Origin of the sequence: Sphingomonas sp. NPDC079357 (assembly GCF_044901155.1) — a bacterium.
Classification (GTDB): Bacteria; Pseudomonadota; Alphaproteobacteria; order Sphingomonadales; family Sphingomonadaceae; genus Sphingomonas.
In genome coordinates, this window is the sequence record NZ_JBJDOM010000002.1 from 477,646 (window position 1) to 531,905 (window position 54,260).

The 54,260-nt window shown below is 66.0% G+C and carries 57 protein-coding genes and 1 pseudogene (2 of these 58 only partly in view); 27 read left to right on the forward strand and 31 right to left on the reverse strand.

Features of this window, described 5'->3' with window-relative positions:
* On the forward strand, positions 1-107 hold the 3' portion of the coding sequence (locus ACI2JO_RS11205) for a class I SAM-dependent methyltransferase (RefSeq protein ID WP_404720767.1). Its footprint begins 1,108 nt before the window's first position; only the last 107 of its 1,215 coding nucleotides appear in the window; its start codon lies beyond the left edge, outside the window; it ends in the stop codon at positions 105-107.
* A gap of 5 nt (positions 108-112) precedes the next feature.
* Here the strand turns inward: ACI2JO_RS11205 and ACI2JO_RS11210 are convergent, their stop codons facing one another.
* Together ACI2JO_RS11210 and purF are read right to left on the reverse strand one after the other, a co-directional pair.
* A complete protein-coding gene (locus ACI2JO_RS11210) occupies positions 113-820 on the reverse strand; it encodes an SDR family NAD(P)-dependent oxidoreductase (RefSeq protein ID WP_404720768.1) in 708 nt (235 codons plus the stop codon).
* A gap of 5 nt (positions 821-825) precedes the next feature.
* Entirely contained in the window at positions 826-2,283 is a 1,458-nt protein-coding gene (gene purF / locus ACI2JO_RS11215) for an amidophosphoribosyltransferase (RefSeq protein WP_404720769.1), read from the reverse strand.
* Positions 2,284-2,414: 131 nt separating this feature from the next.
* Here purF and hisI point away from each other — a divergent pair, with 131 nt between their 5' ends.
* The 4 genes from hisI to ACI2JO_RS11235 are packed head-to-tail and all read left to right on the forward strand — an operon-like array spanning position 2,415 to position 5,521.
* Complete coding sequence (gene hisI, locus ACI2JO_RS11220) at positions 2,415-2,780, forward strand: phosphoribosyl-AMP cyclohydrolase (protein ID WP_404720770.1); 366 nt, start codon at positions 2,415-2,417, stop codon at positions 2,778-2,780.
* A complete protein-coding gene (locus ACI2JO_RS11225) occupies positions 2,777-3,262 on the forward strand; it encodes a hypothetical protein (RefSeq protein ID WP_404720771.1) in 486 nt (161 codons plus the stop codon). Before hisI ends, ACI2JO_RS11225 begins: the two co-directional genes overlap by 4 nt.
* A gap of 32 nt (positions 3,263-3,294) precedes the next feature.
* Positions 3,295-3,714, forward strand: a complete 420-nt coding sequence (locus ACI2JO_RS11230; RefSeq protein WP_028965930.1) for a MerR family DNA-binding transcriptional regulator — start codon at positions 3,295-3,297, stop codon at positions 3,712-3,714.
* Positions 3,715-3,718: 4 nt separating this feature from the next.
* Positions 3,719-5,521 (forward strand): acyl-CoA dehydrogenase C-terminal domain-containing protein, encoded by a 1,803-nt coding sequence (locus ACI2JO_RS11235; protein ID WP_404720772.1) that lies wholly within the window; start codon positions 3,719-3,721, stop codon positions 5,519-5,521.
* Positions 5,522-5,827: 306 nt separating this feature from the next.
* On the opposite strand, the gene ACI2JO_RS11240 is transcribed toward ACI2JO_RS11235, so the two are convergent.
* A complete protein-coding gene (locus ACI2JO_RS11240; RefSeq protein ID WP_404720773.1) occupies positions 5,828-6,073 on the reverse strand; it encodes a hypothetical protein in 246 nt (81 codons plus the stop codon).
* Positions 6,074-6,148: 75 nt separating this feature from the next.
* On the reverse strand, positions 6,149-6,961 hold the full coding sequence (locus ACI2JO_RS11245) for a metallophosphoesterase family protein (RefSeq protein WP_404720774.1): 813 nt from the start codon (positions 6,959-6,961) through the stop codon (positions 6,149-6,151).
* A gap of 111 nt (positions 6,962-7,072) precedes the next feature.
* On the opposite strand from ACI2JO_RS11245, the gene galU reads away from it, so the two are divergent.
* Positions 7,073-7,942, forward strand: coding sequence for a UTP--glucose-1-phosphate uridylyltransferase GalU (gene galU / locus ACI2JO_RS11250; protein WP_404720775.1), 870 nt, complete (start codon positions 7,073-7,075; stop codon positions 7,940-7,942).
* Between the two features lie 3 nt (positions 7,943-7,945).
* Here the strand turns inward: galU and ACI2JO_RS11255 are convergent, their stop codons facing one another.
* The 7 genes from ACI2JO_RS11255 to ACI2JO_RS11285 are packed head-to-tail and all read right to left on the reverse strand — an operon-like array spanning position 7,946 to position 13,986.
* Positions 7,946-8,710 carry a HesA/MoeB/ThiF family protein gene (locus ACI2JO_RS11255; protein ID WP_404720776.1) on the reverse strand — a complete coding sequence of 255 codons (765 nt, stop codon included), beginning with the start codon at positions 8,708-8,710 and terminating at the stop codon, positions 7,946-7,948.
* Positions 8,707-9,066 (reverse strand): hypothetical protein, encoded by a 360-nt coding sequence (locus ACI2JO_RS11260; RefSeq protein ID WP_404720777.1) that lies wholly within the window; start codon positions 9,064-9,066, stop codon positions 8,707-8,709. The genes ACI2JO_RS11255 and ACI2JO_RS11260 overlap by 4 nt, the downstream gene beginning before the upstream one ends.
* Positions 9,066-9,515 carry a dUTP diphosphatase gene (gene dut, locus ACI2JO_RS11265; protein WP_404720778.1) on the reverse strand — a complete coding sequence of 150 codons (450 nt, stop codon included), beginning with the start codon at positions 9,513-9,515 and terminating at the stop codon, positions 9,066-9,068. Before dut ends, ACI2JO_RS11260 begins: the two co-directional genes overlap by 1 nt.
* Positions 9,505-10,683: a bifunctional phosphopantothenoylcysteine decarboxylase/phosphopantothenate--cysteine ligase CoaBC gene (gene coaBC / locus ACI2JO_RS11270; protein ID WP_404720779.1), complete on the reverse strand. Its 1,179-nt coding sequence runs from the start codon at positions 10,681-10,683 to the stop codon at positions 9,505-9,507. Before coaBC ends, dut begins: the two co-directional genes overlap by 11 nt.
* A complete protein-coding gene (locus ACI2JO_RS11275) occupies positions 10,680-11,693 on the reverse strand; it encodes a hypothetical protein (protein ID WP_404720780.1) in 1,014 nt (337 codons plus the stop codon). Before ACI2JO_RS11275 ends, coaBC begins: the two co-directional genes overlap by 4 nt.
* Before the next feature lie 26 nt (positions 11,694-11,719).
* Complete coding sequence (gene ubiB, locus ACI2JO_RS11280; RefSeq protein ID WP_404720781.1) at positions 11,720-13,258, reverse strand: 2-polyprenylphenol 6-hydroxylase; 1,539 nt, start codon at positions 13,256-13,258, stop codon at positions 11,720-11,722.
* On the reverse strand, positions 13,255-13,986 hold the full coding sequence (locus ACI2JO_RS11285) for a class I SAM-dependent methyltransferase (protein ID WP_404720782.1): 732 nt from the start codon (positions 13,984-13,986) through the stop codon (positions 13,255-13,257). The genes ubiB and ACI2JO_RS11285 overlap by 4 nt, the downstream gene beginning before the upstream one ends.
* 46 nt (positions 13,987-14,032) lie before the next feature.
* Here ACI2JO_RS11285 and mutM point away from each other — a divergent pair, with 46 nt between their 5' ends.
* The 3 genes from mutM (at position 14,033) to dnaA (ending at position 17,043) form a co-directional block, all read left to right on the forward strand.
* Positions 14,033-14,848 carry a bifunctional DNA-formamidopyrimidine glycosylase/DNA-(apurinic or apyrimidinic site) lyase gene (gene mutM / locus ACI2JO_RS11290; RefSeq protein ID WP_404720783.1) on the forward strand — a complete coding sequence of 272 codons (816 nt, stop codon included), beginning with the start codon at positions 14,033-14,035 and terminating at the stop codon, positions 14,846-14,848.
* A 97-nt stretch (positions 14,849-14,945) separates the two neighbouring features.
* Positions 14,946-15,209, forward strand: coding sequence for a 30S ribosomal protein S20 (gene rpsT / locus ACI2JO_RS11295; RefSeq protein ID WP_333915448.1), 264 nt, complete (start codon positions 14,946-14,948; stop codon positions 15,207-15,209).
* A 460-nt stretch (positions 15,210-15,669) separates the two neighbouring features.
* Positions 15,670-17,043 (forward strand): chromosomal replication initiator protein DnaA, encoded by a 1,374-nt coding sequence (gene dnaA / locus ACI2JO_RS11300; RefSeq protein ID WP_404720872.1) that lies wholly within the window; start codon positions 15,670-15,672, stop codon positions 17,041-17,043.
* A gap of 38 nt (positions 17,044-17,081) precedes the next feature.
* Here the strand turns inward: dnaA and ACI2JO_RS11305 are convergent, their stop codons facing one another.
* The 4 genes from ACI2JO_RS11305 to secB all read right to left on the reverse strand — a co-directional run bounded on the left by ACI2JO_RS11305 (position 17,082) and on the right by secB (position 20,655).
* The gene (locus ACI2JO_RS11305) at positions 17,082-17,372 is read right to left on the reverse strand and encodes a PspC domain-containing protein (protein ID WP_404720784.1); all 291 of its coding nucleotides are present in this window, start codon (positions 17,370-17,372) and stop codon (positions 17,082-17,084) included.
* Between the two features lie 149 nt (positions 17,373-17,521).
* Positions 17,522-18,529: a tryptophan--tRNA ligase gene (gene trpS / locus ACI2JO_RS11310; RefSeq protein WP_404720873.1), complete on the reverse strand. Its 1,008-nt coding sequence runs from the start codon at positions 18,527-18,529 to the stop codon at positions 17,522-17,524.
* An 8-nt stretch (positions 18,530-18,537) separates the two neighbouring features.
* Complete coding sequence (murJ, locus tag ACI2JO_RS11315) at positions 18,538-20,124, reverse strand: murein biosynthesis integral membrane protein MurJ (RefSeq protein ID WP_404720785.1); 1,587 nt, start codon at positions 20,122-20,124, stop codon at positions 18,538-18,540.
* 27 nt (positions 20,125-20,151) lie between these two features.
* Positions 20,152-20,655, reverse strand: a complete 504-nt coding sequence (secB, locus tag ACI2JO_RS11320) for a protein-export chaperone SecB (protein WP_404720786.1) — start codon at positions 20,653-20,655, stop codon at positions 20,152-20,154.
* Positions 20,656-20,846: 191 nt separating this feature from the next.
* Here secB and ACI2JO_RS11325 point away from each other — a divergent pair, with 191 nt between their 5' ends.
* The 3 genes from ACI2JO_RS11325 (at position 20,847) to ACI2JO_RS11335 (ending at position 23,326) form a co-directional block, all read left to right on the forward strand.
* Positions 20,847-21,491 (forward strand): Tim44/TimA family putative adaptor protein, encoded by a 645-nt coding sequence (locus ACI2JO_RS11325; protein ID WP_404720787.1) that lies wholly within the window; start codon positions 20,847-20,849, stop codon positions 21,489-21,491.
* 70 nt (positions 21,492-21,561) lie between these two features.
* Positions 21,562-22,818: an MltA domain-containing protein gene (locus ACI2JO_RS11330; protein ID WP_404720788.1), complete on the forward strand. Its 1,257-nt coding sequence runs from the start codon at positions 21,562-21,564 to the stop codon at positions 22,816-22,818.
* The gene (locus tag ACI2JO_RS11335; RefSeq protein ID WP_404720789.1) at positions 22,793-23,326 is read left to right on the forward strand and encodes a Smr/MutS family protein; all 534 of its coding nucleotides are present in this window, start codon (positions 22,793-22,795) and stop codon (positions 23,324-23,326) included. The genes ACI2JO_RS11330 and ACI2JO_RS11335 overlap by 26 nt, the downstream gene beginning before the upstream one ends.
* Here the strand turns inward: ACI2JO_RS11335 and dapE are convergent.
* The gene (dapE, locus tag ACI2JO_RS11340; protein ID WP_404720790.1) at positions 23,309-24,442 is read right to left on the reverse strand and encodes a succinyl-diaminopimelate desuccinylase; all 1,134 of its coding nucleotides are present in this window, start codon (positions 24,440-24,442) and stop codon (positions 23,309-23,311) included. The genes ACI2JO_RS11335 and dapE overlap by 18 nt on opposite strands.
* A gap of 14 nt (positions 24,443-24,456) precedes the next feature.
* On the opposite strand from dapE, the gene ACI2JO_RS11345 reads away from it, so the two are divergent.
* Both ACI2JO_RS11345 and ACI2JO_RS11350 read left to right on the forward strand, forming a co-directional pair.
* Positions 24,457-24,636, forward strand: a complete 180-nt coding sequence (locus ACI2JO_RS11345; RefSeq protein ID WP_404720791.1) for a hypothetical protein — start codon at positions 24,457-24,459, stop codon at positions 24,634-24,636.
* A 12-nt stretch (positions 24,637-24,648) separates the two neighbouring features.
* A pseudogene (locus ACI2JO_RS11350) lies at positions 24,649-24,888 on the forward strand (cupin domain-containing protein); the annotation flags it as partial.
* A 2-nt stretch (positions 24,889-24,890) separates the two neighbouring features.
* On the opposite strand, the gene ACI2JO_RS11355 reads toward ACI2JO_RS11350, so the two are convergent.
* A complete protein-coding gene (locus ACI2JO_RS11355; protein ID WP_404720792.1) occupies positions 24,891-25,553 on the reverse strand; it encodes a glutathione S-transferase family protein in 663 nt (220 codons plus the stop codon).
* A gap of 146 nt (positions 25,554-25,699) precedes the next feature.
* Here ACI2JO_RS11355 and ACI2JO_RS11360 point away from each other — a divergent pair, with 146 nt between their 5' ends.
* Positions 25,700-25,867 carry a hypothetical protein gene (locus ACI2JO_RS11360; protein ID WP_404720793.1) on the forward strand — a complete coding sequence of 56 codons (168 nt, stop codon included), beginning with the start codon at positions 25,700-25,702 and terminating at the stop codon, positions 25,865-25,867.
* 63 nt (positions 25,868-25,930) lie between these two features.
* Here the strand turns inward: ACI2JO_RS11360 and yihA are convergent, their stop codons facing one another.
* The 6 genes from yihA to ACI2JO_RS11390 all read right to left on the reverse strand — a co-directional run bounded on the left by yihA (position 25,931) and on the right by ACI2JO_RS11390 (position 29,433).
* Entirely contained in the window at positions 25,931-26,581 is a 651-nt protein-coding gene (gene yihA / locus ACI2JO_RS11365) for a ribosome biogenesis GTP-binding protein YihA/YsxC (RefSeq protein WP_404720794.1), read from the reverse strand.
* The gene (yidC, locus tag ACI2JO_RS11370; RefSeq protein ID WP_404720795.1) at positions 26,578-28,281 is read right to left on the reverse strand and encodes a membrane protein insertase YidC; all 1,704 of its coding nucleotides are present in this window, start codon (positions 28,279-28,281) and stop codon (positions 26,578-26,580) included. Before yidC ends, yihA begins: the two co-directional genes overlap by 4 nt.
* A 44-nt stretch (positions 28,282-28,325) precedes the next feature.
* Positions 28,326-28,538, reverse strand: coding sequence for a membrane protein insertion efficiency factor YidD (yidD, locus tag ACI2JO_RS11375; RefSeq protein ID WP_159757472.1), 213 nt, complete (start codon positions 28,536-28,538; stop codon positions 28,326-28,328).
* Positions 28,535-28,888, reverse strand: coding sequence for a ribonuclease P protein component (gene rnpA / locus ACI2JO_RS11380; protein ID WP_404720796.1), 354 nt, complete (start codon positions 28,886-28,888; stop codon positions 28,535-28,537). The genes yidD and rnpA overlap by 4 nt, the downstream gene beginning before the upstream one ends.
* Positions 28,889-28,935: 47 nt before the next feature.
* Positions 28,936-29,070: a 50S ribosomal protein L34 gene (gene rpmH, locus ACI2JO_RS11385; RefSeq protein ID WP_028056723.1), complete on the reverse strand. Its 135-nt coding sequence runs from the start codon at positions 29,068-29,070 to the stop codon at positions 28,936-28,938.
* Positions 29,071-29,157: 87 nt separating this feature from the next.
* Positions 29,158-29,433 (reverse strand): hypothetical protein, encoded by a 276-nt coding sequence (locus ACI2JO_RS11390; RefSeq protein ID WP_404720797.1) that lies wholly within the window; start codon positions 29,431-29,433, stop codon positions 29,158-29,160.
* 104 nt (positions 29,434-29,537) lie between these two features.
* Here ACI2JO_RS11390 and ACI2JO_RS11395 point away from each other — a divergent pair, with 104 nt between their 5' ends.
* Complete coding sequence (locus ACI2JO_RS11395) at positions 29,538-31,046, forward strand: YifB family Mg chelatase-like AAA ATPase (RefSeq protein WP_404720798.1); 1,509 nt, start codon at positions 29,538-29,540, stop codon at positions 31,044-31,046.
* A 124-nt stretch (positions 31,047-31,170) separates the two neighbouring features.
* Here ACI2JO_RS11395 and ACI2JO_RS11400 read toward each other — a convergent pair whose 3' ends face one another.
* Positions 31,171-32,493: a dicarboxylate/amino acid:cation symporter gene (locus tag ACI2JO_RS11400; protein ID WP_404720799.1), complete on the reverse strand. Its 1,323-nt coding sequence runs from the start codon at positions 32,491-32,493 to the stop codon at positions 31,171-31,173.
* Between the two features lie 72 nt (positions 32,494-32,565).
* Between ACI2JO_RS11400 and ACI2JO_RS11405 the strand changes: the two genes are divergently transcribed.
* A complete protein-coding gene (locus tag ACI2JO_RS11405; RefSeq protein ID WP_404720800.1) occupies positions 32,566-33,822 on the forward strand; it encodes a M24 family metallopeptidase in 1,257 nt (418 codons plus the stop codon).
* Positions 33,823-33,825: 3 nt separating this feature from the next.
* Here ACI2JO_RS11405 and ACI2JO_RS11410 read toward each other — a convergent pair whose 3' ends face one another.
* Positions 33,826-34,545 carry a choice-of-anchor E domain-containing protein gene (locus ACI2JO_RS11410; RefSeq protein WP_404720801.1) on the reverse strand — a complete coding sequence of 240 codons (720 nt, stop codon included), beginning with the start codon at positions 34,543-34,545 and terminating at the stop codon, positions 33,826-33,828.
* Between the two features lie 129 nt (positions 34,546-34,674).
* Between ACI2JO_RS11410 and alaS the strand changes: the two genes are divergently transcribed.
* Positions 34,675-37,338, forward strand: coding sequence for an alanine--tRNA ligase (gene alaS, locus ACI2JO_RS11415; protein WP_404720802.1), 2,664 nt, complete (start codon positions 34,675-34,677; stop codon positions 37,336-37,338).
* Positions 37,339-37,573: 235 nt separating this feature from the next.
* On the opposite strand, the gene ACI2JO_RS11420 is transcribed toward alaS, so the two are convergent.
* Entirely contained in the window at positions 37,574-38,236 is a 663-nt protein-coding gene (locus ACI2JO_RS11420) for a hypothetical protein (RefSeq protein WP_404720803.1), read from the reverse strand.
* A 158-nt stretch (positions 38,237-38,394) separates the two neighbouring features.
* Here ACI2JO_RS11420 and radA point away from each other — a divergent pair, with 158 nt between their 5' ends.
* The 5 genes from radA (at position 38,395) to ACI2JO_RS11445 (ending at position 42,993) form a co-directional block, all read left to right on the forward strand.
* Positions 38,395-39,762 (forward strand): DNA repair protein RadA, encoded by a 1,368-nt coding sequence (radA, locus tag ACI2JO_RS11425; RefSeq protein WP_404720804.1) that lies wholly within the window; start codon positions 38,395-38,397, stop codon positions 39,760-39,762.
* A gap of 153 nt (positions 39,763-39,915) precedes the next feature.
* Complete coding sequence (locus tag ACI2JO_RS11430; RefSeq protein WP_404720805.1) at positions 39,916-40,470, forward strand: CvpA family protein; 555 nt, start codon at positions 39,916-39,918, stop codon at positions 40,468-40,470.
* Positions 40,467-40,901 (forward strand): iron-sulfur cluster assembly scaffold protein, encoded by a 435-nt coding sequence (locus ACI2JO_RS11435; protein WP_404720806.1) that lies wholly within the window; start codon positions 40,467-40,469, stop codon positions 40,899-40,901. Before ACI2JO_RS11430 ends, ACI2JO_RS11435 begins: the two co-directional genes overlap by 4 nt.
* Positions 40,901-42,664: a cation:proton antiporter gene (locus ACI2JO_RS11440; RefSeq protein WP_404720807.1), complete on the forward strand. Its 1,764-nt coding sequence runs from the start codon at positions 40,901-40,903 to the stop codon at positions 42,662-42,664. Before ACI2JO_RS11435 ends, ACI2JO_RS11440 begins: the two co-directional genes overlap by 1 nt.
* Positions 42,661-42,993, forward strand: a complete 333-nt coding sequence (locus ACI2JO_RS11445; protein ID WP_404720808.1) for a DUF423 domain-containing protein — start codon at positions 42,661-42,663, stop codon at positions 42,991-42,993. Before ACI2JO_RS11440 ends, ACI2JO_RS11445 begins: the two co-directional genes overlap by 4 nt.
* 4 nt (positions 42,994-42,997) lie before the next feature.
* Here the strand turns inward: ACI2JO_RS11445 and ACI2JO_RS11450 are convergent, their stop codons facing one another.
* Entirely contained in the window at positions 42,998-44,410 is a 1,413-nt protein-coding gene (locus ACI2JO_RS11450) for an MFS transporter (RefSeq protein WP_404720809.1), read from the reverse strand.
* 86 nt (positions 44,411-44,496) lie between these two features.
* Between ACI2JO_RS11450 and ACI2JO_RS11455 the strand changes: the two genes are divergently transcribed.
* Together ACI2JO_RS11455 and ACI2JO_RS11460 are read left to right on the forward strand one after the other, a co-directional pair.
* Positions 44,497-46,602, forward strand: coding sequence for a prolyl oligopeptidase family protein (locus tag ACI2JO_RS11455; RefSeq protein WP_404720810.1), 2,106 nt, complete (start codon positions 44,497-44,499; stop codon positions 46,600-46,602).
* A 74-nt stretch (positions 46,603-46,676) separates the two neighbouring features.
* A complete protein-coding gene (locus tag ACI2JO_RS11460) occupies positions 46,677-47,018 on the forward strand; it encodes a hypothetical protein (RefSeq protein ID WP_404720811.1) in 342 nt (113 codons plus the stop codon).
* 36 nt (positions 47,019-47,054) lie between these two features.
* On the opposite strand, the gene ACI2JO_RS11465 is transcribed toward ACI2JO_RS11460, so the two are convergent.
* The 3 genes from ACI2JO_RS11465 to ACI2JO_RS11475 all read right to left on the reverse strand — a co-directional run bounded on the left by ACI2JO_RS11465 (position 47,055) and on the right by ACI2JO_RS11475 (position 49,581).
* Positions 47,055-48,689: an inorganic phosphate transporter gene (locus tag ACI2JO_RS11465; protein WP_404720812.1), complete on the reverse strand. Its 1,635-nt coding sequence runs from the start codon at positions 48,687-48,689 to the stop codon at positions 47,055-47,057.
* An 82-nt stretch (positions 48,690-48,771) separates the two neighbouring features.
* Positions 48,772-48,972, reverse strand: a complete 201-nt coding sequence (locus tag ACI2JO_RS11470) for a hypothetical protein (protein WP_404720813.1) — start codon at positions 48,970-48,972, stop codon at positions 48,772-48,774.
* Positions 48,973-49,257: 285 nt separating this feature from the next.
* Positions 49,258-49,581: a UrcA family protein gene (locus ACI2JO_RS11475; protein ID WP_404720814.1), complete on the reverse strand. Its 324-nt coding sequence runs from the start codon at positions 49,579-49,581 to the stop codon at positions 49,258-49,260.
* 280 nt (positions 49,582-49,861) lie between these two features.
* Between ACI2JO_RS11475 and ACI2JO_RS11480 the strand changes: the two genes are divergently transcribed.
* Together ACI2JO_RS11480 and ACI2JO_RS11485 are read left to right on the forward strand one after the other, a co-directional pair.
* Entirely contained in the window at positions 49,862-52,096 is a 2,235-nt protein-coding gene (locus ACI2JO_RS11480) for an ATP-dependent helicase (RefSeq protein ID WP_404720815.1), read from the forward strand.
* Between the two features lie 571 nt (positions 52,097-52,667).
* Positions 52,668-53,957 (forward strand): MFS transporter, encoded by a 1,290-nt coding sequence (locus tag ACI2JO_RS11485; protein ID WP_404720816.1) that lies wholly within the window; start codon positions 52,668-52,670, stop codon positions 53,955-53,957.
* A gap of 3 nt (positions 53,958-53,960) precedes the next feature.
* Here the strand turns inward: ACI2JO_RS11485 and rsmD are convergent, their stop codons facing one another.
* Positions 53,961-54,260, reverse strand: partial view of a 16S rRNA (guanine(966)-N(2))-methyltransferase RsmD gene (rsmD, locus tag ACI2JO_RS11490; RefSeq protein ID WP_404720817.1) — the 3' portion only. 240 nt of this gene lie beyond the right edge of the window; only the last 300 of its 540 coding nucleotides appear in the window; its start codon lies beyond the right edge, outside the window; the stop codon is at positions 53,961-53,963.

Consider the following 54,260-nt stretch of genomic DNA (forward strand, 5'->3'; position numbering starts at 1 on the left):
ACGCTCGGTTCCAGCAACTCTGGCGCTATTACCTCATGTATTGCGAGGGCGGCTTCCGCGGCGGCGGCATCGACGTTATGCAGGTGACGCTGGTCAAGGCCGGCTGACGGAACTAGCCCACCCGCTCGCGATGGTTCGCCGGGAACCCGTCGATCGCCAGTGCCGCGATCCGCGCGGCGACCGTCTCAGGCGGCTTTACCGACGCCGGGTCCTCGCCCGGATAGGCGCGTGCGCGCATCTTGGTGCGGGTCGCGCCCGGATCGAGCACCGCCACGCGAAGTTTGCTCACCTCGGCGGTTTCGTCGCCATAAGCCTCCAGCAGCGTCTCGAACGCTGCCTTCGACGCACCATAAGCACCCCAATAGGCGCGCGGCGTGCGACCGACCGACGAGGTCACGCCGATGACGCGCGCGCCCGTGGACCGGCGCAGCATCGGATCGAACGCCTGGATCAGCGCCACCTGCGCGGACACGTTCAGCGTGAGCACCTGCGCCAGCTCCTTGGCATCGATCGCGGGCACCGCGGCGAGCGAACCGAGCATGCCGGCGTTCAGGACCATAACGTCCAGCGCCTGCCAGCGCTCGCCGATTGCCGTCGCCAGCCGGGCGATCGAGTCGCTCTGCGCCAGATCGAGCGGCGCGATCGTCGCGGAGCCACCCGCATCGAAAATCTGCTGCTCGACCTGTTCCAGCGCGCTGGCGGTGCGGGCGGTCAGCACGACATGCGCGCCCTGTTCCGCCAGCGCGATCGCGGTCGCCGCGCCGATACCGCGGCTGGCGCCGGTCACCAGCGCCAGCCTATCCTTCAACGGCTTGTCCATGGGCGTCAGATCACTCGCTCATCGAGCATCGCCAACTGGTCGACCGCGCTCGATTCATCATGGTCGGTCAGCGTGGTCGGATAGTCGCCGGTGAAGCAGGCGTCGCAATAGCGCGGACGCCCGGCGGCGCGTTGCGCCTCGCCCAACGCCTTGTAGAGCCCGTCGATCGACACGAACGACAGGCTGTCGGCGTGGATGAAGTCGGTCATCCCGCCCAGATCCAGCTTCGCTGCCAGCAGCTTGGCTCGCTCGGGCGTGTCGACGCCATAGAAACAGCTATGCCGCGTCGGCGGCGACGCGATGCGCATGTGCACCTCCGCCGCGCCTGCTTCGCGCATCATCTGCACGATCTTGAGCGAGGTGGTGCCGCGCACGATCGAATCGTCGATCAGCACGACCTTCTTGCCCTGGATCAGCGCGCGATTGGCATTGTGCTTCAGCTTGACGCCCAGATGCCGGACCTTGTCGCCGGGCTGGATGAACGTGCGTCCGACATAGTGCGAGCGGATGATTCCCAGCTCGAACGGGATGCCCGATTGCTGCGCATAACCGATCGCCGCGGGAACGCCCGAGTCGGGCACTGGAATGACCAGATCGGCGTCGACCGGCGATTCGATCGCCAGTTGCGCGCCGATATTCTTGCGCACCGAATAGATCGAATGGTCGTCGACGATCGAATCGGGGCGCGAGAAATACACCCATTCGAAGATGCACGGCCGTGCGGCGACCTGTTCGAACGGGCGGATCGAGCGCAGTTCGCCGTTCTGCACGATCACCAGCTCGCCCGGCTCGACCGATCGCTCGAACGTCGCGCCGACCACGTCGAGCGCGACCGTCTCGCTGGCGAAGATGTATGTTTCACCCAACTTGCCCATCACCAGCGGGCGGATACCGAGCGGATCGCGGCACGCGATCATGCCGTCCGGGGTCATCACGATGAGCGCGTAAGCGCCTTCGACCTGCTTCAGCGCATCGATGAACTTGTCGAGCAAGGTACGATACTGGCTGGTCGCGACCAGATGGATGATCGTCTCGGTGTCGGAGGTCGACTGAAAGATCGAGCCTCGCCGCACCAGCTCGCGCCGCAGCCGCATTGCATTGGAGATGTTGCCGTTGTGCGCGATCGCGAATCCGCCCGACTGCAACTCGGCATAGAGCGGCTGGACGTTGCGGAGCGCGGTCTCGCCGGTCGTCGAGTAACGGACGTGCCCGCAGGCGACATCGCCGGCCAGCGCGCGGATCACGTCGTCGCGGTCGAAGTTGCCGGCGACATGCCCCATCGCGCGATGCGTGTGGAAGACATGGCCGTCGAAGCTGGTGATGCCCGCGGCCTCCTGGCCGCGATGCTGGAGCGCATGAAGGCCCAGCGCGACGAGCGCGGCTGCGCCCTCCGAGCCGGAAGCACCGAAGATGCCGCATTCCTCATGCAGATGGTCGTCGTCGAACGGATGTGTGGTCAGCATAAGCGGTGGGGGGCTCGCGTTGTGCGGGGCCGCATATAGCGACCGTCGCGCAAATGTCATCAACTGCGCGGGAGCGATCGACGATATCGCGCGTTGTGGGTCGACCGTCGCTGTTCTACGCCATGCCCGACATGAGCGATTCACGAGAAAATGGCAGCCATTTCCTGCCCAAATTCGATGCCGCCGGGCTGGTGACCGCGGTGGTGACCGACCGCGCCAGTGGCGCGGTGCTGATGGTCGCGCATATGAACGCCGCCGCGATCGAAGCGACCCGCATAAGCGGGGAGGCGACGTTCTTCTCGCGCAGCCGCGGACGGCTTTGGAAAAAGGGCGAAACCTCCGGCAACGTGTTGCGCGTGATCGAAATGCGCGTCGACTGCGATCAGGATGCGTTGTGGATCGTCGCCGATCCGGCCGGTCCGGCCTGTCACACCGGCGCGCCAAGCTGCTTCTATCGCCGTGTGACCGATTCGGGGCTGGAGCGCGTCGACGGATGATCTGCCGTGCGGTGGTGTTGTTGACGCTGCTTGCCGCCTGTTCGCCCGCTCACGACGTTCGCGAGGATGATGCAGCAGGACGGGCGCTGGAGGTGGCGGCCCACAGGGCCGGACTCGTCAGCGAGGTGGCCGACGCGACCGGCGTCTACGCCGTGGGCGAGGATCGGCTCTGCCTGACTGGCGCTGCACCGCGCTATCGAATCGGCGTCAGCGTCGATTTCGGCGAAGGGCAGCGTTGCATCGGCCATGGCATCGCGCAGGGTCGCGGCGACCTCACGGTCGATCTCGGCGACGGCTGCCGCTTCACTGCGACACGCATCGGGGATCAACTGCTCTTCCCGGTCCGCACGCCAGCGGCGTGCGCGCGATCGTGCCAAGGGCGAGCAACGTTCGATACGCTGTCGCTCGACAGGCTGAGCGAGGCGAGCGGCGAAGCGACCCGGCTGCGCGGTGCCGATGGCAAATTGCTGTGCGTCGATTGACGTTCACGTAAAGGGAAGGTATGTCCAGCTCCATGAGCGCTTCTGCTGCCTATGCCGTTGTTTCCCCGCGGCCTGACCGCGAGAGCTTTACGATCACCGATCTCTCGGCGGAGTTCGGCGTCACGCCACGCGCGCTGCGCTTCTACGAGGACGAGGGGCTGATCGCACCGGAGCGGCGCGGGCTGGTTCGTATCTACTCGCATCGTGACCGGGCGCGGCTCGCGTGGATCCTGCGCGGCAAGCGCGTCGGGTTCAGCCTTGCCGATATCCGCGAGATGATCGACCTCTATGATCTCGGCGACGGTCGCCAGACGCAACGCGCAGTGGCGATCCAGCGCTGTCGCGACCGGATCGCGGCGCTGGAGCAGCAGAAGCACGATCTCGACGCCGCCATTACCGAGCTGACCGAATTCGTCGGTGTGCTCGACGGTGGCGCAACCAGGAAAGAGTGAGACGATGCCGCAGTACACGCCGCCGATCCGCGACACCCGCTTCGTGCTCGAACATGTCGTCGGGCTCGACCGCTATGCCAACGTCGCCGGCTTCGGCGCGGCGACCCCCGACACGGTAGACGCGGTGCTGGAGGAGGGGGGGCGCTTCGTCGCCGAGGTGCTGTTCCCGCTCAACCAGTCGGGCGATCTGGAAGGCTGCACGCGGCACGAGGACGGCAGCGTGACGACGCCGAAGGGCTTCAAGGAAGCCTATGCCAAATTCGTCGAATCGGGCTGGGGCACGCTCAGTGCGCCGGAGGCGTTCGGCGGCCAGGGAATGCCGCATGTCGTCTCGACTGCATTTCAGGAATATATGATCTCCGCCAACATGGCATTCGCCATGTATCCGGGCCTTGCACACGGCGCGATCGCTGCCTTGGTCGTGAAGGGCAGCCTGGAGCAGCAGCAGAAGTATCTGCCGCGCATGGTGTCCGGCGAATGGGGCGGCACGATGAACCTGACCGAGCCGCAGTGCGGCACCGATCTTGGGCTGATCCGCACCCGCGCCGAGCCGCAGGCCGATGGCAGCTACAGGATTACCGGCACCAAGATCTTCATCTCGGCGGGCGAGCATGACCTGACCGACAACATCATCCACCTCGTCCTCGCTAAAACGCCGGGCGCGCCGGACAGCTCGAAGGGCATTTCGCTGTTCGTGGTGCCCAAGGTGCTGGTCAACGACGACGGGTCGCTGGGCGAGCGCAATGCGGTGTCGTGCGGTTCGATCGAGCACAAGATGGGCATCCACGGCAATTCGACCTGCGTCATGAACTATGATGGTGCGACCGGCTGGCTGGTCGGCGAGGAGATGAAGGGTCTCGCCGCGATGTTCATCATGATGAACGCGGCGCGGTTGGGCGTTGGCTTGCAGGGCCTCGGTGTGGCCGAAACCGCCTATCAGAACGCTGTCCAGTATGCGCAGGATCGTCGGCAGGGCCGCGCGCTCACCGGCCCCGCAGAGCCGGGCGAGAAGGCCGACAGCTTGTTCGTCCACCCTGACGTTCGCCGCATGCTGATGGATGCCAAGGCGTGGACCGAGGGGCTGCGGGCGCTGTGCCTGTGGGGTGCGCTTCAGGCCGATCTAGAGCATAACGCCGATGCCGAAGAGGATCGTCAGCTCGCGGGTGATCTGCTCGGGCTGCTCACCCCGGTTATCAAGGGTGTCGGCACCGATCGTGGCTACCAGATCGCGACCAACGCGCAGCAGGTCTATGGCGGCCATGGCTACATCCGCGAATGGGGAATGGAGCAATATGTTCGCGATGCGCGGATCGCGATGATCTACGAAGGCACCAACGGCGTGCAGGCGATGGACCTCGTCGGGCGCAAGCTCGCGCTGAACGGCGGGCGCGCGGTTCAGGCGTTCGGGCGGCTGGTGATGGAAGAGATCGCGGCGGGCAAGAACAACCCCGCGGTCGCCGACTTCGCGCAGCGGCTGGAGAAGGCCGCGGGCGAGCTGCAGGGGGCGACGATGTGGTTCCTCGCCAACGGCATGAAGGATCCGAACAACGTCGGCGCGGGGGCGGTGCCGTACATGCATCTGGTTGGCGCAGTGGCGACCGGGCTGATGTGGCTGCGCATGGCGACGGCGGCGGCGAAGCTGAAGGACGAGGGGCAAGGCGATGCCGCGTTCCTCGACGCCAAGCTGGTGACCGCCCGCTATTTCGCCGAGCGCGTGCTGCCCGAGGCGGGTTCGCTACGTCGCCAGATCGAGGGCGGTGCCGAGGCGATCATGGCGCTGGCGCCCGAAATGTTCGCCGCGGCGTAATGTGTTCCGGCTGGCGAATGCACGCCAGCCTGTCGCTATCGCCACAACAAGCATGGCGAGGTAACCCGGACATGCTGATCAGCGCCGGATTGCTTCGCTGCGTTCGCCTCGACGGGCCGCCGATTTGTTCGCGCCCGCGACAGGCAACCGGCACGTCGCCGCCGCGTCGCGCCGGATTTGAGCCGGTCCACCAAAAGGGGTCCGCAGCGCGAACCCTTGGTGATCGTCCGGAACTCTCTTCAAATCGCAGGCAAAAAAATAGCGGCCCAAAGGCCGCTATTTCTTCTCCCGGAGGAGCAGATCAGCTTAGTTGCTGTCCGAGCTGTCATCCTCGTCAGCGACGACGATGATGCCGGCCACAACGGCCGCAGCTGCCAGAACGGCAACGATCACGCCACCACCGGCGAGCTCGTTCTTCTTGGCCGACGGAGCCGAAGCGCGAACCGACTTGGCGACCGACAGGCTCGCCGCCGAGTTGGCAGGCGCGGCCATCGCCGGAGCAACCGCCATCGTGGCGGCAGCAGCAGCGAGCATGTACTTTGCAATACGCATAATGAACTCCCTTTGCGTGCAGATCGTCTCATAGCTGCACGGTTGGGAATTGCAAGCGCGGATTGCCGCGGTGCATCATGTGTTCAGTATCCATGTTTGACGATCCTCGATGCCGAGCGCGGTCAGCTTGCCCGAGGCGTAAGCGCCTGTATCGACGCCGATCCGATTCGTGCGGCGGTCGACCTCAGGCGTGATCGTATGCCCATGGACGATCATTTTCGGAAAGGGGCCGCGATAGTCGAGGAAGCTGTCACGGATCCACCGCAAGTCGCTCGGCTTCTGCTCGTCGAGCGGCACCTCGGGCCGGATGCCGGCGTGGACGAATGCGTAATCGCCCGAGACGATGATGTCCTCAAAGCTGTCGAGGAATGTGCGGTGCTCGGCAGGGACCAACGCCGCCATGCGCTCGGCAAGCTGCGGATAATCCAGTGAATCATACTCGGCGCGTCCGACTCCGTAGCTCAGCACCGTCTCCTTGCCGCCCACGCGGCAGAACGTGCGCAAGGCGTCCTTTGCGCCGGTGAGTGCGTGAAGAAACAATTCCTCGTGATTGCCCTTGAGAAACCGAACGCGTGGCCGTGCACGTGACAACGCGATCAACCGGGCGATCACTCCCGCCGAGTCAGGGCCGCGATCAACGAGGTCTCCCAGGAAGATCAACGTCGTCTCCGCCGTTCCTCGCGCCGCGTCGTCGGCGTCGATCATTGCGAGCAATCGGTCGAGTTCGTCGCGGCAGCCGTGGATGTCACCGATGGCGTAAATCCTGCTGCCCGGTTCGGGAGCGAAGGAGGGGCCGCCAGCGACACGGGACGAACGAAGCAGCTTCTTGAGCATGGAGAACGCAAAAACCAGCGATGTCGGGATGAAGCGGGTGCTTAGGCGCATCATCCCGACATCGCAAGCCGGCGTGCCTGTCAGTGCGGGACGCCCATGCCGTGGTTAACGATTTGCGAACACCGTCGCCCCCCGGTAGAGAGCCCGCGCCAACAGGAGGACCGAATGACCATCAAGCCGGTACGCAAGGCGATTTTCCCCGTGGCGGGGCTCGGCACCCGCTTCCTGCCCGCCACCAAGGCGATGCCCAAGGAGATGCTGACGGTCGTCGACAAGCCGCTGATCCAATATGCGGTCGAGGAAGCGCTGGAGGCGGGGATCGAACAGATCATTTTCGTCACCGGTCGCGGCAAGGGCGCACTCGAAGATCATTTCGACATCTCGTTCGAACTCGAAACGACGATGCGTGCACGTGGCAAGAGCCTGTCGGTGATCGAGAATATTCGTCAGCAGCCCGGCTCGCCGGTCTATGTCCGCCAGCAGGAGCCGCTCGGGCTCGGCCATGCCGTGTGGTGCGCGCGCGACATCGTCGGTGACGAGCCGTTCGCGGTGCTGCTCCCCGACGAGTTGATGGTCGGCACGCCCAACTTCATGGCGCAGATGGTGCAGGCCTATAACAAAGTCGGCGGCAACGTGATCGGCGCGCTTGAAGTCGCGCCCGAAGAGACCGACAAGTACGGCATTATCTCGCCGGGTTCGCGCGACGGCGCGCTGACCGAGGTCACCGCCCTTGTCGAGAAGCCTGCGAAGGGCAGCGCGCCGTCCAACCTGATGATCCCGGGCCGCTACATCCTCCAGCCGGAGGTGATGAAGATTCTCGATTCGAAGGAAAAGGGTGCCGGCGGCGAGATCCAGCTGACCGACGCGATGGCCAAACTGATCGGCCAGCAGCCGTTCCACGGCTTCACCTTCAACGGTGAGCGGTTCGACTGCGGTGACAAGACCGGCTTCGTCACTGCCAACCTTGCGCTGGCGATGGCGCGTGGCGACATCGGTCCGGCGGTGCGCGCGTTTGCGGAGGCGCGGCTCGGCTGATCGTTACCCGCGTGTCGCGCCGCATGCGCGGCACGCGGGGTCGGGCGGCAGCGCCAGCGTGCGGAAGCGAAGCGACAGGAAATCGAGCAGCATCAGCCGCCCGGCGCTGTCGTCGCCGAACGGCGCGATCTGTCGGATCACCTCGAGCGCCGCCATGCTGCCGACGATGCCCGTGACGGGGCCGAGCACGCCTTCTTCGGCGCAGGTCAGCGCATCGCGGGCGGGTGCATCGCCGACGAAGCAGCGGTAGCACGGCTTGTCCGCCTCCCAGCCACGATACACGCCGAGCTGCCCCTCAAACCGCCCCACCGCCGCCGATACCAGCGGGACCTGGCGGACCAGCGCGGCATCGGCGACGAGCAGCCTGGTGTCGAAATTGTCGCAGCCGTCTACGATCACCGACGGAGCATCCTCCAGCAACGATGCGATATTGTCCGAGTCAACGCGGGCCACCACTGCCCGAGCGTCGACATGCGGGTTGAGCCGCACGACCGCCTCCGCCGCCAGCTCGGCCTTGGAGCGGCCGAGATCCGCGGACGTGAACAGTGTCTGGCGTTGCAGGTTGCTGAGATCGACGCGGTCGTCGTCGACGATCGTCAACCGGCCGACACCCGCTGCTGCCAGATATTGGATTACGGGTGAGCCGATCCCGCCCGCGCCGATCACCAGCACATGCCCACGTGAGAGGCGCAGCTGTCCGCTGCCGCCAATCTCCTGCAACACGATATGCCGCGCATACCGCGAAAGTTCGTCGGGACTCAGCGTCACGGCGGGGTCAAGGCGATCGTGGTGACGTACCATGTATCAAGAGAAATCGGGCGCGTTTTGTCGCGTGCCGCCCGCAGGACGATCCCGGCGGCGAACTGCTCGACCGAGGGGCAGCCGATCGCTCGTGGTACGATCCGCCGTACCTGCCCGGCCTGCGACACAAGCACGACCAGATCCAGCATCCGCGCCTCTGGCGGGAGGACGCATCGATTTGCCAGCACCTCGCGCTCGACAAAGCTGGCAAGCTGCGTCGGCGGGGCGGCGGCGAGGCCGAGCTGCAGGCGCGGCAACTGGCCCCAGTCCGTCGGCGGATTGAGCGAAGGCGCCTGAACGAGCAGCAGAAGCGCGGCGAGCATCACCGGCCAGTCGATCCAAATCCGTCACTTCCACGGAGCGTCACATCGAGCGCGTCGACCTCGACAAGCGCCGCTGCGGTCACCACGGCAGGGACGAGTTGTGCTATCCGCTCGCCGCGTCGAACATCGAATGGTTCGGTACCAAGATTGGCAAGTATGATTTTGATCTCACCTCGATAATCCGCATCGATCGTCCCCGGCGTGTTCAGGCAGGTAAGGCCATGCTTGAGCGCGAGGCCCGATCGCGGCCGCACCTGCACCTCAAAGCCATCCGGGATGGCGATCGCAAAGCCGGTCGCGATTGCCGCCCGCGCCCCGGGCATAAGCGTGACATCCTCGGCGGCCACCACGTCCATCCCGGCGGCGCCCGCAGTGGTGTAAGCGGGGAGCGGCAATCCCTCGCCATGCGGCAAGCGGCGCAGCGCGATCCTGATCGGTTCAGAGCGCATCGGCAATCCTGTCGGCAAGTCGCTCGGCGACGTCGGTTTTTGGAAGGTGCTCCCAGCTCTCGATGCCGTCGGCAGTGACGAGGTGGACAGTGTTGGTATCACCACCCATCACATCGCCCGATACATCGTTCGCGACGATCCAGTCGGCACCCTTGCGCCGCCGCTTGGCCTGCGCATGGTCGAGCACCTGCTCGGTTTCGGCCGCGAACCCGATCAGCAATCGCGGCCGTCGCGGATCATGCGCCAGCGTGGCGAGAATGTCCACGTTGCGTGCAAGCTGTAGCGGGGCAGGGGCGTCGTCGCCCTTCTTGAGCTTCTGCGCGGCGACATCAGCGGCGCGCCAGTCGGCGACCGCTGCGACCATCACCGCCGCGTCAGCAGGCAGTGATTTCTCGACTGCATCCGCCATTTCCAAGGCTGTCTCAACGTCTTGGCGTACGACGTTCGCAGGGGTCGGCAGCTCGACCGGGCCAGCGATCAACGTCACGCGCGCGCCCCGACGTGCCAGCGCCGCAGCAATCGCGAACCCCTGCTTCCCTGACGACCGATTGGCGATATAGCGCACCGGATCGATCGGCTCATGCGTTGGACCGGCGGTGATGACCACGTGCCGTCCCTCCAGCGAGCGCGTGACCGGTGCGAGCGCCGACGTGATCCTTGCGACGATGACGCCTGTCTCGGGCAAGCGGCCCGGGCCAAATTCACCGCAGGCCATCGCGCCGTCGTCGGGATCGACGACCGACACGCCGTCACGGCGCAATTGCGCGACGTTGCGTTGGGTCGCCGGGTGTAGCCACATGCGAACGTTCATGGCCGGCGCGATCAGGACTGGCTTGTCGGTCGCCAGCAGCAACGTGGTGGCGAGGTCGTCGGCAAGCCCCCCCGCCATCCGCGCGATCAGATCGGCGGTCGCGGGACAGACGACCACCAGGTCGGCCTCGCGGCTCAATCGGATATGGCCCATCTCGGCCTCATCCTTGAGATCCCACAAGGTGGTATGGACCTTGTTTTCGCTGAGCGCGGCGAGCGTCATGGCGGTCACGAAATGCGCGCCACCATCGGTCAACACGCAGCGCACCTCATGCCCTGCGCCGCGCATGGCGCGGATCAACTCGCAGGACTTGTACGCGGCGATCCCGCCGCCGACAATCAACAGGATCCGGCTCATCGCATCACCCTCGTCACCGTTATCCGTCGCCGGTCGAGCGCGTTCCGCGCCAAGGTTAGCAGCGCCCCCGGTGCGAGCGCGAGTCCGGGGGCGATCAGCGCCAGCGCCAGCGTTGCCGAGCGCAGGCCCAGCACGCCGTCTAGCGCAACACCCGCCACCAGCAGCGCCAGCACGCGCGGACCGAGCGGATCGGCGACCGTTGCCCAGCCCAATACGGCAAGCAGCAGCAACGGTGCTGCGACGACGGCGGGGACATCGGGGAAGGAGGCGCCGATCAGACGCGCCATGGCGCCACCCGGCACCAGCGGGGTCGCCGGCGTCGGCGTCGCGCCCAGCGCATGCAGATGCAGCGCAAAGGCGACAGCAGCGACGCCAAGCCCGCCCAGCCACACGAACGGCTCGCGTCGGTGGCCGTCGAGCAGGGCGAGCGCGCCCATAGCGCCGAGCGTCACCAGCGCGGCGGGATCGATCAGGGCCGCGGCGCACGCCGCCGCGACCGCCGTCGCCACACTGCTGCGCGATCGCGCGACCAACGCAATCGCCGAGAGCAGCGCCGCCGCCGCCGCATGGGGTGCTGCCAGCCACAGCGCGGCAGTCGCGACGATCCCGAACGCGAGGAGACTGACGATCAACAGCGCCCCCGCGCTGCGCGCCAGCATCGCGCCAAGCCGCAGGCCACCGGTCCATAACAATATCGTCAGCCCCGCGGCGATCAGCGCCGTCAGCGCCCAGGCGGGCAGCGCCGCCGCGACCACCGCCAGCGTCGACGGCAGCGCCCGTGCGGCGCGGGCATCAGGCTCGGTGCGCAGCAGGTCGCGCGCCGCGTCATAATAATCGCCCCCGTGCCGCAGTGTCGCAACGATAGCATCGTGGAGGAATTCGGGCGGGGTGCTCGCGGCAGGGATGAAAGCGGCCGCGGCGATAATCGCCACCGCCAGCCCCGCCAGCACCGCGCGCGCTGCGCCGCGCCCGATCCCGACCAGCCGATCGGGCGTTAGCAGCCAGCGCACGGTCGTTCCGGGTCGCCCCGGTGCGGCTACCATCCGCCCGCCAGCATCATGCCCGCGACACCCGCCAATACGCCGAGCGCGCCGACGAGCGCATAGCGCCACCCGCCACCGACCCGCACGCGCTCGATCTCACGGAGTGGCGGACGCGGCGGTGCACCGCCGGGGGCGGGGAAGCGCGCCTCGATCCGCCGCACCAGGTCGGGCAGTCGTGCCAGCGTTCGGACATCGGCGACCAGTCGGTCGGCGATCGCCGCTTCGGGGCCGAGTTCGGTGCGGATCCAGTCCTCAACCAGCGGCGCGGCGGTAACCCACAGGTTGATATCAGGGTCGAGCGCCGTCGCGACGCCCTCCACCATGACCATGGTCTTTTGCAGCAGCAGCAGGTGCGGCTGCGTGACCATGTCAAAGTCGCGAGTGATCCCGAACAGTCCGTCGAGCATCATGCCGATCGACATGTCCTTCACCGGCAGTCCGCGCATCGGCTCGCCGACCGCGCGCAACGCGGTGGCGAATTCCTCGACGCTGTGATGCGCCGGCACATATTGTGCCTCGAAATGGATTTCGGCGACGCGACGGTAATTGCCGGTGATCAGCCCGTAGAGGATCTCGGCGAGCCAGACGCGCGCGCGCCGGTCGATTCGCCCCATGATCCCGAAGTCGATCGCGGCCACGCAATTGCCCGGTAGCGCGAACAGATTGCCCTGGTGCATGTCGGCATGAAAGAAGCCGTCGGCGATCGCCTGCCGCAGAAAGGCATGGACCAGCACGCGTGCCAGTTCGGGCAGGTCATACCCCGCCGCGACCAGCGCCTTGCGATCCGACAATTTGATGCCGTCGATCCATTCGATCGTCAGCACCTTGCCGGTGGTGCGCGCCCAATCGACCGCGGGAACGAAGAAGTTCGGCTCCGAGGTCATCGTCTCGGCCAGTTCCGACGCCGACGCCGCCTCGCGGGTGAAGTTCAGCTCGCGCGCGGTCCAGCGTTTGAACGTCTCGATGACCAGTCGCGGCTGGAGCCGCGCGATCTCGCCGCCCATCGGCTCGATCTGCGCGGCCGCCCATTCGTAGGTTTCGATCGCTCGCGCAAAATCCTCTTCGACGCCGGGGCGCAGTACCTTGACCGCAACGCGCCGCCCGTCGGTGGTGATCGCGCGATGCACCTGCGCGATCGACGCCGCGCCGACCGGTACCTCCTCGATCTCGCTGAACAGCGTCTCCAGCGGTCGGCCGAAGCTGCCTCGCATCGTCTGCGCGATTGTCGCATAGGGTACGGGGGGCACCGCGTCCTGCAACCGCAACAGGTCGGCCGCCGCCGCCTCGCCGACCAGATCGGGGCGGGTGGCGAGCGTCTGGCCGAACTTGATCGCCGCTGGCCCCAGCGCCTCGAACGCATCGGCGTAGCGCGGGACCTCGGGCACGCGCGCACCCAGCCGCGCCACCCGCAACAGCCGGCGCAGCCGCGGCGGCGTGTTGAGGTCGCGCTCCAGTCCGCGCAGCGCACCATGACGCGCCAGCGTCCGGCCCCATTTCAGGAGCCGCCAGGTGTGAACCAGCGAGGAGGTCAAATCTTCCAGCCGCTATGGATCGCGACCAGTCCACCCATGATCGGCTCGACCTTCGTCTGGACGAACCCGGCCTCGCCGACCATCCGCTCGAACGTCGGCATGTCCGGGAAGCGGCGGATCGACTCGATCAGGTAGCGATAGCTGTCGGCGTCGTTGGCCAGCAGCTGCCCCAGCTTCGGCACCAGATGGTGCGAGTAAGCGTCATATACCTCGGCAAAGCCCGGCCAGATGTTGGTCGAGAATTCGAGGCAGAAGAACCGGCCGCCACGTCGCAGCACCCGGTGCGCCTCGCGGAGAGCCTTGGGGATATCGGTGACGTTCCGGATGCCGAAGGCGATCGTATAGGCGTCGAAGAAGCGGTCGGGGAAGGTCAGCGTCTCGGCATTGGCCTCGGTCCACACCAGCCCGTCGATCCCGCGCTGCTGCGCGCGGCCGATCCCGACCTCCAACATTTCCGGGTTGATGTCCGCGACCGTCACCGAGGCGCCGCTTTCGGCCAGCCGAAAGGCTATGTCGCCGGTGCCGCCCGCCATGTCGAGGATCTGCTCGGCCGCACGCGGCTTCACCCGCCGCACGAAGCGGTCCTTCCACAGCCGGTGCATGCCCCCGGACATGGCGTCGTTCATCAGGTCGTAGCGGCTGGCGACATTGGAAAAGACCCCGCGCACACGGGCGGTCTTTTCGGTCGGGGTGACGTCTTCGTAGCCGAAGGAGACGGTTTCGCTCATGCCGCTCGCTCTAGCCGCCATGAAAGCGAGCGGCTAGAGGGCAGACATGCCGGAATTGCCAGAGGTTGAAACCACCGTGCGGGGTTTGCGCCCGGTGCTGGAGGGACAGGTGCTGACCCGCGTCGAGCCGCGTCGTGACAATCTGCGCCGTGCCTTTCCCGTCGACCTGCGCCAGCGACTGACCGGCGCGCGCGTCACCGGGCTGCGGCGGCGCGCCAAATACGGTGTGATCGACACCGATCGCGACGACTCGCTGATCTTCCATCTTGGAATGTCAGGGCGCTGGCGCGTCGATCCTGCCGAACTGTTGCCGCACGACCATCTTGTGCTCGCGACCGAAGCGGGACGCACGCTGGCGCTCAACGATCCGCGGCGCTTCGGCTCGGTCGATCTGGTGACGACCGCCGAGGTCGCGGACTTCCCGGCGTTCCGCCTGCTCGGCCCGGAGCCGCTTGGCGATAGTTTCACCCCCGAGCATCTGCGTCTTGCGCTCACCGGCCGGCGGTTATCGATCAAACTCGCGCTGCTCGACCAGCGGATCGTGGCGGGGCTCGGCAATATTTACGTTTGCGAGGCGTTGTACGATGCCCGCATCGATCCGCACGCGCCTGCCGGCACGTTGGATGCCGCCGCGCTCGCCCGGCTGGTGCCCGCGGTGAAGCTCGTGCTGGAGGCGGCGATCGAGGCGGGCGGATCGTCGCTGCGCGACTATGCCCGCCCGGACGGCGAACTCGGCTATTTCTCCAAGCAATTCGCGGTTTATGGCAGAGCCGGCGAGCCATGTGGCTGCGGCGGAACGGTGGAGCGTTATGCCGAGGGCGGGCGCTCCACCTTCTGGTGTCCGCGCTGCCAGCGGAGTTGACGGTGGCGCATGGTCGGGCTATGGGCCGCGCCTTACGAGGGTGCAGGGCTTACCCAGCGCCTTTTTCCATCGATTCGAAACTTATCAGAGGACGTTCATGGCGAACACGCCGCAAGCCAAGAAGCGCATCCGCCGCAACCAGCGCCGGGCCGAAATCAACGGTGCCCGTGTCGGTCGCATCCGTACCTTCGTGAAGAAGGTCGAGGCCGCGCTGGCAGCGGGTGACAAGACGGCGGCAGCCACCGCACTGGCAGCGGCGCAGCCGGAGATGCAGCGCGGCGTTGCGAAGGGTGTGCTCCACCGCAACACCGCCTCGCGCAAGTTCTCGCGCTTGACCAAGCGGGTTGCTGCGCTGGCCTAACTGGCTGAGACGTCAAGCAAATGCACGCCCGTCGGGACAATCCCGGCGGGCGTTTTTGCGTCCGCGTTTCAGGAGCCTCAGGAACAAAAAGGCACTCGGGAAAAAGGCTCGGAATCCTCGCGATTCGCCAATGACCCTAGATGGCTAACGCGATAATAAGCCCGCAATTACAGTGGCTTATAAGAAATATGACGCATTTGTGCCGCTGATGGCGAGTCAATCCGCTTTATTTCGGCATCGTACCCGTTCGCGGGGTTGATCGACTCACCCGCCTGTTCCTAATCCTCTCGAACCGCGCCGCCGTCCGTGCAGCGTGGCACAAGAACAATGTTCGGATGCCGACGCGCTAGGGGCCGCGGGCAGGGGGACGTTTGACTTTGAGAACACAGGCTCCGCGAACCGGGCGTTCGTGGTGACGGGAGAATTGTGCGTGACGCAGGCGGTTGTGGTGGATGACGGGATGAGCGAACTGGCACGGGTATGGGCCCGCGTCCGCGCCAACCTGCGCCGCTCGGCCGGCGCGCGCGTGTTCGACCAGTGGCTCGCTCCGATCGCCCTGGCAGACGGCGAGGACACGCTGGACGTGCGTCTGACGCTGCCGTCGGCGTTCATGACCAATTGGGTGAAGAGCCACTACGCCGATCGCCTCTTGTATGAATTTCGCGCGGAGCTGCCGGGCGTTCGCAGTGTCGCGATCGACACAGTCGCCCGCGCCGCCGCGCCCATGGTCCTTGCTGCGCCTGTCGCAGCGGAGCCCCCCGCCGCTCCGATGGTCGCGCGTACGGAGGCCAACGCCGCCCGTAGGGCGGAGCGCCCGTCGCTCGATCCGCGTCTGACTTTCGACCGCTTTGTCGTTGACGCCTCGAACATGGTGGCGCTCAACGCTGCCCAGGCGCTCGCCGCGCCGGGGCCGGTTCGCTTCAGCCCGCTGTTCATCCATGGCAGCACCGGGCAGGGCAAGACCCACCTGATGAACGCGATCGCGCATCGCTTTATCTCGGATCATCCGCAGGCGCGTGTGATGCTGATGTCGGCCGAGCGCTTCATGTTCGAGTTCGTGGCCGCCATGCGCGCGCGCGACACGTTCGCGTTCAAGGCCAAGCTGCGCGGTTGCGACCTGCTGTTGATCGACGATCTGCAATTCATCGCCGGCAAGGACGTGACGCAGGACGAGTTCTTCCACACGGTCAACGAAATCATGGCGGCGGGCAAGCGGCTGGTCATTGCTGCCGACCGTGCGCCGCAGACGCTGGATGGCATCGAAGCCCGCATCCTCAACCGCCTGGGTTCGGGGCTCGTGGTCGACATCCGCCCGTCGTCGCCCGAATTGCGTCGCACGGTGCTCGCACGGCGGGTCGCCGAAATGCCCGACGTTCGCGTCCCGGCCGCGGTACTCGACCTGCTTTCCGAGCGTATCACCTCCAGCATTCGTGAGCTGGAAGGGGCGCTGACGCGCGTCACCGCTTATGCGATGCTGACGGGGCAGGTCATCGATCTCGACTTCGCGACGCAAACGCTCGGCGACATGTTGCGCGGCCATCAGCGCCGGGTAACGATCGACCAGATTCAAAAGCTGGTTTGCGAGCATTTCGAGCTGAAGCCGCTCGACCTGCTCTCGGCCCGCCGTGCGCGGGCGGTGGCCCGGCCGCGTCAGATCGCGATGTATCTCGCCAAGCGGCTTACGACGCGGTCGCTGCCCGAGATCGGCCGCAAGTTCGGCGGTCGCGATCACTCGACCGTGATCCATGCCGTGCGCCGCATCGAGGAACTTCGCGATAGCGACCGCGAGGTCGATCAGGCGGTGCACGTGCTGATGGGGCGACTGGAAGCCTGAGGCCTTCCGCCGCGCCGGGGGGCGCGGCGATCGGGCGATCACGCCGCCTGGCGATATTCTTCTTGCTCGACCTCGCTGGCTATTGTCGTCGGCGCAGCGATGGCCGTGGTGCGCGTCCGGTTCGGGAACAGCAATCGGCTGACCAGCACCAGCACCCCCAGCGCCACATAAGCCAGCAGCACCTTCTCAAGCGAGAACAGCAGCGCGAGCGCGAAGCCGAGCCGCAACCACAGCGGATTGAAGCCAAAGTCCTCACCGAGCGCGGCGCAGACGCCGAACAGATTGTCGCGGGGGGCGGCGGGTGTGGTGGTCGTCGTGTTGTCGGTCATGTCTCGCTCCGTAGTTGCGAGACGATCAGCAAGACCGGTGCCAATTGCGTAAGGCACGCAAATCTGCGGCTTTACGATGCGCCAGATATGGGCTGCCGGTGCGAATTCCTGAAAGTTGGCGCGGGAGGTGGTGTCGCGCGCCAAGTCGGTCAGATCAACAGACCCATCGCTTCCTGTGCACGCTTCAAGGTCGGCGCCGCCAGCGCAGCCGCGCGCTCGGCGCCGTCGCGAAGGATCGCGTCGATGGCGCTCCGGTCGCCCAGCAGCCGCAGCATCTCGTCGCGGATCGGGCGCAGCTTCGCCACCGCCAGATCGGCAAGATCGGGTTTGAACTGCCCAAAACCCTTGCCGGCATAGTCCGCCAGCACCGCGTCGGGCGTGCGGTCGGCGAGCGCGGCGAAGATCGTCAGCAGGTTGCGCGCTTCCGGCCGCCCGTCCAGCTCCGCAATCGTCGCGGGCAGCAGATCGGGGTCGGTCTTGGCCTTGCGGAACTTGTCGGCGATCACCTCGTCGCTGTCGACCAGCTTGACCACCGACTGCTCGGAGGGATTGGACTTCGACATCTTCGCGCCGGCATCGCGCAGCGACATGATCCGCGGCGCGGCCTTGCTCACCAACGGCTCGGGCAGCGTGAACAGCTCGACACCATAGTCCGTGTTGAACTTGGTCGCGATGTCGCGGGTCAGCTCAAGATGCTGTTTCTGGTCCTCGCCGACGGGCACGTGCGTCGAATTGTAGAGCAGCACGTCGGCGGCCATCAGGACCGGGTAATCGTACAGCCCGACCGACGCGCCCTCGCGGTTCTTGCCCGCCTTGTCCTTGAACTGCGTCATACGATTCAGCCAGCCGACCCGCGCGACATTGTTGAGCAGCCACGCCAGCTCGGCATGCGCGGCAACGCGCGCCTGATTGAACACGATCGAACGCGCCGGATCGATCCCCGCCGCGATCAGCGTCGCGGTCATCTCGACGGTGTTCGCGGTCATTTCGGCGGGCGCGATGAATTCGGTCAGGCCGTGCAGATCCGCGATGAAGTACATCGTCTCGCCGCCCGACGCCTGGATGTCGTCCTGCATCGCGACCCATTGCTTCACCGCGCCCAGGTAATTGCCGAGATGAAGGTTGCCGGTCGGCTTGATGCCGGAAAGAACGCGCATGTTGGTCATCAGCTAGTGGCCCTGCGACGAAGGAGGGATTTCAGATCGGCGAGGCGGTACGCGCCGGTAACGACGCACGCCAGCGCATAGATGGCAACACCCGCGCCGACCAGCACGGCAAGTGCCACGCCGCGCACGACGAAGCTGTCGGTCAGATATGGTTCGACGAGCGGCGCCACCAGCAACAGCGCCCCGCCCATCAGCAGCGCGGCGAGCGCGAGGCGCGGCACCTTGCGCTTCACCTGCGGATCGAGCGCGAAATGGCCACGGCGCACCAGCACCACATAGAGCGACACGACGTTGATTGTGGAGGCCAGCGCGGTGGCGAGCGGCGGCCCGATCTGCCCGATGTCCCAATGCGCCAGCGTCGGGATCAGGACAAGGTTGCCGACCAGATTGATCGCCACAGAATAGAGTGCGAGCCGTACCGGCGTCTTCGTATCGGCCCGCGCGTAGAATCCGGGCGTCAGCACCTTCACCAGCACATAGCTCGGCAGTCCGAGCGAAAAGGCGGCGAGCGCCTGCGCGGCGCGCACTGTATCGCCGCCGTCGAACGCGCCGTGCTGGAACAGTCCGCGCACGATCGGCTCGGCCGCGAAGACGAACGCGGCGGTGGCGGGCAGGGTCAGGAACAGCGCGAGTTCGAGCCCGCGGTTCTGCGTCTCCATCGCCTCCGCCTCGCGCCCTTGCGACAGCAGTCGCGACACGACCGGCAAGAGGATCGTGCCGAGCCCGATGCCGATCAGGCCCAGCGGCAGCTGATTGAGCCGGTCGGCATAATAGATCGCCGAGATCGATCCCGCCGACAACAGCCCGCCGGCCAGTGCGGTCGATATCGCGAGGTTGATCTGCGCCGCGCCCGCGCCGGTTGCGGCCGGGACGATCAGCTTGAGCATCTGCTTGACGTCGTCGTCGATGCGGGGGCGACGCAGTTTCAGGCTGACTCCCGCCCGCCGGCACGCCCACCACAGCCACGCGAGCTGCAACGCGCCGCCAACCGTCACCGAGATCGCCTGCGCGCGCGCGGTCGCATACGGATCGCCGCCGTGAAAAAAGATTAGCGCGCCGACCATCGCGATGTTGAGCAGGATCGGCGCGGCGGCGTTGACCCAGAAGCGATGCAGCGAGTTGAGGATGCCGCCCAGCAGCGACACCAGTGAGATCAGCAGCAGATAGGGAATGGTGAAGCGCGACAGCATCACCGCGAACGCGAATTGTTCCGCAGTCGGATGCTGACGCTCGAACCCGCCTGACAGCGCCCACGTCAGCGGCCATGCCGCCGCGAGCATCAGCGCGGTCATGAACAGCAGCACCGGAAACAGCAGCGCGAGGGCACGCTCGGCGAAATCCACCCCCGCCGCGGTGCCGCCACCTTCCGCGACCTTGCGGTTGAACAGCGGGATGAAGGCGGCGGAAAAGGCGCCTTCCGCGAACAGGGCGCGGAACATGTTCGGCAGCCGGAAGGCGACGAAGAAGGCGTCCGAGGCGAAGCTCGCGCCGACATAGCTCGCCTGCAGCGTATCGCGCGCCAGCGCCAGTATGCGGCTGACCAATGTCAGCCCGCCGATCGAGCCTAGGGCGCGGGCGAGGTTCATCCGCCGATCCTCACCCGCTCGTGTGGCTTACGCCTGACCCGCGTCTTCGCTGCCGAACGACACGCCCTGCGCCTGCGCCTGCTGGAGGAACAACGCGTTGAAATCGATCGGCTCAAGCAGCAGCGGCGGGAAGCCACCGTCGCGGATCGCATCGGCGACAACGCGGCGCGCGAACGGGAACAGCAGACGCGGGCCCTCGCCCAGCAGGAAGGGCTGGACATGCTCGGCCGGAACGTTGCGCAGCCCGAACAGACCGCCGTAGGACAGTTCGGCGATGAACGCCGTCTTGCCGCCGGTGGTGGCGCGTACCTCGATCTTCAGCGTCACTTCGTGGACCTCGTCGGCGACCTGCGCCGCGCCGATGTCGAACTGGACGTTGATCTCGGGCGCCTGCGGCTCCTGATAGATCGCCGGGGCGTTCGGGTTTTCGAACGACAGGTCCTTCACATATTGCGATATCAGCCCCGCAGCCGGCGCTGTGTCGGCACCGTTGGCAAGCGGTTCGCCACCGGCGTTGCTGAATTCGTCCATCGTCCTACCCCTATCGTCAGGCCAGGCGCGCGCCGGTGCGGCGCCGCGCGGGAAAGTGACGGGCGGTTAGCAGCGCCCCGCGGGTGTGACAATCGTGGATGCGGTGCTCCGCGGATACAATGCGGGAGTTGGGCGATTTGATGTTCGGTGCCCACGCGCCTATGTACGCACACCAGCTTACTGGAGTTGCCGTGTTCTACGTTGTCCTGCTCGCCATGGTTGCCGGCTTTCTGGCGCTGCGACTCTATTCGGTTCTGGGCAAGCGCTCCGGCCATGAACAGCCGCTGCCCAAGCCCGCTGAGGAGCGGGTGGCATCGGTGGCGGTGCCGCGCGCGATGGAGCCCGCCGCCGAGATGCGCGAGCCCGCGACGCGGCCGTTCGACACCGCGACCGAGCCCGGGCTGCGCGCGATCGTGTCGGCCGAGCCGAGCTTCGATGTCACCCGCTTCCTGGAAGGGGCAAAATCGGCGTATCGCATGATCCTTGAAGCGTTCTGGCGTGGCGACGAGGCGGCGTTGCGCGACCTGGTGAGCGACGACGTCCACGCCGCCTTCGCCGAGGCGATTGAGGCGCGTAATGCACAGGGTCAGGTGCTCGACAATCGCCTGATTGCGATCGAGCGCGCGACGATCGTGTCGGCGGGCGTGTCCAATGGCGAGGCGCGAGTGGCGGTGCGGTTCGACGCCGATGTTGCGGCGGTGACGCGCGACGCCGAGGGCAGCGTGATCGCCGGCTCGACGAGTGACGCGGTGCAAACTCATGACGTCTGGACGTTCGTCCGGACGGTGCGCGCGTCGGATCCGAACTGGATCCTCGCCGACACCGACGAAGCCTGAGCCGAAGCCGACTGTAAGGGGGAAGAGGTTGCGGAGTAATGCGACGCTCGCAGTTGCGGGCGCCCTTTTGATGGCTGGCTGCGTAGGGCCGGGCGGACGTTCGGCGCCGCCGCTCCCGTCATCGCGACCCGTTGCTGCAACGCCGCTTCCCTCGGCGATCCCATCGCGTCCGGGCGCTGTGCGCCAGCCAGTCGCGGCAGTTCCGTTGCCCGCATTGCCGGTGATGGCAGTCCCTGGCGCAACGAGCGCCGCGTCGGCTGGCCTTACGCCGGCGATCGACCTGACCACCGTTCCACTCGATCCCGCGCAGGCCAGTGCGGCGCTGACCGCTTTTCGTATCTCATGCCCCAGCCTGGTCCGGCGCACCGACACGTCTGGCATGACGATCGGCAGCGACTGGCAAGCCGCCTGTACGGAGGCGGCGCGCACCGACCTGTCCGCCGCGCCGACGTTTTTCCAGCGCTGGTTCGAGGCGGTGCAGGTCGGCGACGGACGAGCCTTTGCCACCGGCTATTACATTCCCGAGATCGCCGGCTCGCGCCGTCCGCGCGCCGGCTATGCGCCGATTTACGGGCGCCCCAGGGATCTGATCGAGGTCGATCTCGGCGCTTTTTCGCCCACCTGGACCGGTAAGAAAATCCGCGGACGGGTCGATGGCATGTCGCTGATTCCATACTTCGATCGAACCGCGATCGAAGAGGGCGCGCTCGACGGTCGCGCGCCGATCCTCGGCTATGCCGCCGATCCGGTCGAACTGTTCTTTCTGCAGGTGCAGGGCTCGGGCTTCATTCGCCTTGACGAAGGCGGGGTGCTGCGGATTGGCTACGACACGCAGAACGGGCGCGATTACACGGGGATCGGCGCGCTGATGAAGAGTCGCGGGCTGCTCGGTCCGGGTCAGTCGTCGATGCAGGGGATCGTCGCGTGGTTGCACGCGCATCCCGACGAAGGGCGCGCGATCATGCGCGAGAACAAAAGCTATGTCTTCTTCCGCGAGCTGACGGGGGCTCCGCAAGGCGCGCTCGGCCTGCCGGTCAGCGGCGGCGCGACGGTCGCGGCCGATCCGAAATTCGTGCCGCTCGGCGCACCGGTCCTCCTGTCGATGGACCGCACCGATGCCAACGGCATCTGGATCGCGCAGGACACCGGTGGTGCAATCAAGGGCAGCAACCGCTTCGACACGTTTTGGGGCGCGGGCGAGGAAGCACGCGCGATCGCCGGCGGGATGAGCGCGCGCGGCACCGCGTTCGTGCTGCTCCCGCGCGGTAGCTATGCGCGATGGCGGGCAGGGCAGGCGGCGAGTGGCGGCACGACGCCTCGGCCCTGACGAAGAGGCGCTGTGGGCGCGGGTGCGCGCGACCGTGCGTGCGATGCCGGGGCGCAAGGTCGCTGCGCCGTCGCCCGAGCGGTTGCCGCTGCCCGCACCGGTGAAGGGCACGATGGTCCCCAGCGTTCCCACGCCGCCACCGTCCCACGCCCGGCGCGAACCCGGTCACACGCTCGACGGCGGCTGGGATCGGCGGCTCGCGGGCGGGGTCGTCGCGCCCGACCGGACGATCGACCTCCACGGCCATACGCTCGCCAGCGCCCATGCCGCGCTGGAAATGGGATTGGGACAGGCGGTGATGCACGGCGATCGCGTCATCCTGCTCGTCACCGGCAAGCCGCCGCGCCCCGAAAGCCAGCGCCCGCACGCGCGCGGTGCGATCCGCGCCGCCATCCCTGACTGGCTGCGGCTCTCCGCCTTTTCCGGCGCAATCGCCGCCGTACGCAACGCCCATCCGCGCCATGGCGGGGCGGGTGCATTGTACGTGGTGTTACGCCGTCGACGCTGAAAACGTGCGCTGGATGATCCGGGTGTAGATGTCGGTCAGCTGTTTCAGGTCGGCGATCGATACGGCTTCGTCTGCCTTGTGCATCGTCGCGTTGAGCAACCCGAACTCGACCACCGGGCACAAGGCGCGCAGGAAGCGCGCGTCCGAGGTCCCGCCGGTGGTTGATAGCTCCGGCGTGCGGCCGGTCACCTCCAACACGGCGGCGGAGACCAGCGCGGAGAGCGTTCCCGGCACGGTCAGGAACGCCTCGCCGGAGATGCGCGGCGTGACGATCGCCTCCGGGGCATGAGAATGCACGATCGCCGCGACGCGCTCGGCGAGTGCCTGCCCACTTTGCAGGTCGTTGAAGCGGATGCTGATCCGTGCGGTCGCGCGCGCCGGGATCACGTTGGTGGCCGGGTTTCCGACCATGATGTCGGTGATCTCGAGGTTCGACGGCTGAAACCATTCGCTACCCTGATCCAGAACCAGGGCATCCAGCTCGGCGAGCATCGCGACCAGTCGCGGGATCGGATTGTCGGCGAGATGCGGATAGGCGACATGGCCTTGCCGGCCCGGCACCTCGATCCAGATGTTGACCGACCCACGCCGCCCGATCTTCACCATATCGCCGAGGACGGCGACCGAGGTCGGTTCGCCGACGAGACAGAGATCGGGCAGCAGCGCCCGCTCGTGCATCCGCTTAATCAGCGACACAGTGCCGAACGTGGCCGGACCCTCCTCGTCGCCGGTGATGATCAGCGTCAGCTGTCCGGCGTCCGTCGGGACGCGCGCCGTTGCGGCGATGAACGCGGCGACCGCCCCCTTCATGTCGACCGCGCCACGCCCCATCAGCAGGCCGTCACGCTCTTGCGCCGCAAAGGGATTGGCACTCCAGCCGTCACCGGCCGGCACGACATCGACATGCCCGGCAAAGGCGAGATGCGGCCCCCGCGCCCCACGCGTGGCGAGCAGATTTTCGACCGGCCCGTCCGGCGCATCGCCGGTCACCCGCCGCTCGACTGCAAACCCGAGCGGCACCAGCGCCGCCTCCAGCACCTCGAAGACCGGCCCGCGCGCCGGGGTGACGCTCTCGGCGCCGATTAATAGACTGGCGAGTTGAACGACATCAATCAAAAGGAGGTTTCCCTATGCCGAAGCTGGACATCGCCGCCGTGACGCCGGCCTTGGGCAGCGGCTATCCTCCGCCATTTGCCGCCGCCGCATCGGGCAGGTTGGTGCGCGATCTGGCATCGGCAGGGGGACTGGAGGATTTCGTCGCCACCCACGTCACGATCCCGCCCGGCGGCTGGTCGTCGCAGCGGCATTGACATGAGGGCGAGGACGAGATCGTCGTCGTGCTTTCCGGCACCGCGACGCTGGTCGACGACGATGGTTCGCGTCTGATGCGCGCCGGCGAGGTCGCGATCTTTCCCAAGGGCGACCGCAACGCGCATCATCTGCGCAACGACGGCGACGCGCCCTGTGTGCTGTTCGCGGTCAGCCTGCCCGAACGCTCGACCGTCCATTATCCGGACATCGAGATGCGCTGGTCGCCCGACACCGGCTACGCAAGCGACTGACATCAGGCGACGGGCTGTTCGAACTTCTCGATCACCCATTCCTCTTCCTGTGCGCCGGCAATCCAGTCCTGCATGAACTGATGTTGCAGGACCGCCAACACGTAGGCGGCGGCGAAGCGCGGGGTGGGAAGCGAATAGGTCGCGATTCGCGTGCACACCGGCGCGAACATGATGTCGGCCGCACCAAACTCGCCAAACAGGAAATCGCCGCCGCTGCCGAACCGTGCGCGCGCCTGCGCCCAGAGTTCGAAGATCCGCGTCAGGTCTGCGCGAACATCGTCGTCGGGCGTGACGGGTGGATAGACCTGCCTGACGTTCATCGTATGCTTGCGGCGCAGCGCGGCGAAGCTCGAATGCATCTCCGCCGCCATCGATCGCGCCATCGCACGCGCTGCCTCGTCCTCGGGCCAGAAGCGTTCACGGCCGACCTTGTCGGCCAGATAGTCGACGATTGCGAGACTGTCCCACACCACGGCATCACCGTCCCACAGGATCGGCACCTTGCCCGACGAGGGCGCAAACTCGTCTCCCTCCCGACGGCGATCCCATTCGTCGTCGTAAAGCGGGACAACCACTTCGTCGAACGTCATTCCGGACTGCCGGCACGCGAGCCAGCCGCGCAGCGACCAGGAGGAATAGGCCTTGTTACCGATGATCAGCTTCATGCGCCCGGAGTAGGGGGCAACGCGGCGCAGGGCAACGCCGCGCGAGATTTTGGCGAGCGGCGCGTTAACCGGCCTCGTCCATCGGCTGGCAGCTATGTGCGCCTATTCTGGATCAACAGAAGGATCGTGAACCAAGGAGCACTGCCATGGCCAGCTTCCCCCCGACCGACGCCGCGCTGGGCGCTTCGACCCCAGCGTTCGTCCATGCGCCGACCTTCGTATTCACTGCCGATGCGCCGGCCCCCAGCCGTTCGGAAGTGCTCCGCAGGCAAATCGAAGCCGCGCGCGGCGCGCGCCGCGCCACGATCTGGTAAGCTTGATCCGTCGCCCCGGACCTGATCCGGGTGCCGCTTGCAGGTGACCGAACAGCGTAAAGCTCAGCCGATCGCCTCTACCACCGCTGCCCGCAACTCGGCGATTCCCATCCCGCCTTCACTGGAGGTGACGATGATCTCGGGGTGCGCCGCCGCCCGCTTGCGCGCCTCGGCCTCGGTCGCGGCAACGGTGACCGCGAGGTCGCTCGCCTTCACCTTGTCGGCCTTGGTCATCACCAGCCGGTAGCTGACCGCGGCGCGGTCGAGCATTTCGAGGATCTCGCGATCGACGTCCTTGATGCCGTGGCGGCTGTCGATCAGCACCAGCGCACGCTTCAGGACCTGCCGTCCGCGCAGGTAATCGTTCACCAGGAACCGCCACTTCTTGACGATGTCCTTCGGCGCTTTCGCAAAGCCATAACCGGGCATGTCTACCAGTCGGAATGCCAGTGGCTCGCCGACGTCGAAGAAGTTCAGCTCCTGCGTCCGCCCCGGCGTCACCGAGGTGCGCGCCAGCGCCTTGCGCCCGGTCAGCGCGTTGAGCAGCGACGACTTGCCGACGTTCGAACGCCCCGCAAACGCCACCTCCGGCACCTCATCCGCAGGCAGGAAGTCGAGCGCAGGCGCAGACTTCAGGAACTCGATCGGCCCGGCGAACCGCTTGCGCGCCGCCTCGATTCCATCCTCGTCGAACCGGGGATTGATGTCGCTCATTTGACGGGCGCCGCCTTTAGCTGCGGATGGCGGCTGTAAAGCCACTTCTGCTGCATGATCGAGATGCAGTTGGTGGTGATCCAGTAGATCTGCAGCCCGACCGCGAAAGGCGCCATCACGAACATCAGCACCCACGGCAGGATCGCGAACACCTGCTGCTGCGCCGGGTCCATCTGGGTCGGGTTGAGGCGGAACTGGAAGAACATCGAAATGCCCAGCAGCACCGGCACCACGCCGATCGCAAGGAAGTGCGGCAGGGTGATCGGAATATAGCCGAACAGGTTGAGGATCGTCGCGGGATCGGGCGCCGAAAGGTCCTTGATCCACAGCGCGAACGGCTGATGACGCATTTCGATCGTCAGCATCAACGCCTTGTAGAGCGCATAGAAGATCGGGATCTGGATCAGCGACGGCAGGCAGCCAGCGAGAGGATTGACCTTCTCCGCCTTGTACAGCGCCATCGTCTCCTGCTGCTGACGCTGCTTGTCGTCCTTGTAGCGTTCCTGGATCGCCTTCATCTTGGGCTGGAGCGCGCGCATCGCCGCCATGCTCGCGAACTGGCGCTGCGCGATCGGGAAGACGAGCAGGCGGATCGTCAGCGTCAGGATGATGATCGCGACGCCGAAATTGCCGATCAGCTGGAACAGCCAGTCGAGATAATAGAAGATCGGCTTCTCGACGAGCCGGAACCAGCCCCAGTCGATTGCATAGTCGAGCTTCGTCACCGCCCCGGTGTCGGTGTAGCGGTCGAGCAGCTTCACTTCCTTCGCGCCCGCGAACAGCTTGGCGGTCTGCGTCAGCTGGCGGCCCGGCGGCAACATCTGCGGCGCGGTCGTGAAGTCCGCCTGATAGGCGTTGTTCGCCCCGGCGCGGAACTGCCCGTCGAATGCACGGCCTTGATCGGGGACGAGCGCGGCCAGCCAGTATTTGTCGGTGAAGCCGAGCCAGCCGCCGGTCGTCGTGAAGCGCGTCGGCTCCTTGTCGACGTCCTTGAAGTTCGGATTGTAATGCGCCGCACCGTTGTTGACCGACATCGGTCCGGTGTGGATCGTCCAGCTGTCCGGATCCTTCGACACGCCGACGCGGCTGACGAGGCCGTACGCCGCGACCGGCACCGCCGCACCGCCGCCATTGGCAACGGTCTGCCTGACGGTGAACAGATAGTCGTTGTCGATCGCGATCTCGATCGTGAACCGCTGCCCCTGCGGGTTGCTGGCGGTCAGCGTCACCGGCTTGCCCGGGGTCAACACCGGCGCGGAGGCGGTCCAGACCGTGTCGGCGGCCGGCGGGGTCAGCCCGTCGGCGCGCCATCCGAAGCCCGCGAAATAGGCGTCGGTCGTTCCGGCCGGCGAGAAGAGCCGGATCGGCGGCGAGTCCTTGGCGATCGATTCCTTATAGCGGGTCAGCACCAGATCATCGATCCGCGCGCCCTTCAGATTGATCGAGCCCTTCAGCGCGGGTGTATCGATCCGCACGCGCGGGCTTTCCGCCAGCACGACGCTGCGGTCGCGGATCGCGGCGGGCGAATCGGCGGTCGGGTCCGCGGCGGGGTTGGGCAGCGGCTTGTTCTTGCCGTCGACCATCTTGGTCGCGGGCGGGTTCGCCGTCGGGAAGACGCGGCTCTGGATCAGCGGCCATCCGAACAGGATCAGCGCCGCGATCACCGCGAACAGCACGAAGTTCTTGCTCTCGTCCTTCACCAGCGTCCCACGCTTTCCTTATGGCACCGGATCATGCCCGAGCCTTATGGCACCGGATCATGGCCGTGCCCGCCCCAGGGATGACACCGCGCAATCCGGCGTATTGCCAGCCAACTACCTTTGCCCGCGCCATAGCGGCGAAGCGCCTCGATTGCATAGGCTGAACATGACGGCTGGAACCGGCACGACGGCGGCAGCAGGACCGACGGCCCCAGCTGCCAGCCGCGTGCGAGCAGAATCAGCGCGCGCGCGATCACCGTTTCGGCCGCGACCGGTTGCCACCCGGCGCAACGCTGCGGCTCTTCACCAGCGCCTTGGCCAGATGCCCGCGCAGGTCCGCATAATCGGAGGTGAGCGCCGCCTCGCGCCCGATCAGCACGTGATCGGCGCCGGGCCAGCCATGTTCGGGCAGGATCTCGCGCGAGAGCGCCCGGAAGCGCCGCTTGATGCGGTTGCGCACCACCGCGTTGCCGACCTTCTTGGTGACCGTGATGCCGATCCGCATCGCCGTGTCACCATCGTCGCGCGGGTGCACCAGAAGCACGAAGCCGGGCATCGGCACCCGACGCCCGGCGTTCGCGGCCAGATAGTCCGGCCGTCTGGTCATCCGCCCGACCGCGACCAAAGCCGCGGGCAGGCGGGTATCCGTCGTGCTTACGCCGACAGCTTCTTGCGACCGCGCGCGCGACGCGCCCGGATCACCGCCCGGCCGCCGACCGTGGCCATCCGCGCGCGGAAGCCGTGACGGCGGGCGCGCACCAGATTGCTCGGCTGAAAGGTCCGCTTCATCGTTCATGTCCCGAAATCGAATGTCGAAGGGCCGCCCAAGCGGACGGCCCGAAAGAAGGACGCCGTTAGGGGAGGCTGCCGCCAAAGTCAACGCGTCGCGGCACGATCGCGCGCGCGCCGCCGCAGGGCGCTGCGCCGCCGGAGCGCAACATCGACCATCCCGCCGATTCGCGGCCAGCGCCGTTTGGCGCGTGCGAACCACAGCCGGCTGCGCGGCGAATTGCGCAGGATCAGCACCAGCCCCGCCGCCATCGGGAAGACCCCGCCGGGGCCGGGCAGGGGCGCGATCACCGCAGCGAGTAACAGCAACAACCCGCCGAGCAGCAATTGCGCATATCGCAGGGCCGGATGGCGGCGGGTCATGGCTGGCATGTGGCGCAGGTGTGTTGCAGTTGCAAGGCACCATGGGATCATTCTGTCCCGCCGCAAGGCCGCTTTGAGACGGACGGTTACGGGAACGGGGAAGCATGGTCGCGATTGTATCGACGGTAGCCTATCTGGGGCTGGAGGCGCGTAGCGTCGAGGTGCAGGTGCAGCTGATCCCCGGCTTGCCGGCGTTCAACGTTGTCGGGCTGGCGGACAAGGCGGTCGGTGAAAGCCGCGAGCGGGTGCGCGGCGCGATCGCGGCGATGGGACTGTCGCTCCCGCCCAAGCGGATCGCCGTGAACCTGTCCCCGGCCGATCTGCCCAAGGAAGGATCGCACTTCGACCTGCCGATCGCGCTGGGGCTGCTCGCCGCGATGGGTGTGGTCGATGCCGAGGGGCTGGCGGAGTATGTGGTCGTCGGCGAACTGGGGCTCGACGGGCGGCTCGCGCCCTCGCCCGGCGTGCTGCTCGCCGCGCTCCACGCCGCCGGGACGGGCAGGGGGCTGATCTGCCCCGACGCGCAGGGTAGCGAGGCGGCGTGGAGCGGCAGCACCGAGGTGATCGCCGCCCCCGACCTGCTCGCGCTTCTCAACCATCTGAAAGGTCACGGTCTGCTTGCCTTGCCGAAGCCCGGTGACGTGGAAGAGATGCGCTCCGGCCCCGACCTGCGCCAGGTGAAGGGCCAGGAAGTCGCGAAGCGCGCGCTGGAGATCGCGGCGGCGGGGGCGCACAATCTGCTGTTCGTCGGGCCGCCGGGCGCGGGGAAGTCGCTGATGGCGGCATGCCTGCCCGGCATTCTCCCGCCGCTCGACCCTGCCGAGGCGCTTGAAGTGTCGATGGTCCAGTCCGTGGCTGGCACCTTGCCCGGCGGCACGCTGACCCGCACGCGTCCGTTTCGCGCGCCGCATCATTCCGCGAGCATGGCGGCGCTTACCGGCGGCGGGTTGAAGGTAAAGCCCGGTGAGGTCAGCCTCGCGCATCACGGCGTGCTGTTCCTCGACGAGCTGCCCGAGTTCCAGCGTGCGGTGCTCGATTCGCTCCGCCAGCCGTTGGAGAGCGGTACCGTCAGCGTCGCGCGCGCCAACGCGCACGTCACCTATCCGGCACGCGTGCAGTTGATCGCGGCGATGAACCCGTGCCGCTGCGGGCACCTTGGCGATGCGTCGCTGGCCTGTGCCCGCGCGCCGAAATGCGCGGCGGACTATCAGGCGAAGGTCTCCGGCCCGCTGCTCGACCGGATCGACCTGCACGTCGAGGTCGCTGCCGTCAGCGCGGTTGACCTCACCTTGCCGCCACCCGCCGAAGGCTCGGCGGAGGTCGCCGCGCGTGTAGCGGCGGCGCGGGTGATCCAGACGGCGCGACTGGCGGACATCGGGATGCGGACGAACGCCGAACTCGATGGCGAGAGCCTCGCACGCTTCGCCTCACCTGACGCCGCCGGCCGCGAGCTGCTGGCACAGGCGGCGGTGGCGATGAAACTCTCGGCGCGCGGCTATACCCGCATCCTCAGGGTCGCAAGGACGATCGCCGATCTTGCGGGTGCGGAGACGATCGGTCGCATGCACGTCGCCGAAGCATTGAGCTACCGCCGTCAGCCACCGCGCAATTGATTTCGTCATGCCCGCGAGGGCGGGAATTCAGCCGCGAAGGTCCGTCGATAGAGGCGCAATCGCTTGAGGTTCTGGATTTCCGCCTGCGCGGAACTGACGATATGGCTGGGCCAGGGGGGGTCCCTCAAACCTCCCGGAAACTCTCAACCTCACGCGCCGGCCCCTGCCCCGAAGGCGCAGCCGCCCCCGCGACCACCGGAGATTCGCGCGGGTCGAGCCCTCCTTCCCATTTCGCGATAACCGCGCTTGCCACCGCATTGCCGATCACGTTGGTCGCGGTGCGCCCCATGTCGAGGAAGTGGTCAATCGCCAGCACCAGCAGCAGCCCGGCCTCGGGAAGCTTAAACATCGGCAAGGTCGCCGCAATCACCACCAGGCTCGCGCGCGGCACGCCCGCGATCCCCTTCGACGTCACCATCAGCACCAGCAGCATCGTCACCATCTGCCCCACCGACATGTCGATGCCGTAAGCCTGCGCGATGAAGATCGACGCGAACGTCATGTAGATCATCGACCCGTCGAGGTTGAAGGAATAGCCGAGCGGCAGCACGAAGCTGGCGATCCGTGGCGGCACCCCAAACCGGTCGAGCGCCTCCAGCATCCGCGGATACGCCGCCTCCGACGACGCGGTCGAGAACGCCACCAGCAACGGCTCGCGCACATAGCGGATCAGTTCGCGGATCCGCGTTCCGATGAACAGGAATCCTATACCGAGCAGCACCGCCCACAGCACCAGCAACGTCAGGTAGAAGCTGCCCATGAAGTACGCGAGCTGCCCGATCACGGCGGGTCCACGCTCGGTCAGCGTCCCCGCCACCGCCGCGAACACCGCAACCGGGGCAACGCGCATCACGTAATCGGTGACCTGCAGCATCACATGCACCAGCGCGTCGATCGCCTTGACCAGCGGCTGCGCCTTCTCACCGACGGCGGTGATCGCGACGCCGACGAACACTGACATGACGACGATCTGCAAAATCTCGTTCTTTGCCATCGCATCGACCATCGAGGCGGGCACGATGTGCGTGAAGAAATCCTTGAGGTTGAACGCAGCGGTTTCCAGCCCGCTCGACTGTCCGGCCGGCGGCAGCGCCAGCCCGATCCCGACGCCCGGCTGGAGCAGGTTGACCATCACCAGCCCGAGCGTCAGCGACAACAGGCTGGCGGTAATGAACCACGCAAGACTGCGCGCGCCGATCCGGCCGAGCGCGGCGGTGTCGCCCATCTGCGCGATCCCCGACACCAACGTCGCGAAGACGAGCGGCGCGATGATCATCTTGATGAGGCGCAGGAAGATGCTGGTCAGGATCGAGAAATATCCCGCGATCTCGGTCAGCCGCGCCTGTGCGGCCGGGCTGCCGTCGTCGAGCCACGTGTTGAGCACCAGCCCGACGATCAACCCGAGCACCAGCCCGCCGAGAATATAAAGGGTCAGCCGCTTGGCCATTCAACGCTCCCGTATGCGCGTATAGGGAAGGGGATTGCGGTCGCGCGGTCAAGCACCGTATCGTTCGCAACCATGTTCTCCGTATCCTTCCGCCCGACGCGTCGCGCCCTGCTTGGCGGCGGTGCCGCGTTGCTTGCCACCACTGTGGTCCGTGCGGCCGAACCCGATCTCGCCGGCCTGTCCGACATGACCGGCGGTGCGGTGCCGATCGGGCTGGCGGAACGTCAGGCCCGGCTGGCGCGGGCGCAGGCATTGATGCGGGCAAACGGGATCGGCGCGGTGCTGATCGAGCCGGGCGCAAGCCTGATCTATTTCACGGGCGTTCGCTGGGGCCGTAGCGAGCGGCTGACCGCGGCGGTACTTCCGGTCGAGGGTACACCCTGCATCGTCACGCCGTTCTTCGAGGAACCCTCGGTGCGCCAGACGCTTGCGGTCCCGGCGGAGGTTCGCGTGTGGCAGGAGGACGAAGATCCGCTGAAGGTCGTCGCCGGCTTCCTGCGCGACCGCAAGCTGGCGGGCCGGACAGTCGGTATCGAGGAAAGCGCCCGTTTCTTCGCCTTCGACGGGCTGGCGCGGGCGCTTCCCGCCTCGAAGCTGGTCAGCGCCAATCCGGTCGTGCGCGGTTGCCGGATGATCAAGACACCCGCCGAGATCGCGCTGATGCAACTCGCCACCGATGTGACGATCGCGGCCTATCGCTGGACCTATCCTCGTGTCGAAGCCGGGATGACCGGTGCGCAGATCGGCGCGTTGATGAACGCCGCGACGCGCAAATTGGGCGGTGATCCCGAGTTTGCGGTCGCCTTGGTCGGCCCGGCGTCCGCGCTGCCGCACGGCAGCCGCGAGGTGATCCGCGTTGCCGACGGACAGGCCGTGCTCATGGATTGCGGCTGCACGGTGCAGGGCTACCAGTCCGACGTGTCGCGGACCTGGGTTCACGGGCGCGCGACCGCCGAGCAGCGCAAGGTATGGCAGGACGTGGCGAACGGCCAGCGGCTCGCGTTCGAATCGGCACGGCTGGGCGTGGCGGCGGGCGAAGTGGACGACGCGGTTCGACGCTTCTACGCCTCGCTCGGCTACGGCCCCGGCTACCGGTTGCCCGGCCTGTCGCACCGCACCGGGCACGGCATCGGCATGGACGGGCACGAGCCGGTCAACCTCGTCCACGGCGAGACGACGTCGCTCGCCGCCGGCATGTGCTTCTCGGACGAGCCGGGCATCTATCTGCCCGGCAAGTTCGGCATCCGGCTGGAGGATTGCTTCCACATGACGCCGAACGGCCCGGCGTGGTTCAGCACCCCGCCGGCCTCGCTCGACCAGCCGGTCTGACCGTCAGGCCGCCGCGGGCATTTGCCGCCGTCGACGACGCAGCGCCGCGCCGGTGGTCGCGAAACCCGCAATCATCAGCGCCCACGTCCCCGGCTCCGGGACCGCGGGCGTGTAATCGTAGGTCAGCGTGTAGTTTGCGCTGCCGCAGAAATCCTCGCCCGGTGTGATCGGGTTGCCGTCCCGAACGATGCATCCGCCCTGCAGCTGATTGATCGCCCCGCCAAGCGGAACGCCGCTGAACGATGTGTCGCCGGAGGCCACGGTTTGTCCGTAGTCATAGCCGTTGAAGGTCACGCCGCGATTGAGGAACTGCGCCGGATCGAACGCGAAGGTCGCCGAACCACGCGCGACGACCTCGAAGAAGCCGAAATTGTTGGGACCATTTCGCCGGTTCAGCGGCACCATGGTCGTGCCCGCTCCAGCCAGCGCGACAAGGGGGGTGCCGAGCGCGACATTGTCCGACCGCAACTGCCACGAGCCATCGATTGTCCACGCCACGTTGGCGGTCGTCGCGCTCCCGGCCGGCGCCGACACCACCCAGCCACGGGACTTGGACAGGTCGACGGTCAGCGTTACCTTGTTCAGTGCACCCAATTGCGTATCGAAGCCATTGAAGCCCGACAGCGCGTTCTGCTCGCTGTCGGTCTGAACGATGACGGCAGCCGACGCGACATGCGCCATCGAGGCCGCGATGATCGCGGCCAAAACCAGCAAACCCCTCATTTATCTTCCCCCGAATCCTTGCTCTTCGGCTTTGCATACATGGTTAATTCAGACAACAGCCGTTGCGCCGAGTCGTGAGCGGCACCGAGCCTCTAGGCAGCGCCGCGTTCGCGGATTAAGTCGGGCCTCATGACCGCTACCAACGACATTCGCCGCTCGTTCCTCGACTATTTTGGCTCGGCCGGGCACCAGATCGTGCCTTCCGCACCGCTGGTGCCGCAGAACGATCCGACGCTGATGTTCGTCAACGCCGGTATGGTGCCGTTCAAGAACGTCTTCACCGGGCTGGAGACGCGGCCGTACCGCACCGCGACCTCGTCGCAGAAATGTGTCCGGGCCGGCGGCAAGCACAACGATCTCGACAATGTCGGGTACACCGCGCGTCACCACACCTTCTTCGAGATGCTGGGCAATTTCAGCTTCGGCGATTACTTCAAGGAACAGGCGATCACCCACGCCTGGACGTTGCTGACCAAGGAATGGGGGCTGCCGGCCGACAAGCTGACCGCGACCGTCTTCCACACCGACGATCAAGCGTTCGAGCTGTGGAGGAAGATCGCCGGGCTTCCCGAGCACCGCATCATCCGCATCGCGACGAAGGACAATTTCTGGGCGATGGGCTCTGACGGGCCGTGCGGTCCGTGCTCGGAGATCTTCTACGATCACGGCGAGCATATCCCCGGTGGCCCGCCGGGCAGCCCCGACGAGGACGGCGACCGCTTCGTCGAGATCTGGAACCTCGTGTTTATGCAGCATGTGCAGGAGGCCGATGCGATCGTCGGCGATCTGCCGCGCCCTTCGATCGACACCGGCATGGGGCTGGAGCGTGTCGCGGCGGTGTTGCAGGGCGTCACCGACAATTACGACACCGACACGTTCAAGGCGCTGATCGCCGCCTCCGGTGCGCTGACGCACACCGCGACCACCGGCGACAATCAGGCGAGCCACCGCGTGATCGCCGATCACCTGCGCTGCGCCGGCTTCCTCGTCGCCGACGGCGTGCTGCCCGCCAACGAGGGGCGCGGCTATGTCCTGCGCCGGATCATGCGCCGCGCGATGCGCCACGCGCATCTGCTCGGCGCCAAGGAGCCGCTCATGCACCGGCTGGTCCCCGCGCTCGTCGCTGAGATGGGCGTCGCCTATCCGGAGCTGATCCGTGCACAGCCGCTGATCGAGGCGACGCTGCGACAGGAGGAAACGCGCTTCCGCCAGACGCTCGACAAGGGCCTGCGCCTGCTCGACGACGCCACGACGGGGATGAAGCCCGGCGACACGCTGTCTGGCGACACCGCCTTCCGTCTCTACGACACCTATGGCTTCCCCTACGACCTGACCGAGGACGCGCTGCGCGCGCAGGACTTCAAGGTCGATCGGGCCGGCTTCGACGCCGCGATGGCCGAGCAGAAGCGCGCCGCCCGCGCCGCGTGGAAAGGCTCGGGCGCGAAGGCGTCGGACGATCTGTGGTTCGATCTGGTCGAGGAAGTCGGCGCGACCGAGTTCACCGGCTATACCAGCGACGTCGGCGAAGGCGTGGTGCTAGCGCTGGCCAAGGATGGCACCCGCGTCGACCATGTCGGCGTGGGCGACACCGTCGACGTGATCGTCAATCAGACGCCGTTCTACGGCGAGAGCGGCGGGCAAGTCGGCGATGCCGGGATCATCAGCAGTGACAATGGGTTGCGCGCCGATGTTGCCGAAACCTCGAAGCAGCTTGGCAAATTGTTCGTCCACCACGCGACGATCGCCGCGGGCGAGCTGAAGGTCGGCGATACCGTCAAGCTGGCGATTGACGTCGCCCGCCGCGCGGCGATCCGCGCCAATCATTCGGCTACCCACCTGTTGCACGAGGCGCTGCGCCAGAAGATCGGCACGCATGTCGCGCAAAAGGGCTCGCTGGTCGCGCCCGAGCGGCTACGCTTCGACGTGTCGCATAACAGCGCGATGACTGCCGACGAACTCGCCGAGGCCGAGCGCGCGGTCAACGCGCAAATCCGCCGCAACGGCAGTGTCGATACGCGGCTGATGACTCCCGACGAAGCGATCGCCGAGGGCGCAATGGCGCTGTTCGGCGAGAAGTATGGCGACGAGGTTCGGGTCGTCTCGATGGGCAGTGAAGACGACGGGAAGACCTATTCGATCGAATTGTGCGGCGGCACCCATGTCCGTGCGCTCGGCGACATCGGTGTGTTCAAGATCGTTGGCGAGAGTGCGGTCTCATCGGGCGTGCGCCGGGTCGAGGCACTGACCGGCGAGGCGGCGCGGCAATGGCTCAACGCGCGCGACGAAAAGCTGCGCGAGGCGGCGGCGACGCTCAAGGCGTCACCCGACGAAGTCCCCGCGCGCGTCGCGGCGCTGGTCGAGGATCGCCGCCGGCTCGAGCGGGAGTTGGCCGAGGCGAAGAAGGCGCTGGCGCTCGGCGGCGGCACCGGCGGCGCTGCGGCCGGGCCCGAGGCGGTCGGCGGCGTCGGCTTCGTCGGCCAGGTGCTGGACGGCTTCGAGGCAAAGGGGCTGCGCGGCGCGGTCGACGATGCCAAGGCGCGCGTCGGCTCGGGGGTCGCTGCGCTGGTTGCGGTCAACGACGGTCGCGCCTCGGTGGCGGTCGGCGTCACCGCCGATCTTGCCGGCGAGATCAGCGCGGTCGACCTGTTGCGACAGGCGGTGGCGGTTCTCGGCGGACAGGGCGGTGGCGGTCGCCCGGACATGGCGCAGGGCGGTGGTCCCGACGGCGACAAGGCCGCCGACGCCATTGCCGCGATCCGCTCAGCGCTGGAAAGCCGCACCGTCAACGCTTGAGGCGACGTCGCCGCGGACGTGATCCGGAGCCTCGCTTAACCGTCATTGCAAGCCTAGCGAAGTAACGACGGTAGGCTGAGGTGACCGTCACCCGGAAGCCGCTATCTCCGGCTTGACCCGGCATGCCGGACCTTTTTTCTACCGGGCGAAAAAAACAAAACGCCGTCCGTGCCTGACCGCACGGACGGCGTTTCGCCGGGAACGTGGCGGAGCCGAAACCCCGCCACCTCCTAACTCAGCGCGGCTTGCGCTTCGACTTTGCCGGCGCCGCGGTCTCGGTCGTCGCTGCTGCCGCAGTATCGGTCGTCGCTGCCGACGTATCCGCCGTCGCGCCTGCACCGGCGGCCGGCGCCGCTGCCGACATCGCCGCCTTGAGCTGCGCCGCCGTCATTCCGAGCAGAATGCCCTGCGGTCCCGGGCCGAAGCCGGTAACCGGCAGCACCGCGTCACCGTCGGCGGTGGTCAGCGTCACGCCACTGGCGTCGACGGACTTGATCGTCCCCAACTGCGTGCCGCCGGTGCCATAGACGGTGGCACCCGGAACGAGCTTCGACTTGAACTCGGCGGACGCCTGCGCCTGCTGCTGACCGGCGGCGGCCTCAAGCTGTGCCTTCGTCATTGCGAGCACCGGGCCTTGTGCGCCCTTGCCCAGCGAGGTCAGCGGGATCGCCGCCTTCACGGTGCCGGTATTTACGACGGCATTGCTGCCGTCGGTCGATTCGACGGTCCCGACGACACCGCCGGAGGTGTCATAAACGGTCGCGCCCGTCGTGACGGCTGCACCAGCGGCCGGCGCGGTCTGCGCACCCGCTGGTGCCTGGGCCGGGGCCGCTTGCGCAAGCGCGGCGCCCGGGATGAGCGCGGCAGTGGCAAGGGCGATAACGGCGAAATGCTTCACGAGGAACTCCTTTACTCGTTGGCAAAATCTTGGTCGAGAGCAAACGGTTGTTCCCGAACAGGGTTCCGAATCTGTAACAACCCGCCTGTCGCTGCGATGAACGTCTTGTTCATCTGACGCGTGTTCCCTGATCGTTCCTGATGCGCTAGGTGCAAACAATGGCGAAGGTTCAGAAGAGATTTGTTTGTCAATCGTGCGGCTCGGTCAGTCATCGCTGGCAAGGGCAATGTGCCGATTGTTCGGAATGGAACACGCTGGTCGAGGAAGCGCCGCTCAATGCCACGCCCTTCCAGGCGAAGCACAATCTGCAGGGCGGTGGACGCATGATCGCGATGACCGCGCTCGATGCGGCGTCCGAGCTGCCGGCGCGCCTGCCATTCGGTATCGCCGAGTTCGATCGCGCCTTAGGTGGTGGGCTGGTAACCGGGTCGGCGACGTTGATCGGGGGCGATCCCGGGATCGGCAAGTCGACCTTGCTGCTTCAGGCCGCCGCCGCTCTGGCGCGTGCGGGGCATGACGTCGCCTATGTTTCCGGCGAAGAGGCGGCCGATCAGGTGCGGCTGCGCGCGCAACGGCTGGGGCTTGGCGACGCGCCGGTGCGGCTTGCGGCGGCAACATCCACGCGCGATATCCTGACGACCCTGGGGCATGGTACGCCGCCGCGCCTGTTGGTGATCGACTCGATCCAGACCATGCACTCGGATCTGATCGAAGGCGCGCCGGGCACCGTCAGCCAGGTGCGCGCCACCGCGCAGGAATTGATCCGCTTTGCGAAGGAACGCGGTACCGCGGTCGTGCTGGTCGGGCACGTGACCAAGGACGGGACAATCGCCGGACCGCGCGTGCTCGAACATATGGTCGATACGGTGCTGAGCTTCGAGGGTGAGCGCAGCCATCAGTATCGGATATTGCGCAGCCTCAAGAATCGTTTCGGCGGCACGGATGAGATCGGCGTCTTTGCGATGGCCGGGGACGGTTTGGTCGAGGTAACAAATCCGTCCGCGCTGTTCCTCACCCAGCGCGATGAGGGAGTGACCGGCACGACAGTCTTTCCGGCGCTGGAAGGGACGCGGCCCGTGCTGGTCGAGATCCAGGCCTTGGTCGTGCGGGTGGCAAGCGGCGCGACGCCACGGCGATCGGTGGTGGGCTGGGACTCGGCGCGCCTGGCAATGATCCTGGCGGTGCTTGAGGCGCGGTGCGGGCTCAGCTTCTCGACCTGTGAAGTCTATCTCAACGTCGCTGGCGGCTATCGCATTCAGGACCCTGCGGCCGACCTCGCGGTGGCCGCCGCACTGGTATCCGGGCTCAGCGAACGCCCGGTCCCCGCCGACGCGGTTGCCTTTGGCGAGATTGCGCTCTCGGGCGAGTTGCGTCCGGTGGCGCACGCGCCGTTGCGGCTGAAGGAGGCGGCGAAGCTGGGGTTCGAACGTGCGTTGCTTCCCGCCGCGGTCGAGCGGAGTGAAATGCGCCAGTCTTCGTTCCGCACCCTGGGCCATTTTGTGGATCACCTGCTCGGTCGCGGATGAACGCCGCTGTCCTACAGCGTCCAACAACGGCTAGGCTGGCGGTCCGGCGCGACATGCGCACTCGTGCGTGAACGTCGCGCAGGTGCCGTTCGGCACCACCTTCGCCAACATCCGGCCCTAGCCGATCGCGGGATCGCGCCATAAGGAGGGGGCATGAACCTGGAGCCGCTCGACATCGCCGTTCTCGTGCTCGTCGCGCTGACCGCGCTCGGCGGCGCGCGGCGTGGCTTCGTCGGTGAGGTGCTGGCGCTATTCGCCTGGGTGGCCATGATCTTTGCGCTGAAGATCTTCCATCTCCCGCTGTCGAAGGCGCTCGCCGGCTCGATCGCCAGCGTATCGGGTGCGGCGGTGCTGGCGTTCGTGCTGCTGACCGGCGGAACGTATCTGGTCAGCCGCTTGATCATCAACGCGATTTCAGCGCGAACCCGTACATCGGTGCTGGGGCCGATTGATCGCGCGCTCGGCTTCGGTTTCGGCGCGCTCAAGGGCCTGATCCTCGCCAGCCTCGCCTTTCTTTTCCTCGTTTTGATGCTCGACCTCACCGGAGGCGGGCCGACGCGGCGACCGGTATGGGTAAGGAACGCGCGCACCTTCCCGTTGTTGGTGGCGACAAGCGGCGCAATCGCTGATTTCGTGGATCGCCGGCGCAAGGGACAGCCGGTGTTCGCGCCGCGCGCAGCCTCCCGCTCGAACGACGGACAATCATGAGCCTCAACCTTTACACGCCCGATATCAGCGCTTTGGCGATCGGCAATCCGTATCCCGAGCGTCTTGTTGATGCGCATGGCTCGGCCGAACGCCGCTCGCCGATCTGCGGTAGCCGCGTCACGATAGACGTTTGCTTGGGAGAGGACGGGCGTGTGGTCGCTCTGGGTACGCAGGTGCGTGCCTGCTTGCTCGGACAAGCTTCCTCTACGCTGCTGGCTCGCCACGCCATCGGCCGCTCGGCCGACGAGTTGGCGGCTGCGCGCGACTCGCTGACGCAATGGCTGGCTGGTGAGGGGGAGGTGCCGGCATGGCCGGGCCTCGACATCTTCACACCGGGGCTGAAGCTCACCGCGCGACATCCCTCTATCCGGCTCGCCTTCGAGGCCGCGGCCGACGCCGCCAGACAGGCGCTTGCCCTGAGGAACGGCTGATGGAACACGCCGACCTCTCGATGATACGCGACGGCACGATCCTTTTGGGCGCGGGCTTGCTGTTCGTGCTGCTGTTCCGGCGGCTTGGACTCGGCGCCACTCTGGGCTTTCTTGTCGCCGGCGCGGTGGTCGGCCCGCATCTGCTGGGGCTGGTCGGTGACGCCGAGGCGAAGCTCGGGTTCGCAGAACTCGGCATCACCTTGCTTCTGTTCATCGTCGGTCTCGAACTGAGCCCGCAGCGATTGTGGCGGTTAAAGCAGGACATTTTCGGGCTCGGGCTTATTCAGGTCGTGGCCTGCGGCATCGCGCTCGCTGCGATCCTTGCGCTGGCGGCGCGCTTCTCGCTCGCCGCCGCATTGGCGGTTGGCATGCCGCTCGCGCTATCGTCGACCGCGCAGGTCTTGCCGATGCTGCAATCCTCCGGGCGATTGCGTACCCCGTTCGGTGAGCGTGCCTTCTCGATCCTGTTGTTCCAGGATCTGTCGATCATCCCGATGATCACGATCATCGCTGCGATGAGTCGTAACCCGGCCGCGACCACCGGACCGGAAGGCTGGGTGCTCGGGCTCTATACGGTGCTGGCGATCGTCGGATTGGTCGCCGCCGGACGATTTGTTCTGCGCCCGCTATTTCGCCTCATCGGGCACCTCGGCGAGCGTGAGATGTTCGTGTTCGCTGCGCTCTTTACGGTCATCGCCGCCGCGGCGGTCATGGAGCGGCTCGGGCTGTCGACCGCGCTTGGCGCATTCGTCGCGGGCGTGATGCTGGCTGACAGTCCGTACCGGCATGAGCTGGAAACCGACGTCGAGCCGTTCCGTGCGATCCTGCTGGGCCTTTTCTTCCTTGCGGTCGGCATGATGCTGAACCTGGAGGCAATTGCCGAGCGGCCGGTGTTCGTGATCGCGATGGCCGCTGCGTTGATCACGACCAAGGCGGCGATCATCACCCTGTTGGGGCTAGCGTTTCGGATGGGCTGGCGACAGGCGCTCGCGCTGGGGCTGTTGCTGAGTCAGGGTGGCGAGTTCGGGTTCGTTCTGCTCGCGCAGGCGCAACAGGCGCTGCTGATCGCGCCTGACGCAGCCAGTCTGTTCGGCGCGATCATCACGCTGTCCATGGCGACCACCCCGTTCCTCATGATGTTCACACGCCGTTTCCGCGAACAGCCGATCACCGCGCAGGAAGATCGCGACGGACCAAGCGCGGATGGGGCGAACGCGATCATCGTCGGCTATGGTCGCTTCGGTCAGACTGTCGGCCAGATGCTGATGGCGCAGGACATTCCCGTGACGCTGATCGACACCGACATCGAGATGATCGACATCGCAGGCGAGCTTGGTTCCAAGGTGTACTACGGCGATGGCACCCGACTTGATCTGTTGCGGCAGGCGGGCGCGGCGGAGGCCGAGCTGATCCTGTTCTGCATGGATGGCGACCAGCTGTCGCTTGACCAGCTTGAGGCGGTGCACGAGGCATTTCCCAATGCCGCGCTCTATGTGCGCGCCTATGATCGACGCGCGCTGATCAGGCTTAAAAATGGTCCGGCGCGCGCGGTGGTACGCGAGGTGCTGGAATCAGCGGTAAAGATGGCGCGGCTTGCGATGCATGGTCTCGGCATCGGGCCAGGCGAGATCGACCGCGCGGAGCAGGTGTACCGCGCCAGCGATAAGGAGCGGCTCCGGATCCAGATCGAGGCGTCCGATCCGCAGGCTGCCCGCGCGATGATCGCCGAACAGCATCCATGGGGTGGAGGAGAGCGGTCTTGAACCTGATCGTCGTGCTGGCGGCGCTGTCGGGCGCGATCGCGGTCGGGGCAGGAGCCTTTGGCGCGCATGGTGCCAGCGGCGCGGCGGTCGAGTGGTTGAAGACTGGCGCGCACTATCAGCTTGTCCATGCCATCGCGGCGTTGGTCGCGCTACGGCTTGAGGCGCGCGGGCCGGCATGGCTGTTCGTCGCCGGCGGCGCGATATTCGCCAGCACCCTGTATCTTATGGCGCTCGGCCTCCCACGCTGGCTCGGTGCGATGACACCGGTTGGCGGCACCTTGCTGATCGTCGGGTGGCTGTGGCTCGCATGGCTCGGCATGCGCGGCTGAGGGGTCAGCGGACCGCCGCGGCGGGCTGAACCTCTTCAACCTCGCCATTTTCTGGGTTGCGGATCGATGGCCGCAGCCGTGCAAGGCTGCACACGCCCGCAACCACCGCCAGTCCGGCCGCGACCAGGGGGGGAGTGGCGCCTGCGCCGACGTCGAGCGCAAGCAGCGCAGCGACCAGCGTGGCTCCAGTTGTCTGCCCGACCAGTCGAACCGTGCTGACCAGTCCGCCCGCAGCCGCTGCCCGCTCGCGCGGCGCCGAGCCGATGATGAGCCGGGCATTCGGCGGCAGGAACGCGCCAAATCCTGCCCCGCACAACGACATGCGCCACGCGATATCGAACCACGACGGATGCGGGGGCATGAACGCGAGCAGAAGCAGTGCGGCGGTCGAGATCGTCATGCCGATCCCCCCGAGCAATCCGGCCGGAACACGGTCTGACAGCCAACCCATTAGCGGCGCCACGATCATGTTCGTTAGCGGCCACGGCGCTATGACCGCGCCGACCGCTGCGGCAGTCATTCCGTAGCTGTGCGTCAGCCGAAAGGGCGTCGACAGTAACAGCGTCATCGAGGCGGTGAAGGCAGTAAAGCCGCCAAGCGTCGACAGGGCGATCACGGGTCGCGAAAGAAGATCCACTGGCAGGATCGGCTGTGCCGCACCGCGCTCTCTCCTGACATAGAAGCAGCCGATGGCGATGCCCGACGCGACGATTGCGAGTGAGACGACCGGACTGTCGCCATGTACAGCGCTTTCAGCGCCGCCGATGACAAGGCCGAACATCGCCGCGCACATCACGGCACCAGTGACATCGAAGGGGCTGTCGCGCGTCGCCGGGTCAGGTAAGGCGCGGCCTAGCAGCAGCGAAGCGAGTGCGAACGGGATTGCGCTGGCAAAGACCCATGGCCATGGGGCGATGGACAGCACCAGTCCGCCAAGCGTCGGCGCCGCCGCTGCGGACGAGGCGACCACCACCGAGTTGATCCCCAGTCCGCGGCCGAGCTGGGTCGCCGGGTAGGTTTGCCGGATGAGTGCAGATGCCACCGCCAATGCGCCCGTTGCGCCGACCGCCTGCACCGCTCGCACCACGAGCAGGAAAGGCAGGCTCTTGGCGAAGAAGCACAGCAAGGTGGCTACGGTGAACACCAATTGGCCGAGCTGATACATTCGCTTCAGGCCAATTCGGTCGCCCAGCCCGGCAAAGGGCAACATCAGCATGACCAGCATTAACTGGTACACGGTGACGATCGCCACGACCGACGAAGAACCGACATGCAGGTCGCGTGCGATCGTTGGCAACGCCACATTGGCGACGCCGCCATCAATGATGACCAGCGCGGTTCCGAATGACAGCGCAGCGATTGCAGCATAGCGGCGTGGAAGGGGAAGGCCGTCGTCGGCCGGTCGCGGATCGTTCATGGTTGGACCGAGGACGCGTCGGCCGCGGGGTTGTTCCGGGTCGGTTCGTAACGCAGAACGTCCACATGTTGAACGGAGTTGGTGGCATGGCGCGTAAGCGGATCGGGTGGTGGCTGGCGGGGGCGACCTTGATCGCGGCGGCGGGCACCGCATGGGCGCAACGAGCGGGCGTTGCCGATCCCTACATTTGGTTGGAAGACAAGGACGGTGCCCGGGCACAGGCATGGGTGGCGACGGAAAACGCGCGCACGCTGCCGCGACTGCAGAACGATCCGCGCTACGCCCGATATTTTGCGGAGGCGCTGGCAATCGCGGCCGCCAAGGACCGCATCCCGATGCCACAGCAGGTGATGGGGCGGATCGTCAACTTCTGGCGTGATGCCGATCATCCGCAGGGGCTGCTGCGCTGGACCACGCTGGAGAATTATGCCGCTCCGGCCCCGGACTGGCGGACTTTGCTCGACCTTGATGCCCTGAGCAGGGCGGAAGGCCGCAAATGGGTCTACAAGGGTCTGACATGCCTCGCGCCCGAGGAGCGGCTCTGCCTGATCGCATTGTCGGAGGGTGGCGAGGATGCGGTAACGTATCGCGAGTTCGACTTAGCCGCCGGCCAATTTGTCCCGGATGGTTTTGTCCTGCCGACCTCGAAACAGGGCGCGGCGTGGCTCGATAAGGATCATCTGCTGGTCAGCCGTGATTGGGGTCCTGGCACAATGACCGCGTCGAGCTATCCGTTCGTCGTCAAGAAGGTGTCACGCGGTGCGGAGCTTGCGGAGGCGGACGAAATTTATCGTGGCGCCCCGGACGATCAGCTCGGCACCTACGCCAGCGTGATGACCGACGGGTCGGGCAATCGTGCGGTCTTTATCGAGCGGCAGAAGACTTTCTTTGGCGCGGATCGACTGTTGTGGACGCCCGCCGGCGTGACGAAGCTCGACCTTCCGGCGCGCACAGCGCCGACGGCAATGGTCGAGGGACGGGTGGTGTTCACGACCAGCGAGCCATGGGGCGTCATACCGACCGGTGCGGTCGCGTCGGTGCCGCTCAAGGATCTGGAAGCGGGCCGAATAACACCGAGCCTGGTCTTCGCGCCGACGCCGCGGCAGGCCGTCAGCGCGGTCGATGCGACGCGTCATCACCTGATCCTCGACTACACGGACAACGTCCGTGGTCGGATCAGCGTCTTTACGCCCGCTGGCGATAATGGCTGGACCGCACAGCCGATGACGCTGCCTGACAACGTCAGCTTCGGCGTAACGGGAACATCGGATCGAAACGACATTGCCTTTTTGGCGACGACCGGATTCCTGACGCCGACGACCCTGGCACGCTTCACGGCAGGGAGCGATGTAGCCCCGGTGCAGATCAAGGCGCTTCCCGCCAAGTTCGACGCGCGCGGGCTTGTCGCCGAACAATTCGAGGCGACGTCGAGCGACGGTACCAAAATCCCGTACTTCATCGTCCATCGTCGCACCGCGCCGCGTGACGGCAGAACGCCGACGATCATGACCGCCTATGGAGGGTTCGAACTGCCGATGCTGCCCAGCTATTCGGCGATTACCGGCAAACTATGGCTCGAACGCGGGGGCGCCTATGTTCTTGCCAATATTCGCGGCGGCGGCGAGTTCGGGCCCGCGTGGCACGACGCGGGGCGCAAGACCAAGCGGCAGGTGATCTACGACGATTTCGCCGCGGTGGCCAAGGATCTGATCGCCCGCCGCTTCACCAGCGCGCAGAAGCTCGGCATCTATGGCGGGTCAAATGGCGGCCTGTTGATGGGCGTCGAGTTCAATCAGCATCCCGACTTATGGAAGGCAGTGACAATCCAGGTGCCGTTGCTTGACATGCTGCGCTACGAAAAGATCGCGGCCGGCGCGTCGTGGGTCGATGAATATGGGTCGATCGCGATACCGGAAGAGCACGCGTTCCTTCGTCGGATCTCGCCCTACCATAATCTCAAGCGCGGCGTGGCTTATCCCGAGCCCTATATCTGGACCACCACCAAGGACGATCGCGTCGGGCCGCAGCACGCGCGCAAGTTCGCCGCCCGCCTCAAGGAATATGGGCTGCCCTACTTGTTCTACGAGGACACCGCCGGGGGTCATTCGGGCGATGCTGACATCGAACAGGGAGCCCGGCTGCAGGCGTTACAGATGACCTACTTCGCACAGAAGCTGCTTGAGCCGCGTTGATATGCCAGGAGGGAACCCAGCGTTTCGCATGTCGATCTTGCTGCGATGCGGCACGATCGTTTATGGAATGCGCGATGAGCACCGAAACCGAGAGCCGGCCTGCGCCGGCCGTGCCTGAAACCGTTCCTGTCGTCTTCGAGGCGATCGTCAAATTACAGACGATCGCCGCGATGTATAATCGCGGCAGCGTCACGTTGGCCCCGCACATCCTGTATACGAAACATGGCGAGATTTACCTGGATGCGGTGACGCTTGAGCGCGACGGTCAGCCACCAAAAGAGCCAAAGATCGGCGCCTTCAAGCTGGCGGGCCTTACCGCGCTGCGCATCACGCCACGTCGCTTCAAGCCAAGCGAGCTGTTCGTGCCCGACGAGGAGCGCTACGCGGGCGCCACGTTGCTGTCGGTCGAGGGTTGAAGCTGCGTTGATCGGGTCGACTCAGCGCCGGCTCTTTTAAAGCCCGGCGCTGCGCACGATCGTCAGCAGAAGCCAGTAGAGCGACCCGGCGAGCAGCATCGCCACCGGGAGGGTCATCAGCCAGGCCGCTGCCAGTTGAACCAGGGTACGGCGTTGTAGCCCGTGCCCGCTGGCCACAGACGCACCGGCTACGCCTGACGAAAGGATATGAGTCGTCGATACCGGAAGGCCGAAGCGGTCAGCAGCAAGGATGGTTCCGGCGGCGACCAGTTCGGCGGACGCGCCCATGCCATAGGTCATGTGTTGCTTGCCGATCCGTTCGCCGACGGTCACGACAATCCGCTTCCACCCGACCATGGTTCCGAGTCCGAGTGCGAGCGCGACCGCCACCTTCACCCAAAGCGGAATGTAACGCGTACCGTGCTCCAGCCGGGTGCGATAGTCCGTAAGGATCGCCTTCTCACCGTCGTTCAGGCCATTCTTTTCGGCCGCGGTAATCATCCGGGCTGTATCCATCACCAGATACATGTCGTTGCGAATGTTGGGAGCCGCGCTGGCTGGCACCTGCCCGAGCGAGCCATAGCTGGCCACACGCCGGGCAAGATCGTCAGAGACGGTGATCACAGCACCGTAAGTGCGCCCATTCACCACCTCCCGCTTCTTCAGCGCGCGCCGAAGTACCTCTCGAGCGTTTGCTTCGTCGACCAGCACGGCGCCATGCGCGAGCAGCGTCGTGCGAGCATCGGCCGCGCTCTGAACAAAGGCAGGCGTTTCGCTGGCGGGGAGGGTGCGATTGAGCGCGTAGGCGGTCGGCGCGCAGCCGATAAGGATGAGCATGATCAGGCCCATCCCCTTCTGCCCGTCGTTCGATCCGTGGCTGAACGAAACGGCGGTACAGGTGAATATCAGGAGCGCACGGATACCACGCGGCGGAGGCGTGTCGCTCTCGGGCGGGGTCATGAGCTGAGGATTTCGGGTGAGATGTCGGATGACGAGCAGCAGCAGTGCGGCGGCGACGAAGCCGATCAATGGCGCCATCCAGAGCCCCGTCATCACCTTCGTAACCTGCGCCCAGTCCACCCCTGATGTGCCGCCGCCCCCGCTGGTCAGCAACTGATTGGCCAATCCGACACCCAGCACGGAGCCGATCAACGTATGGCTGGAACTGTTGGGAAGGCCGACATACCAAGTCGCAAGGTTCCACAGCACCGCCGCAAACAGGAGGGCAAAGATCATCGCAAAGCCGGCGCCTGAGCCAACGTTGAGGATCAGGTCGACCGGCAGCAACGTGATGATCGAATAAGCGACCGCACCTGACGAAAGCATGACGCCGAGAAAGTTGAAGAAGCCCGACCAGATCACCGCCAAATGCGCAGGCAGGGCGTTGGTATAGATCACGGTGGCCACCGCATTGGCCGTGTCGTGAAAGCCGTTGACGAACTCGAACCCCAGCGCGATCAGCAGCGCCAGGCCGAGAAAGGCGAATACACCGAGGGCGAGTTGCTCGCCGACCTGCTGCGTGTCGATCAAGACGCTGATCCCGGCATAAACAAAGCCGACGAGCACGATCGCCAGAAAGGCGAAGCGGGCCACGGGATGCACCGGGCCGTCGAATGAGCGCGTCGCCGCGGGCGGTGACGAGGGTGACGCCTCTAGGACATTTGATGCCATGACGAGTCGTGCTGTCGGCGCATAGCGTGACAGTTTGATGACCGATCGGCGATCCGGGCCATGCTGATCGGCGTCAGGACAGTCACTCCTTGCCCGGGTAGGTGTTGAAGACGGAGAGCGCGGCGACCCGGTCAAGCCAAGCGAGCCATTCTTTGAGTATGATCTGCACAGCAGGTGCATGATTCTCGGCTACGTCCAGCGTGCCGCTTTGAATATCGACAAGGCCCGACATCACATGAGGATTGCGAGAAGAGAGGCCGGTGTCACACGTGGCACAGGCCATGCTCGGACGATGCATAGCTGCTTATCGCGCCCGATACGGTGACCTGATCGTTGCGAAAGGTCATTTAGCCGACCATCGGCACGCCGGACCAGCGCCGGCGTTCGTGCAGTGACAGAGTGCATGATGCTCGACAGAGCCATCCGCTGAGTAGTGAACTTTGGCACAATGACATGGTCCGGTTACGCCATGGCATCCTCGTGCTTTAATTATCTTCCCCACGTCGCGTTCTAAAAATCATTGCAAGAACTGGACGATCCATGACGATGTCCGGTTCTTTTCACGATATCAGTGCCGGGAGACCGCGGCCGGTTTGATCCTGCGCTCGCCAACGAGCGCGGCGAGCCGGACTTGCAAAACGCGGCGCATCTCGGTCTGGCAACGAAGCACATCGGGCCAATCACGGATGTCAACAGGTGTGCTACAGATCCTGCTGGCAGCGTGGCGAACGCGCAAACCCAATCGCTGCTGCCCTGCGGTGGTTCCACGATCGAGATCACAGATCGCGATTCGTGCCGTGAGCAGAGCAAAATCCTGCTGGGCCGAGGCGGCGGTCGGCGACACGACGAGCATGAGGGTGGCCGCAAGCGCAGCCCGATCTAAGCGGCTCATTGACATAACCCCTGCGAGGAGCCGACGGCGGCATCATGCGTCGCTTCTACGCGTGGCGCGGGCGAGTACCGAAGCGGCATACTGCCGACGTGCCGGCTCTACGTCGTCGTTCTTACTGTCGTACGGCCCGGCAACGACGCTTCCATGACTGTAACAAAACGCCGTTTCGCTTGCCCGCAGCACGTGCGTTCCCTACCTGTTCGGCGTGACCGATCTTTCAGCCGTAACGCACGAGCCGCCGTACCTGGCTAGCCTCAATACTCCGCAACGCGAGGCGGTGATGACCACTGATGGTCCGGTGCTGGTGCTGGCGGGCGCGGGAACGGGGAAGACTGCCGCCTTAACCGCCCGCTTGGCGCATCTGTTGTGGACCCGGCGCGCATATCCGTCGGAAATTCTGTCTGTCACCTTTACGAACAAGGCCGCGCGCGAGATGCGTGAGCGGGTCGGACGGCTGGTCGGCGATGCGGTGGAAGGGATGCCGTGGCTGGGCACCTTCCACGCGATCGGCGCCAAAATGCTGCGTCGTCATGCTGAGCTGGTAGGGCTGCAGAGTAATTTCACGATCCTCGATACCGATGACCAATTGCGCTTGCTGAAGCAGCTGATTGTCGCGGCGGACATCGATGAGAAGCGCTTCCCGGCGCGTTCGCTGGCTGGGTTGATCGACGAGTGGAAAAACAAGGGGCTGATCCCCGCCGATATCGAGGCCGGTGAAAGCGAACGCTACGCCAACGGGCGCGGCGGTGAACTGTACCAGCAATATCAGGATCGCCTGAAGGCAGTGAACGCCTGCGATTTTGGCGATCTGCTGCTCCACGTCCTGACGATCCTCAAGCGCGATCGTGGCGTGCTTGAACATTATCAGCAGCGATTTCGCTACATAATGGTGGACGAGTATCAGGACACGAACTCAGTTCAGTACCTCTGGCTACGTCTGCTGGCGCAGGAGCGCCGTAATATCTGCTGTGTCGGTGACGATGATCAATCGATCTATTCCTGGCGGGGTGCACAAGTCGAAAACATCCTGAAGTTTGAGAAAGACTTTCCTGGCGCCAAGGTCATCCGGCTGGAGCAGAATTACCGGTCTACGCCACATATTTTGGGTGCCGCGTCGGGCGTGATCGCCAATAATGGCGGCCGGCTCGGTAAGGAATTGTGGACCGAACTGAACGCTGGCGAGAAGGTTCGCGTGCTGGGCGTGTGGGACGGCCCGGAGGAGGCCCGGCGGGTCGGCGACGAGATCGAGGTGGCGCAACGATCGGGCAAGAGCCTCGATGATGTCGCAATCCTCGTTCGTGCTCAGCATCAGACCCGCGAGTTCGAAGATCGCTTCATCGCGATTGGGCTGCCGTACCGGATCGTCGGGGGTTTCCGCTTCTATGAGCGCGCCGAGATACGCGACGCGCTCGCATATCTGCGTGTCGTCAACCAGCCGGCTGACGATCTGGCGTTCGAGCGGATCGTCAACACACCCAAGCGTGGACTGGGCGACAAGGCCATCGCAAAGTTGCATCAGCTGGCGCGTGCCGAAGGACTGCCGTTGTCGATCGCGGCGGCGCGCATCCTCGACACCGACGAGTTGACTCCTCAGGCGCGCAAGGCGTTGGGGCGGTTCGTTGGCGACGTCGCGCGGTGGCGCGACATGGCGCGAGACCTGCCGCACCCCGAACTGGCGCGGCAGATCCTCGACGAGAGCGGCTATACCGCCATGTATCAGGCGGAGAAGTCCACCGAAGCGGCGGGACGGCTGGAGAACCTTACCGAGCTGGTACGCGCGATGGAGGAATATGAGAACCTTGGCGCATTCCTCGAGCACGTCAGCCTCGTCATGGACAATGAGGCTACGCGGGACGACCCGAAGGTGACGATCATGACGATCCATGCCGCCAAGGGGCTGGAATTCGACACAGTCTTCTTGGCCGGGTGGGAAGAGGGATTGTTCCCGTCACAGCGAGCACTCGACGAAGGCGGGACGCGTTCGCTGGAAGAGGAGCGGCGGCTGGCTTACGTTGCGATCACGCGCGCGCGGCGCCTGGCAACGATCCTTCATGCCGCCAATCGTCGTATCTATGGCCAGTGGACCAGCTCGATCCCATCGCGTTTCGTCGGTGAACTGCCTTCGCAGCATGTCGAAAGCGAGACTAGCATGTCGGGGGGGGAGAGCCTGTGGCGCGCGAATTGGTCCGAGCGCGCGGATCCGTTCGCCGATGTCGCACGTGGCACTGGTCGCGGGCCGGGTTGGCAGCGGGCGGCTGGAACGCTGAACGTAAAGCCGGGCGGCGAATGGTCGAGCCGGACGTTCACCCGCGAACCGGCGCGAGTGGTTGAAAGTCGAGCTTCTGCGGTCAGCCTCGGCAATAAGGGACGCGGCGATCTCGTTATCGGGCAGCGCGTGTTCCATCAGAAATTCGGCTATGGCGCGATCGCGGAGATCGAGGGCAACAAGCTGGAGATCGATTTCGAACAGGCTGGCCGCAAGCGGGTGATGGACAGCTTCGTTACTACAAGCTGAGCTGGCACCTTTTCTCATTCAATCTGGGTCGGGCAGTAGGTGCGTCCGATGTCCGAAGCCGCCGAATACAGGAAACCCGGCTGCGGCAATAAGGGAGGCAAGGGCGTAGGACGGGAGGACCGTATCTACCAAGGGAGGCGCGAGAAGCTTCATCCGGCGAGCGATATGCTCGGACCAACGACAAGACACGCGCAAGGGGCGGGAATTCTTCGCCAGACCTGAAGACACCGCGAAGAAGCCTGCGGAGGCGCGCGATCATCGCACCCGCGATCAGCTACATGCCGCAGCGCAGCGGCGCAAAATCGCCGATCGATCCAAGATGACGCAAATGCGCGAGGGATTATCGCATTGAAAAATCGGGGCGGCCGAGAAGGGCCGCCCCGTAGTTCAGGGAATAGCCGGGCGAGGGGGGGTAGCCCGGCAATATGCGACGCGCGCCGTGAGGCTGCCTCGCACATTCCTTCTTTAACGCGTCAACATTGCTGCCATGTGTCTTTCGAGCCCGCTTTCGTGACTGCGGCGACATATTTTTGTGCGTTGACGTCGGGCAACCGGCGCGCGGAAAGGGACTATGGCCTTTACACCTTTGCCCGCCGCAGCGCAGGTCGCCTCGCATCGCCGCATCCTGCTCGCAAGCCTCGTCGGCACGTCCGTCGAGTTCTATGATTTCTACATCTACGCGACGGCTGCCTCGCTGGTGTTCGGGCCGCTGTTTTTTCCGGCGGGTGATCCTTCCGCGCAACTGCTGGCCGCCTATGCCAGCCTTGCGGTGGCGTTTTTCGCGCGACCGGTCGGGGCATGGGCGTTCGGCCATTACGGCGACCGGATCGGGCGAAAATCGACGCTGGTCGTCAGCCTGATGCTGATGGGTGGCTCGACGCTCGCGATCGCGTTTTTGCCGACCTATGCGCAGGCGGGTTATCTGGCACCGGTGCTGCTCTGCCTGCTGCGGTTTGGGCAGGGGTTCGGTTTGGGCGGCGAGTGGGGTGGAGCGGCGCTGCTGGCAGTCGAAAATGCGCCGCCGGGTTGGCGTGGGCGCTATGGTATGGTGCCGCAATTGGGCGCACCGGTTGGGTTCATCGCCGCTAACGGACTGTTTTTGCTGCTGGGGCTGGCGATGAGCGCGGAGGACTTCACAGCCTGGGGATGGCGCATCCCGTTCTTGCTCTCGATCGTATTGGTCGGCCTTGGCCTCTGGGTGCGGCTGAAGATCGCCGAGACGCCGGCCTTTGCGCAGGTGCTGGAGGAAGGACCGCCGCCCGCCGTGCCGATGGGCGAACTGCTCCGCGAACACTGGCGTGCGGCGCTGGGCGGAACCGCGGGCGCGATCGCGTGCTTCGCAGTCTATTACATCGCGACTGCGTTCGCGCTGGGCTACGCCACCACCCGGCTGGGAATTGCGCGTCCGATGATCCTCTCGATGCAGCTTGGCGCGATCATGTTTATGGCAGTCGGTATCGTCCTGTCCGGGATCTGGGCCGACCGGCGTGACGCGCGATACGTGTTGACCTGGGGATGCGTGTTCGCGGTGGCTGCGGGCTTCGTTCTGGCGCCGGGACTGGGCTCGGGATCGCCGCCGTTGATCTTCGCCAGTCTGGCGGTGGCGCTGTTCGCGATGGGGTTCGTCTATGGGCCGTTAGGTGCTTGGTTGCCAGGGCTGTTCCCGGCTCGGGTGCGCTATACGGGAGTCAGTCTGGCGTTTAATATGGCGGGGATCATTGGCGGCGGGCTGACCCCGGTCGCGGCCGAGACCCTAGCGCGCCACGGCGGGCTGTCGCTGGTCGGCGGGTATCTGGCGGCAATGTCGCTCGTAAGCCTGATCGCTTTGATCGCGATGCGGCCGCGGGGCAATGCTTCCTGACGGTCAGCCGAGTCGCAGCAGCATCAGGCGCGCCCGACCGTGCGTGCGATCGGCATCTACCACGAAGCCTGACGGCACTTCGCCCTCGCCCTTGGCGGTCTCGATCGACACCCATGTCGCCGGGCCGATCCAGCCCAAACGCGCCAGCTTGTCCGCGGCAACCGCACCGGCGCCGGTCGCGTAGGGCGGGTCCATCATAACAACGTCGAGCGGCGCGCGCGCCGGGCCGATCGCCATCACCGACGCTGGCCGGATGTCCGCGCCCGCCACTCCCAGTCTCGCGACATTGGCGCGCAGGGCATC

What these genes read in the sequence shown, in the direction of transcription:
- ACI2JO_RS11210 (WP_404720768.1), bottom strand. Translation starts at nt 820, where the DNA reads ATGGACAAGCCGTTGAAGGATAGGCTGGCGCTGGTGACCGGCGCCAGC.
- purF (WP_404720769.1), bottom strand. Translation starts at nt 2,283, where the DNA reads ATGCTGACCACACATCCGTTCGACGACGACCATCTGCATGAGGAATGC.
- hisI (WP_404720770.1), top strand. Translation starts at nt 2,415, where the DNA reads ATGAGCGATTCACGAGAAAATGGCAGCCATTTCCTGCCCAAATTCGAT.
- ACI2JO_RS11225 (WP_404720771.1), top strand. Translation starts at nt 2,777, where the DNA reads ATGATCTGCCGTGCGGTGGTGTTGTTGACGCTGCTTGCCGCCTGTTCG.
- ACI2JO_RS11230 (WP_028965930.1), top strand. Translation starts at nt 3,295, where the DNA reads ATGAGCGCTTCTGCTGCCTATGCCGTTGTTTCCCCGCGGCCTGACCGC.
- ACI2JO_RS11235 (WP_404720772.1), top strand. Translation starts at nt 3,719, where the DNA reads ATGCCGCAGTACACGCCGCCGATCCGCGACACCCGCTTCGTGCTCGAA.
- ACI2JO_RS11240 (WP_404720773.1), bottom strand. Translation starts at nt 6,073, where the DNA reads ATGCGTATTGCAAAGTACATGCTCGCTGCTGCTGCCGCCACGATGGCG.
- ACI2JO_RS11245 (WP_404720774.1), bottom strand. Translation starts at nt 6,961, where the DNA reads ATGATGCGCCTAAGCACCCGCTTCATCCCGACATCGCTGGTTTTTGCG.
- galU (WP_404720775.1), top strand. Translation starts at nt 7,073, where the DNA reads ATGACCATCAAGCCGGTACGCAAGGCGATTTTCCCCGTGGCGGGGCTC.
- ACI2JO_RS11260 (WP_404720777.1), bottom strand. Translation starts at nt 9,066, where the DNA reads ATGCTCGCCGCGCTTCTGCTGCTCGTTCAGGCGCCTTCGCTCAATCCG.
- dut (WP_404720778.1), bottom strand. Translation starts at nt 9,515, where the DNA reads ATGCGCTCTGAACCGATCAGGATCGCGCTGCGCCGCTTGCCGCATGGC.
- coaBC (WP_404720779.1), bottom strand. Translation starts at nt 10,683, where the DNA reads ATGAGCCGGATCCTGTTGATTGTCGGCGGCGGGATCGCCGCGTACAAG.
- ACI2JO_RS11285 (WP_404720782.1), bottom strand. Translation starts at nt 13,986, where the DNA reads ATGAGCGAAACCGTCTCCTTCGGCTACGAAGACGTCACCCCGACCGAA.
- mutM (WP_404720783.1), top strand. Translation starts at nt 14,033, where the DNA reads ATGCCGGAATTGCCAGAGGTTGAAACCACCGTGCGGGGTTTGCGCCCG.
- rpsT (WP_333915448.1), top strand. Translation starts at nt 14,946, where the DNA reads ATGGCGAACACGCCGCAAGCCAAGAAGCGCATCCGCCGCAACCAGCGC.
- dnaA (WP_404720872.1), top strand. Translation starts at nt 15,670, where the DNA reads ATGAGCGAACTGGCACGGGTATGGGCCCGCGTCCGCGCCAACCTGCGC.
- ACI2JO_RS11305 (WP_404720784.1), bottom strand. Translation starts at nt 17,372, where the DNA reads ATGACCGACAACACGACGACCACCACACCCGCCGCCCCCCGCGACAAT.
- trpS (WP_404720873.1), bottom strand. Translation starts at nt 18,529, where the DNA reads ATGCGCGTTCTTTCCGGCATCAAGCCGACCGGCAACCTTCATCTCGGC.
- murJ (WP_404720785.1), bottom strand. Translation starts at nt 20,124, where the DNA reads ATGAACCTCGCCCGCGCCCTAGGCTCGATCGGCGGGCTGACATTGGTC.
- secB (WP_404720786.1), bottom strand. Translation starts at nt 20,655, where the DNA reads ATGGACGAATTCAGCAACGCCGGTGGCGAACCGCTTGCCAACGGTGCC.
- ACI2JO_RS11330 (WP_404720788.1), top strand. Translation starts at nt 21,562, where the DNA reads ATGGCTGGCTGCGTAGGGCCGGGCGGACGTTCGGCGCCGCCGCTCCCG.
- ACI2JO_RS11345 (WP_404720791.1), top strand. Translation starts at nt 24,457, where the DNA reads ATGCCGAAGCTGGACATCGCCGCCGTGACGCCGGCCTTGGGCAGCGGC.
- ACI2JO_RS11355 (WP_404720792.1), bottom strand. Translation starts at nt 25,553, where the DNA reads ATGAAGCTGATCATCGGTAACAAGGCCTATTCCTCCTGGTCGCTGCGC.
- ACI2JO_RS11360 (WP_404720793.1), top strand. Translation starts at nt 25,700, where the DNA reads ATGGCCAGCTTCCCCCCGACCGACGCCGCGCTGGGCGCTTCGACCCCA.
- yihA (WP_404720794.1), bottom strand. Translation starts at nt 26,581, where the DNA reads ATGAGCGACATCAATCCCCGGTTCGACGAGGATGGAATCGAGGCGGCG.
- rnpA (WP_404720796.1), bottom strand. Translation starts at nt 28,888, where the DNA reads ATGACCAGACGGCCGGACTATCTGGCCGCGAACGCCGGGCGTCGGGTG.
- rpmH (WP_028056723.1), bottom strand. Translation starts at nt 29,070, where the DNA reads ATGAAGCGGACCTTTCAGCCGAGCAATCTGGTGCGCGCCCGCCGTCAC.
- ACI2JO_RS11390 (WP_404720797.1), bottom strand. Translation starts at nt 29,433, where the DNA reads ATGACCCGCCGCCATCCGGCCCTGCGATATGCGCAATTGCTGCTCGGC.
- ACI2JO_RS11395 (WP_404720798.1), top strand. Translation starts at nt 29,538, where the DNA reads ATGGTCGCGATTGTATCGACGGTAGCCTATCTGGGGCTGGAGGCGCGT.
- ACI2JO_RS11400 (WP_404720799.1), bottom strand. Translation starts at nt 32,493, where the DNA reads ATGGCCAAGCGGCTGACCCTTTATATTCTCGGCGGGCTGGTGCTCGGG.
- ACI2JO_RS11405 (WP_404720800.1), top strand. Translation starts at nt 32,566, where the DNA reads ATGTTCTCCGTATCCTTCCGCCCGACGCGTCGCGCCCTGCTTGGCGGC.
- ACI2JO_RS11410 (WP_404720801.1), bottom strand. Translation starts at nt 34,545, where the DNA reads ATGAGGGGTTTGCTGGTTTTGGCCGCGATCATCGCGGCCTCGATGGCG.
- alaS (WP_404720802.1), top strand. Translation starts at nt 34,675, where the DNA reads ATGACCGCTACCAACGACATTCGCCGCTCGTTCCTCGACTATTTTGGC.
- radA (WP_404720804.1), top strand. Translation starts at nt 38,395, where the DNA reads ATGGCGAAGGTTCAGAAGAGATTTGTTTGTCAATCGTGCGGCTCGGTC.
- ACI2JO_RS11430 (WP_404720805.1), top strand. Translation starts at nt 39,916, where the DNA reads ATGAACCTGGAGCCGCTCGACATCGCCGTTCTCGTGCTCGTCGCGCTG.
- ACI2JO_RS11435 (WP_404720806.1), top strand. Translation starts at nt 40,467, where the DNA reads ATGAGCCTCAACCTTTACACGCCCGATATCAGCGCTTTGGCGATCGGC.
- ACI2JO_RS11440 (WP_404720807.1), top strand. Translation starts at nt 40,901, where the DNA reads ATGGAACACGCCGACCTCTCGATGATACGCGACGGCACGATCCTTTTG.
- ACI2JO_RS11450 (WP_404720809.1), bottom strand. Translation starts at nt 44,410, where the DNA reads ATGAACGATCCGCGACCGGCCGACGACGGCCTTCCCCTTCCACGCCGC.
- ACI2JO_RS11455 (WP_404720810.1), top strand. Translation starts at nt 44,497, where the DNA reads ATGGCGCGTAAGCGGATCGGGTGGTGGCTGGCGGGGGCGACCTTGATC.
- ACI2JO_RS11460 (WP_404720811.1), top strand. Translation starts at nt 46,677, where the DNA reads ATGAGCACCGAAACCGAGAGCCGGCCTGCGCCGGCCGTGCCTGAAACC.
- ACI2JO_RS11465 (WP_404720812.1), bottom strand. Translation starts at nt 48,689, where the DNA reads ATGGCATCAAATGTCCTAGAGGCGTCACCCTCGTCACCGCCCGCGGCG.
- ACI2JO_RS11470 (WP_404720813.1), bottom strand. Translation starts at nt 48,972, where the DNA reads ATGGCCTGTGCCACGTGTGACACCGGCCTCTCTTCTCGCAATCCTCAT.
- ACI2JO_RS11475 (WP_404720814.1), bottom strand. Translation starts at nt 49,581, where the DNA reads ATGAGCCGCTTAGATCGGGCTGCGCTTGCGGCCACCCTCATGCTCGTC.
- ACI2JO_RS11480 (WP_404720815.1), top strand. Translation starts at nt 49,862, where the DNA reads ATGACCACTGATGGTCCGGTGCTGGTGCTGGCGGGCGCGGGAACGGGG.
- ACI2JO_RS11485 (WP_404720816.1), top strand. Translation starts at nt 52,668, where the DNA reads ATGGCCTTTACACCTTTGCCCGCCGCAGCGCAGGTCGCCTCGCATCGC.